56 protein-coding genes and 1 other RNA gene (1 of these 57 only partly in view) are annotated in these 54849 nt (G+C 72.9%); 32 read left to right on the top strand and 25 right to left on the bottom strand.

All coding sequences use genetic code 11. From position 1 onward, the window contains the following. Positions 1–180: 180 nt before the first annotated feature. The gene (locus tag ACGF4C_RS34195) at positions 181–741 is read left to right on the top strand and encodes a hypothetical protein (protein WP_393571721.1); all 561 of its coding nucleotides are present in this window, start codon (positions 181–183) and stop codon (positions 739–741) included. A 130-nt stretch (positions 742–871) separates the two neighbouring features. On the opposite strand, the gene ACGF4C_RS34200 is transcribed toward ACGF4C_RS34195, so the two are convergent. The 4 genes from ACGF4C_RS34200 to ACGF4C_RS34215 form a co-directional block, all read right to left on the bottom strand. Then, positions 872–1477, bottom strand: coding sequence for a response regulator (locus tag ACGF4C_RS34200; RefSeq protein WP_393571723.1), 606 nt, complete (start codon positions 1475–1477; stop codon positions 872–874). Then, the gene (locus tag ACGF4C_RS34205) at positions 1474–2676 is read right to left on the bottom strand and encodes a sensor histidine kinase (RefSeq protein WP_393571831.1); all 1203 of its coding nucleotides are present in this window, start codon (positions 2674–2676) and stop codon (positions 1474–1476) included. Before ACGF4C_RS34205 ends, ACGF4C_RS34200 begins: the two co-directional genes overlap by 4 nt. Positions 2677–2960: 284 nt before the next feature. Continuing rightward, a complete protein-coding gene (locus ACGF4C_RS34210; protein WP_393571725.1) occupies positions 2961–3689 on the bottom strand; it encodes an ABC transporter permease in 729 nt (242 codons plus the stop codon). Then, a complete protein-coding gene (locus ACGF4C_RS34215; RefSeq protein ID WP_393571833.1) occupies positions 3689–4705 on the bottom strand; it encodes an ABC transporter ATP-binding protein in 1017 nt (338 codons plus the stop codon). The genes ACGF4C_RS34210 and ACGF4C_RS34215 overlap by 1 nt, the downstream gene beginning before the upstream one ends. Before the next feature lie 511 nt (positions 4706–5216). Here ACGF4C_RS34215 and ACGF4C_RS34220 point away from each other — a divergent pair. From ACGF4C_RS34220 to ACGF4C_RS34230, 3 genes are all read left to right on the top strand, one after another. Continuing rightward, entirely contained in the window at positions 5217–6092 is an 876-nt protein-coding gene (locus ACGF4C_RS34220) for a MaoC/PaaZ C-terminal domain-containing protein (RefSeq protein WP_393571727.1), read from the top strand. Positions 6093–6257: 165 nt separating this feature from the next. Beyond that, the gene (locus ACGF4C_RS34225; RefSeq protein ID WP_393571729.1) at positions 6258–7334 is read left to right on the top strand and encodes a Zn-dependent alcohol dehydrogenase; all 1077 of its coding nucleotides are present in this window, start codon (positions 6258–6260) and stop codon (positions 7332–7334) included. A gap of 144 nt (positions 7335–7478) precedes the next feature. Then, on the top strand, positions 7479–8423 hold the full coding sequence (locus tag ACGF4C_RS34230; protein WP_393571731.1) for a 3-oxoacyl-ACP reductase: 945 nt from the start codon (positions 7479–7481) through the stop codon (positions 8421–8423). A 54-nt stretch (positions 8424–8477) separates the two neighbouring features. Here the strand turns inward: ACGF4C_RS34230 and ACGF4C_RS34235 are convergent, their stop codons facing one another. After that, a complete protein-coding gene (locus ACGF4C_RS34235; RefSeq protein ID WP_393571733.1) occupies positions 8478–8645 on the bottom strand; it encodes a hypothetical protein in 168 nt (55 codons plus the stop codon). A 161-nt stretch (positions 8646–8806) separates the two neighbouring features. Beyond that, the gene (locus ACGF4C_RS34240; protein ID WP_393571735.1) at positions 8807–10171 is read right to left on the bottom strand and encodes a hypothetical protein; all 1365 of its coding nucleotides are present in this window, start codon (positions 10169–10171) and stop codon (positions 8807–8809) included. 231 nt (positions 10172–10402) lie between these two features. Here ACGF4C_RS34240 and ACGF4C_RS34245 point away from each other — a divergent pair, with 231 nt between their 5' ends. The 3 genes from ACGF4C_RS34245 to ACGF4C_RS34255 are packed head-to-tail and all read left to right on the top strand — an operon-like array spanning position 10403 to position 13197. Then, the gene (locus ACGF4C_RS34245) at positions 10403–11281 is read left to right on the top strand and encodes a Nif3-like dinuclear metal center hexameric protein (RefSeq protein WP_362136224.1); all 879 of its coding nucleotides are present in this window, start codon (positions 10403–10405) and stop codon (positions 11279–11281) included. Beyond that, positions 11278–12021, top strand: a complete 744-nt coding sequence (locus ACGF4C_RS34250; RefSeq protein ID WP_393571835.1) for a zinc ribbon domain-containing protein — start codon at positions 11278–11280, stop codon at positions 12019–12021. Before ACGF4C_RS34245 ends, ACGF4C_RS34250 begins: the two co-directional genes overlap by 4 nt. A 3-nt stretch (positions 12022–12024) precedes the next feature. After that, positions 12025–13197, top strand: coding sequence for a bifunctional RNase H/acid phosphatase (locus tag ACGF4C_RS34255; protein WP_393571739.1), 1173 nt, complete (start codon positions 12025–12027; stop codon positions 13195–13197). 117 nt (positions 13198–13314) lie between these two features. On the opposite strand, the gene eda is transcribed toward ACGF4C_RS34255, so the two are convergent. Together eda and yaaA are read right to left on the bottom strand one after the other, a co-directional pair. Further along, positions 13315–14040, bottom strand: a complete 726-nt coding sequence (eda, locus tag ACGF4C_RS34260; protein WP_393571741.1) for a bifunctional 4-hydroxy-2-oxoglutarate aldolase/2-dehydro-3-deoxy-phosphogluconate aldolase — start codon at positions 14038–14040, stop codon at positions 13315–13317. An 86-nt stretch (positions 14041–14126) separates the two neighbouring features. Continuing rightward, positions 14127–14924: a peroxide stress protein YaaA gene (yaaA, locus tag ACGF4C_RS34265; RefSeq protein ID WP_393571743.1), complete on the bottom strand. Its 798-nt coding sequence runs from the start codon at positions 14922–14924 to the stop codon at positions 14127–14129. Between the two features lie 304 nt (positions 14925–15228). Between yaaA and ACGF4C_RS34270 the strand changes: the two genes are divergently transcribed. Then, positions 15229–16713 (top strand): RNB domain-containing ribonuclease, encoded by a 1485-nt coding sequence (locus ACGF4C_RS34270; RefSeq protein WP_393571745.1) that lies wholly within the window; start codon positions 15229–15231, stop codon positions 16711–16713. A gap of 34 nt (positions 16714–16747) precedes the next feature. On the opposite strand, the gene ACGF4C_RS34275 is transcribed toward ACGF4C_RS34270, so the two are convergent. Together ACGF4C_RS34275 and ACGF4C_RS34280 are read right to left on the bottom strand one after the other, a co-directional pair. After that, entirely contained in the window at positions 16748–17467 is a 720-nt protein-coding gene (locus ACGF4C_RS34275; RefSeq protein ID WP_393571747.1) for a hypothetical protein, read from the bottom strand. Further along, positions 17464–18273 (bottom strand): MerR family transcriptional regulator, encoded by an 810-nt coding sequence (locus ACGF4C_RS34280; RefSeq protein ID WP_393571749.1) that lies wholly within the window; start codon positions 18271–18273, stop codon positions 17464–17466. The genes ACGF4C_RS34275 and ACGF4C_RS34280 overlap by 4 nt, the downstream gene beginning before the upstream one ends. A gap of 200 nt (positions 18274–18473) precedes the next feature. Here ACGF4C_RS34280 and rnpB point away from each other — a divergent pair. The 6 genes from rnpB to ACGF4C_RS34310 all read left to right on the top strand — a co-directional run bounded on the left by rnpB (position 18474) and on the right by ACGF4C_RS34310 (position 22738). Beyond that, an RNA gene (rnpB, locus tag ACGF4C_RS34285) (RNase P RNA component class A) lies at positions 18474–18876 on the top strand. Between the two features lie 47 nt (positions 18877–18923). Beyond that, the gene (locus tag ACGF4C_RS34290; protein WP_393571751.1) at positions 18924–19616 is read left to right on the top strand and encodes a protein-L-isoaspartate O-methyltransferase; all 693 of its coding nucleotides are present in this window, start codon (positions 18924–18926) and stop codon (positions 19614–19616) included. 1 nt (position 19617) lies between these two features. Then, the gene (locus ACGF4C_RS34295) at positions 19618–20307 is read left to right on the top strand and encodes a DUF429 domain-containing protein (RefSeq protein WP_393571753.1); all 690 of its coding nucleotides are present in this window, start codon (positions 19618–19620) and stop codon (positions 20305–20307) included. A 136-nt stretch (positions 20308–20443) separates the two neighbouring features. Then, positions 20444–20938, top strand: a complete 495-nt coding sequence (locus ACGF4C_RS34300; RefSeq protein ID WP_393571755.1) for a hypothetical protein — start codon at positions 20444–20446, stop codon at positions 20936–20938. Then, positions 20935–21663, top strand: coding sequence for a hypothetical protein (locus ACGF4C_RS34305; protein WP_393571757.1), 729 nt, complete (start codon positions 20935–20937; stop codon positions 21661–21663). The genes ACGF4C_RS34300 and ACGF4C_RS34305 overlap by 4 nt, the downstream gene beginning before the upstream one ends. Positions 21664–21877: 214 nt before the next feature. Further along, positions 21878–22738 carry a transporter substrate-binding domain-containing protein gene (locus ACGF4C_RS34310; RefSeq protein WP_393571759.1) on the top strand — a complete coding sequence of 287 codons (861 nt, stop codon included), beginning with the start codon at positions 21878–21880 and terminating at the stop codon, positions 22736–22738. Here ACGF4C_RS34310 and ACGF4C_RS34315 read toward each other — a convergent pair whose 3' ends face one another. Next, positions 22739–23317: a dihydrofolate reductase family protein gene (locus ACGF4C_RS34315; protein WP_393571761.1), complete on the bottom strand. Its 579-nt coding sequence runs from the start codon at positions 23315–23317 to the stop codon at positions 22739–22741. Between the two features lie 152 nt (positions 23318–23469). Between ACGF4C_RS34315 and ACGF4C_RS34320 the strand changes: the two genes are divergently transcribed. Together ACGF4C_RS34320 and ACGF4C_RS34325 are read left to right on the top strand one after the other, a co-directional pair. Then, positions 23470–25044, top strand: a complete 1575-nt coding sequence (locus tag ACGF4C_RS34320) for a protease pro-enzyme activation domain-containing protein (protein ID WP_393571763.1) — start codon at positions 23470–23472, stop codon at positions 25042–25044. A 126-nt stretch (positions 25045–25170) separates the two neighbouring features. Then, on the top strand, positions 25171–25461 hold the full coding sequence (locus ACGF4C_RS34325; RefSeq protein WP_393571765.1) for a hypothetical protein: 291 nt from the start codon (positions 25171–25173) through the stop codon (positions 25459–25461). Between the two features lie 19 nt (positions 25462–25480). On the opposite strand, the gene ACGF4C_RS34330 is transcribed toward ACGF4C_RS34325, so the two are convergent. The 3 genes from ACGF4C_RS34330 to ACGF4C_RS34340 form a co-directional block, all read right to left on the bottom strand. After that, positions 25481–26521 (bottom strand): trypsin-like serine peptidase, encoded by a 1041-nt coding sequence (locus ACGF4C_RS34330; RefSeq protein ID WP_393571767.1) that lies wholly within the window; start codon positions 26519–26521, stop codon positions 25481–25483. Positions 26522–26741: 220 nt separating this feature from the next. Further along, positions 26742–27677: an SDR family oxidoreductase gene (locus ACGF4C_RS34335; RefSeq protein ID WP_393571770.1), complete on the bottom strand. Its 936-nt coding sequence runs from the start codon at positions 27675–27677 to the stop codon at positions 26742–26744. Positions 27678–27729: 52 nt separating this feature from the next. Then, positions 27730–28680 carry a DUF4429 domain-containing protein gene (locus tag ACGF4C_RS34340; protein ID WP_393571772.1) on the bottom strand — a complete coding sequence of 317 codons (951 nt, stop codon included), beginning with the start codon at positions 28678–28680 and terminating at the stop codon, positions 27730–27732. A gap of 175 nt (positions 28681–28855) precedes the next feature. Here ACGF4C_RS34340 and ACGF4C_RS34345 point away from each other — a divergent pair, with 175 nt between their 5' ends. From ACGF4C_RS34345 to ACGF4C_RS34360, 4 genes are all read left to right on the top strand, one after another. Next, entirely contained in the window at positions 28856–30487 is a 1632-nt protein-coding gene (locus tag ACGF4C_RS34345; RefSeq protein WP_393571774.1) for an alkaline phosphatase D family protein, read from the top strand. Between the two features lie 103 nt (positions 30488–30590). Beyond that, on the top strand, positions 30591–31910 hold the full coding sequence (locus ACGF4C_RS34350) for a multidrug effflux MFS transporter (RefSeq protein WP_393571776.1): 1320 nt from the start codon (positions 30591–30593) through the stop codon (positions 31908–31910). Between the two features lie 77 nt (positions 31911–31987). Continuing rightward, positions 31988–33034, top strand: a complete 1047-nt coding sequence (locus tag ACGF4C_RS34355) for a serine hydrolase domain-containing protein (protein ID WP_393571778.1) — start codon at positions 31988–31990, stop codon at positions 33032–33034. Positions 33035–33338: 304 nt separating this feature from the next. Then, on the top strand, positions 33339–34295 hold the full coding sequence (locus ACGF4C_RS34360; protein ID WP_393571780.1) for a small ribosomal subunit Rsm22 family protein: 957 nt from the start codon (positions 33339–33341) through the stop codon (positions 34293–34295). Between the two features lie 21 nt (positions 34296–34316). On the opposite strand, the gene ACGF4C_RS34365 is transcribed toward ACGF4C_RS34360, so the two are convergent. After that, positions 34317–34496 (bottom strand): DUF6243 family protein, encoded by a 180-nt coding sequence (locus ACGF4C_RS34365; RefSeq protein WP_362136185.1) that lies wholly within the window; start codon positions 34494–34496, stop codon positions 34317–34319. Positions 34497–34621: 125 nt separating this feature from the next. Here ACGF4C_RS34365 and ACGF4C_RS34370 point away from each other — a divergent pair, with 125 nt between their 5' ends. After that, positions 34622–35251, top strand: a complete 630-nt coding sequence (locus tag ACGF4C_RS34370; protein ID WP_393571783.1) for a TetR/AcrR family transcriptional regulator — start codon at positions 34622–34624, stop codon at positions 35249–35251. Positions 35252–35414: 163 nt separating this feature from the next. Then, complete coding sequence (locus ACGF4C_RS34375) at positions 35415–36167, top strand: bifunctional DNA primase/polymerase (protein ID WP_201807933.1); 753 nt, start codon at positions 35415–35417, stop codon at positions 36165–36167. A 136-nt stretch (positions 36168–36303) separates the two neighbouring features. On the opposite strand, the gene ACGF4C_RS34380 is transcribed toward ACGF4C_RS34375, so the two are convergent. The 4 genes from ACGF4C_RS34380 to efeO all read right to left on the bottom strand — a co-directional run bounded on the left by ACGF4C_RS34380 (position 36304) and on the right by efeO (position 40749). Next, positions 36304–37179, bottom strand: a complete 876-nt coding sequence (locus tag ACGF4C_RS34380; RefSeq protein ID WP_393571786.1) for a hypothetical protein — start codon at positions 37177–37179, stop codon at positions 36304–36306. Then, positions 37166–38158, bottom strand: coding sequence for an iron uptake transporter permease EfeU (gene efeU / locus ACGF4C_RS34385; protein ID WP_393571788.1), 993 nt, complete (start codon positions 38156–38158; stop codon positions 37166–37168). Before efeU ends, ACGF4C_RS34380 begins: the two co-directional genes overlap by 14 nt. Positions 38159–38225: 67 nt before the next feature. Beyond that, positions 38226–39551 (bottom strand): iron uptake transporter deferrochelatase/peroxidase subunit, encoded by a 1326-nt coding sequence (gene efeB / locus ACGF4C_RS34390; protein WP_393571790.1) that lies wholly within the window; start codon positions 39549–39551, stop codon positions 38226–38228. Between the two features lie 46 nt (positions 39552–39597). Next, a complete protein-coding gene (gene efeO / locus ACGF4C_RS34395) occupies positions 39598–40749 on the bottom strand; it encodes an iron uptake system protein EfeO (protein ID WP_393571792.1) in 1152 nt (383 codons plus the stop codon). Positions 40750–41057: 308 nt separating this feature from the next. On the opposite strand from efeO, the gene ACGF4C_RS34400 reads away from it, so the two are divergent. Then, the gene (locus ACGF4C_RS34400) at positions 41058–41723 is read left to right on the top strand and encodes a PhzF family phenazine biosynthesis protein (protein ID WP_393571795.1); all 666 of its coding nucleotides are present in this window, start codon (positions 41058–41060) and stop codon (positions 41721–41723) included. Between the two features lie 30 nt (positions 41724–41753). On the opposite strand, the gene ACGF4C_RS34405 is transcribed toward ACGF4C_RS34400, so the two are convergent. Together ACGF4C_RS34405 and map are read right to left on the bottom strand one after the other, a co-directional pair. After that, positions 41754–42461, bottom strand: coding sequence for a heme oxygenase (biliverdin-producing) (locus ACGF4C_RS34405; protein WP_393571797.1), 708 nt, complete (start codon positions 42459–42461; stop codon positions 41754–41756). 171 nt (positions 42462–42632) lie between these two features. Continuing rightward, positions 42633–43490 carry a type I methionyl aminopeptidase gene (map, locus tag ACGF4C_RS34410; protein ID WP_393571799.1) on the bottom strand — a complete coding sequence of 286 codons (858 nt, stop codon included), beginning with the start codon at positions 43488–43490 and terminating at the stop codon, positions 42633–42635. Positions 43491–43556: 66 nt separating this feature from the next. On the opposite strand from map, the gene ACGF4C_RS34415 reads away from it, so the two are divergent. Beyond that, a complete protein-coding gene (locus tag ACGF4C_RS34415; RefSeq protein ID WP_393571801.1) occupies positions 43557–43790 on the top strand; it encodes a hypothetical protein in 234 nt (77 codons plus the stop codon). A gap of 21 nt (positions 43791–43811) precedes the next feature. Here the strand turns inward: ACGF4C_RS34415 and ACGF4C_RS34420 are convergent, their stop codons facing one another. From ACGF4C_RS34420 to ACGF4C_RS34430, 3 genes are all read right to left on the bottom strand, one after another. Continuing rightward, positions 43812–45158: an MFS transporter gene (locus tag ACGF4C_RS34420; RefSeq protein ID WP_393571803.1), complete on the bottom strand. Its 1347-nt coding sequence runs from the start codon at positions 45156–45158 to the stop codon at positions 43812–43814. 122 nt (positions 45159–45280) lie between these two features. Then, positions 45281–45970, bottom strand: a complete 690-nt coding sequence (locus ACGF4C_RS34425) for a hypothetical protein (protein WP_393571805.1) — start codon at positions 45968–45970, stop codon at positions 45281–45283. Between the two features lie 42 nt (positions 45971–46012). Then, positions 46013–47038, bottom strand: a complete 1026-nt coding sequence (locus tag ACGF4C_RS34430; RefSeq protein WP_393571807.1) for a dihydrodipicolinate synthase family protein — start codon at positions 47036–47038, stop codon at positions 46013–46015. Between the two features lie 193 nt (positions 47039–47231). Here ACGF4C_RS34430 and ACGF4C_RS34435 point away from each other — a divergent pair, with 193 nt between their 5' ends. From ACGF4C_RS34435 to ACGF4C_RS34465, 7 genes are all read left to right on the top strand, one after another. Next, positions 47232–47915: a FadR/GntR family transcriptional regulator gene (locus ACGF4C_RS34435; RefSeq protein WP_393571809.1), complete on the top strand. Its 684-nt coding sequence runs from the start codon at positions 47232–47234 to the stop codon at positions 47913–47915. 275 nt (positions 47916–48190) lie between these two features. Beyond that, positions 48191–48445, top strand: a complete 255-nt coding sequence (locus tag ACGF4C_RS34440) for a hypothetical protein (RefSeq protein ID WP_393571811.1) — start codon at positions 48191–48193, stop codon at positions 48443–48445. After that, the gene (locus ACGF4C_RS34445; RefSeq protein WP_393571813.1) at positions 48442–49794 is read left to right on the top strand and encodes an ABC transporter substrate-binding protein; all 1353 of its coding nucleotides are present in this window, start codon (positions 48442–48444) and stop codon (positions 49792–49794) included. Before ACGF4C_RS34440 ends, ACGF4C_RS34445 begins: the two co-directional genes overlap by 4 nt. Continuing rightward, positions 49791–50774 (top strand): carbohydrate ABC transporter permease, encoded by a 984-nt coding sequence (locus ACGF4C_RS34450; protein WP_393571815.1) that lies wholly within the window; start codon positions 49791–49793, stop codon positions 50772–50774. Before ACGF4C_RS34445 ends, ACGF4C_RS34450 begins: the two co-directional genes overlap by 4 nt. Then, entirely contained in the window at positions 50771–51646 is an 876-nt protein-coding gene (locus ACGF4C_RS34455) for a carbohydrate ABC transporter permease (protein ID WP_393571817.1), read from the top strand. The genes ACGF4C_RS34450 and ACGF4C_RS34455 overlap by 4 nt, the downstream gene beginning before the upstream one ends. 70 nt (positions 51647–51716) lie before the next feature. Beyond that, positions 51717–52448, top strand: a complete 732-nt coding sequence (npdG, locus tag ACGF4C_RS34460) for an NADPH-dependent F420 reductase (protein ID WP_393571819.1) — start codon at positions 51717–51719, stop codon at positions 52446–52448. Between the two features lie 880 nt (positions 52449–53328). Next, the gene (locus tag ACGF4C_RS34465; protein WP_393571821.1) at positions 53329–53517 is read left to right on the top strand and encodes a hypothetical protein; all 189 of its coding nucleotides are present in this window, start codon (positions 53329–53331) and stop codon (positions 53515–53517) included. Between the two features lies 1 nt (position 53518). Here ACGF4C_RS34465 and ACGF4C_RS34470 read toward each other — a convergent pair whose 3' ends face one another. After that, complete coding sequence (locus tag ACGF4C_RS34470; RefSeq protein WP_393571823.1) at positions 53519–54304, bottom strand: site-2 protease family protein; 786 nt, start codon at positions 54302–54304, stop codon at positions 53519–53521. 149 nt (positions 54305–54453) lie between these two features. On the opposite strand from ACGF4C_RS34470, the gene ACGF4C_RS34475 reads away from it, so the two are divergent. After that, positions 54454–54849: the start of a BTAD domain-containing putative transcriptional regulator gene (locus ACGF4C_RS34475; protein WP_393571825.1), read on the top strand. 3012 nt of this gene lie beyond the right edge of the window; 396 of the gene's 3408 nt are visible here — the first part of the coding sequence; the start codon lies at positions 54454–54456; its stop codon lies beyond the right edge, outside the window.

Raw genomic sequence — 54849 nt, forward strand, 5'->3', positions numbered from 1 at the left:
CGGACGAACTCCCACTCAGCATCGGATAGTTCATGGCGACGTATCACCCGACCATGGTCCACCACCCGAGATCATTTGAAGACACCCCCTAGCGCCTGTCCGGCGTATCGTGCTGATCACCGCAGCCGATAAGGTCGCCCGCACTGGTCCGCCAAGTGGAGTGCGAAGGAGTTGCCGGACGTGTGGCCCGACCCGTGGCCGGTGGTCGACGAATCCGATCGGGCGCAGTGGGACTATGCGCCACTGGAACGTGTCGGCCCCCTGCGCTTCGGCATGAGCCCGCAGGAAGCGACCGTCGCCATGGAGGCACGCGGATACACCTCCGGGGTTCTCTCCAAGGTCGGTGAGTTCGGTCCCTTTGAGCAGATGCGCACGCGATTCCGCGCCGTGGGGGCCCCGTCGTACCGGGACGACGTGGTGGCCTACTACGTCGGCCCGATGGGACTGACCTGCATCGCCGTCGACGCCTTGTCCGGACCCCAGGTGTCCTGGGACGGGATCCGGCTGATCGGCCGGCCGCCTTCCGAACTCTCAGCTGATCTCAGCGCCTATCTGGAGCGGACCGGCAGGGACATCGAGATCACCACCGAAGGGGACATCGGCTCACAGCAGCTCGGGATGAACCCGCGTGCGCAGCGAGCCGGGGATGTTCTCCTCACGCGGCTGGTCTTCGGTCGGCCCAACGACTGGGCCAACACCGTGTTCGACTGCATTCCGGCCGAGGAATGGCGCATGCACTGAGCACGACCGTGCTTCTCGGGCGGGCGAGCGTTTTCCTTGCCGGTCACGCCTCTGGGCCGAAGCCTGGCCACCGACCCGGCGTGGGACGACAGGCGTCCCGTCGCCCGCCGGTTGCCTCCCGTCCCCCCGCCTACAGCCACCCGTTCTGCCGCGCTGCCCGGACCGCCTCCATACGGTTGCGGGTGCCGGTCTTGCCGATCGCCGCGGAGAGGTAGTTGCGGACGGTGGCCTGGGAGAGGTGGAGCTTGCCGGCGATGTCGGAGACGGTGGCGCCGTCCACCGCGGCGGTCAGCACGTCCCGTTCGCGCTGGGTCAGCGGATTGGGCCCGGCGCTGAGCGCCGCCGCGGCCAGCCCGGGGTCGATCACCCGCTCCCCGGCGAGGACTCGGCGGATCGCCGCCGCCAGGTCCTCCACCGGGCCGTCCTTCACCAGGAAGCCGGACGCCCCGGCCTCCATGGCGCGGCGCAGATAGCCGGGCCGCCCGAAGGTCGTGACGATCAGGACCTTGCACGACGGCAGCGCGGTGCGCAGGTCGGCCGCGGCGTCCAGTCCGCTGCGGCCGGGGAGTTCGATGTCCAGGAGGGCGATGTCGGGACGGGCGTCCAAAGCTGCCGCCACGATCCGGTCGCCCGCCCCGACCTGCGCCACGACCTGCATGTCCTCTTCCAGGTCGAGCAGCAGCGCCAACGCGCCCCGCATCATGCCCTGGTCCTCCGCGAGCAGGACCTTGATCACCTGGTCAACCCTTCCGTCTCCGTCATCTCCCCCGTACCGACCGGCAGTTCCGCCGTCACCCGGAAGCCGCGCCGGCCGTCGGGGCCGCTGCTCAGTGTGCCGCCGGCCGCTGCCAGCCGTTCGGTCAGGCCCTTCAGGCCGGTGCCGCCGACCGGGCCCGGTGTGCCGGGTGGCGTGGCGGCGCCGTCCGCGGAGTCCGTACCGGCGGTGTCACCGTCGCGTCCGGGGTCGCGGTCGCGGTCGCGGAACCAGGTCCGGCCGGCTGTCGGGGCCGCACCGGAGCTTACGGGACCCCGGCCGTCGTCCGTGATCGTCAGCCGGACCCGTTCCTCGTCGGCGTGCACCGCGATCTCGCAGCGGGTGGCGCCGCTGTGCCGGACCGCGTTGGTGACGCCCTCGCGGACCACCCAGCCCAGCAGCGCACCGGCCTGCGGGGGCAGCGGCGGCCCGGCCTGCCGTACGACGGCTTCGATGCCGGCCGCTTCCAACGCCGATCGGGCCCGGTCGAGTTCGGTGCTGAGGCTGCCCTCGCGGTAGCCGGTGACCGCCTCGCGGATCTCGGTCAGCGCCTGCCGGCCGACCGCCTCGATGTCCGAGGCCTGGGCGAGCGCCGCGTCCAGATCGCGCGGTGCCAGCCGGCGTACCGCCTCGGCCTTGACCACGACCAGGGACATCGTGTGTCCCAGCAGATCGTGCAGGTCACGGGAGAAGCGCAGCCGCTCCTTCTCCACGGCGCTGCGGGCCAGTTCCTGCCGGGTGGCCCGGAGTTCCTGGATGGTGTCGAACAGGCTCAGCACCGTGGACGTCACCATGCCGGAGAGGAACGTGCCGTAGCCGACGCCGAACGAGTCGCTGGGGTCGCCGGCATGCCAGCCGGACAGGAACCCGGCCGTACCGCTGAGCGTGACCAGCCACAGTGCCAGCTTCCTGCCGCGCAGCGCGCGGACCGTACCGGAGGCCAGCGACAGCAACGGGAAGAACAGGAACCAGCTGCCGCCGAAGCCGAGCGCGATGGCGAACGTGATGACGGTGAGCACGCCCAGGGCCACGACCGGGTAGCGGGTGTCCCGGAGCTTTGGGCTGAAGGCCGACCAGATGACCGTGAGGTAGAAGGAGTTGAAGGCCAGCAGCCCGAGGCCGGCCAGCCAGGGGTTGCCGGTCTTGCCCTGCACGATGTTGGAGAAGGCGCCGAGCCCCATCAGCAGCCAGGGCAGGAAGGAGTATTTGCCCGGGCCCTTTTCGGGCTTCCGGCCGGGTGACCATTTCGACGAACACGACGAGCCGTCGCCCCCGGCCGCCCCAGCCACTCCGTTGCTCCCGGCCACTCCAGCCGCTCCGTTGGTCCCGGTCACTTCGTCCGTCCCTGTCACCCCGCCGGGCGTCCCGCCGGCGGCGTCCTGCTCTCTCGTCCGCTGCACTGTCGTTTCCCCGGTCCGTGCGTCTGTGCCATCTGTGCCGTCTGTGCCCTGTGCGCCATCGCGGGTCACACCGTCCGCGCGGCCCTCCGGTACGCGTGCACCGCGTAACCGCCGAAGACTGCCAGCCAGGCGGCCAGCACCGCCACTGCCGCGAGGCTCGGTGCGCCGCCCTCGGTGACGCTCCGGCCCAGTTCGGCGAAGCGGTTGCCGGGCGTCCAGGCCGACAGGGCGCGCAGCCAGCCGGGGAACAGCTCGGCCGGGAACCACAGTCCGCCGATGATCGAGAGCAGCAGCATGCAGCCCGTGTTGACCACACCGGTGGACTGCGCCGAGAGGCGGTAGCCGTTGCCCAGCCCGAGCAGGGTGAACGGGGCGGTGCCGAGCCACAGCAGACCCGCCAGCGCGGCCCACTGCCAGACCGGCATCCGGACGCCGTTGACCAGCGCGCCCACCAGCAGCACCGCGGCGATGGCCGGCAGCACCGTCACCGACCCGGTCAGCCCACGGCCCACCACGGCCCGCAGCGGCCCCATCGGGGTGATCCGCAGCTGCCGCAGCCAGCCCAGTTGCTTGTCCTCGGCGACGCCGGTGCCGGTGCCGATCGCCGCGCCCAGCGCGCCGTACGCGGCCATCCCGACCATCGAGGCGGTCCGCCAGCCCATGTCGGCGCCGCCGGGGCCGGTGCCGATGTTGGTCATCAGGACGTACATCAGCACCGGCATGCCGATGCCGAAGATCACGAAGCCGCGGTCGCGCAGCGTACGGCGGACTTCGAGACGGAGGTAGGCGAGCATCACGCGGTCTCCTTCAGGGCATCGCGGGTCGGGGCGACGGGGCTCGGGTCGTTGTGGTCCGGGCCGTCGGAGTCCGAGCGGTCGGGGGAGGTGAGGGCGAGGAAGGCGTCCTCCAGGCTCGCGGCGGTGACCTCCAGGCCGCGGACCAGGCCCAGTCCGGCCAGCGCCAGGACCGTGGCGTCGGAGTCCGCCGTCCGCAGCAGGGCGCGGTCGCCGCGGACCTCCACGGTGTGCACGCCGGGCAGTGTGGACAGCGGCGCGGTCGGCGCGCCCGCGAGGTCGAAGGAGACCAGCGACCCGCCGGCCCGCCGCTTGATCGCCTCGCCGCTGCCGTCGGCGACCACCCGGCCCCGGTCGATCACCACGATCCGGTCGGCGTGGTCGTCCGCCTCCTCCAGGTAGTGGGTGGAGAAGACGATGGTGTGGCCGCGCCGGGCGTACGCCCGCATCGCGCGCCAGAACGTCCGGCGGGCCTCCACGTCCAGGGCCGCGGTCGGCTCGTCGAGGACCAGCAGGTCGGGGTTGCCGGCCAGCGCCACCGCGAACCGGACGCGCTGGGCCTGGCCGCCGGAGAGCCGGTCCACCCGCCGCCCGGCGAACTCGGCCAGGCCCGCCAGCTCCAGCGCCTCGGTGACGTCCATCGGCCGCGGGTAGGTGGCGGCCACGAAGCCGACCAGTTCGCGGACGGTGACCCGGGGGACGGCCTTGCCGTCCTGCAGCATCGCCCCGACCCGGCCGGCCCGTACGGCGGTCTCCGGCTCGCCGCCGAACAGCCGCACCGTGCCCGAGGAGGGCGGCAGCAGGCCCAGCAGCATGTTCAGGGTGGTGGACTTGCCGGCGCCGTTGCGGCCGAGCAGCGCCACCGTTTCGCCGGCCGCGATCCGCAGGTCGATGCCGTCCACGGCCCGCACCGCGCCGTAACTCCGGGTGACGCCGGAGAACGCCACGGCCGTCCCGCCGCCGTCCCGCCCCACCGGCCCCGCCTGCGCCGTCGTCCCCGCCCTGCCCGGTGTCATCTCCGGTGTCCTGCCCGGTGCCGCCGGTGCCGTGTCCGGTGCCATGTCCGCCCCCTTCGGTCGTTTGCTGTCCATGACGTTACGGAGCGTGGGCGGCCTCGGGGCAGGGGCGAATGTGGGTGATGACCCCTGACAAATGTCATGGGCGCGGACCGCGGCAACGACTCGTCGGGGCGGGCCCGGAAACGACTCACGAGTGCAGAGAGCGGCAACGACTCACGGGCGGCCCGCGACCGCGACGCGTTTCTGACAAACCGTCAGAGGTCTTCCCGGTATCCGGCGGATCGGCTATACATGAAGGCCATCGGCTAGAACGCGTTCTAGAAGCCGGCGGTTTCGCGTGCGGCACCGTTGCCCGGCCGCAGTGCGCGCCGGGCGGTTTCCCGTGTGGCACCGCCGACCCGCGCGCGGTCCGCGCCGACCAGAGACGACCCCGGCCGGGCCGACGGTGCGGACGGCCGGGCCGGGGTCTTTTGACGCACTCCACCGTGGTGAAGGAGCAACCGCCCCCATGCCCATCGACGTCGTCAAGGCCACCTCCGCCGAACCGCGGACCACCGAGCTCGCCTGGGACCACAAGGACGTCCAGCTCTACCACCTCGGCATCGGCGCCGGCGCGCCCACCCCCGAGAAACCGCAGGCCGCCACCGACCCGGACGAACTGCGCTACACCCTGGAGAGCGCACTGCACGTCCTGCCCAGCTTCGCCACCGTCGCCGGTGGGGGCATGGCGCTGGCCGGCGGGCTCTCCGCCCCCGGCATCGACGTCGACCTCGCCGCCGTCCTGCACGGCGGGCAGACCGTCACCGTGCACCGGCCCCTGCCGGTGCGCGGTCGCGCCACCCAGACCTCGTCCGTGCCGGCCGTGTACGACAAGGGCAAGGCCGCCGTCATCGTGCTGCGTTCCGAAATCGCCGACGACGACGGTCCGTTGTGGACCTGTGACACCCAGATCTTCGTCCGCGGCGAGGGCGGCTTCGGCGGCGACCGCGGCCCCTCCGCCCGCCTCGAACTGCCCGACCGCGCCCCCGACCTGACCACCGAACGGCAGATCCGCGCCGACCAGGCGCTGCTGTACCGCCTCTCCGGCGACTGGAACCCGCTGCACGCCGATCCGGAGTTCGCCGAGCTCGCCGGCTTCGACCGGCCGATCCTGCACGGGCTGTGCACCTACGGGGTCACGCTCAAGGCGGTCGTCGACACGCTGCTGGACGGTGACGTCTCCCGGGTCCGGTCGTACCGCACGCGCTTCGCCGGGGTGGTCTTCCCGGGGGAGACGCTCCGCATCCGGCTCTGGCGCGAACCCGGCCGCATCCAGGCGTCGGTGACGGCGCCCGAGCGGGACGACGCGGCGGTGCTGGCGGACACCGTCGTCGAGCACGGCTAGTCCCTGCTCGCCGTCGCCCGCCGTGGCCTGCCGTTGCTCCGATGTCGCTCCAATGTCGCTTTGTCGCCACCGGTTGATGTCTCCGATATCTCTGATGTCTCCGATATCTCCGATCGTTCCGCCGATTGATGCCTCCGAGTTGTCGTCTCCGAGGGGAGCCGTGAGATGCGCGCAGCCGTACAGCACGAGACCGGGCAGGACAAGCTGGAGGTCCTCGACGACGTCGAGGCGGTGGGGTTCGGGCCGGGCAAGGTCAGGATCCGCATCCGGGCGACCGGACTGTGCCACTCCGACCTCTCGGCGATGAACGGGGTGCTGCCGCAGCCCGCGCCCTTCGTCCCCGGGCACGAGGGCGCCGGGGAGGTCGTCGACGTCGGCGACGGCGTCACCGGCCTGGCGACGGGCGACCGGGTGCTGATGTGCTGGCTGCCCGCCTGCGGCAGCTGTCCGTCCTGCAAACGCGGCCAGACCCACCTCTGTCTGGCCGGGTTCATGAACGCCGGCACGCCCAACTTCCGGCGGCCCGGCGGGGACGTCTTCGGCTTCGCCGGCACCGGCACCTTCGCCGAGGAGGTCGTGGTCGCCGCCAACTGCGCGGTCCCCATCCCGGACGACGTCCCGTACGAGATCGCCGCGCTGATCGGCTGCGGCGTCACCACCGGGCTCGGCGCGGCCCTCAACACGGCGCAGGTGGCGGCCGGCTCCTCGGTCGCGGTCATCGGCTGCGGCGGGGTCGGGATCTCCGTCATCCAGGGCGCGCGGGTCTGCGGTGCGGCCCGGATCGTCGCCGTCGACCCGGTGCCCGCACGGCGCGAGGCGGCACTGCGCTTCGGCGCCACCGAGGCCGTCGCGCCGGAGGAACTCGACGGCGCCAAGGCCGAGTTCACCGGGGGCGAGGGCTTCGACTACGTCTTCGAGGTGGTCGGCAGGTCCGCCACCGCCCGCACCGCGTACGAGACGACCCGGCGCGGCGGCACCCTGTGCGTGGTCGGTGCCGGCGCCATGGACGACGCCTTCCGGGTCAACATGTTCGAGCTGTTCTTCGACGAGAAGCGGATCCTGCCGTCCCTCTACGGCGGCGGGGACGTCCTGCGCTCCTACGAGCGGGCCATCGCCCTGTGGCGGGCCGGCCGGATCGACCTCGAAGGACTGATCACGCACCGCGTCCGGCTCCCGGAGATCAACGACGCCCTCGACCAGATGCGCTCCGGGACGGCCCTGCGCACCTGCATAGAGATCTGACCATCAACGGGGTCCGAGAGATCCGACGCCAAGAGATCCGATCGCCGAGAGAACTGACCGTCAAGAGATCCGATCGCCAAGAGATCCGACCGGCCGGTGACGGGACCCGATCCGGCCGGCAGACCGAGAGGACGGGAACGCCAGATGGCACAGCCACTTGAGGGCCTGACCGCGATCGTCACCGGGGCCGGCCGCGGACTGGGCCGCGCCGAGGCCCTCGAACTCGCCCGGCTCGGCGCGCAGGTGGTGGTCAACGACTATGGGCAGTCGGGGCGCGACGGTTCGGGCGCCGCCTCCGCGGGCCCCGCCGAGGACGTCGCCGCCGAGATCCGCGCGACGGGCGGCCGGGCGGTGGCCCACGTCGGCGACGTCGCCGACCACCAACAGGCCGGCGAGCTCGTCCAGTTGGCCATCGACACCTACGGCCGGCTCGACATCCTGGTTAACAATGCGGGCATCCTCCGGGACCGGATGGTGTTCTCGATGACCGAGGACGAATGGGACATGGTCATCCGGGTGCACCTCAAAGGTCACTTCAACACCACCCGCTTCGCCGCGGCCCACTGGCGCGAGCGGTCCAAGGCGGCCGGCGGCCCGGTGCACGGCCGGATCATCAACACCTCCTCGGAGGCGTTCCTCGCCGGCTCGGCCGGCCAGCCCAACTACGCCGCCGCCAAGGGGGGCATCGTCGGCCTGACCACCTCCACGGCGCTGGCGCTGGCCAAATACGGCGTGACGGCCAACGCGATCTGCCCGCGCGCCCGCACCCGGATGACCGAGGACGTCTTCGCCGGTTTCGGAGAACCGGCCGACGGCCGGCTCGACCCGCTCGCCCCCGAGCACGTCGCCCCGCTGGTCGGCTATCTGGCCGCACCGGCCGCGGCCCGGGTCAACGGCCAGCTGCTCGTCGTCCACGGCGGCATGGTCGCGATCGCCGAACGCCCCCGGATCGCCGCCAAGTTCGACACCACGAAGGAACTCTTCACCTTCGAGGAGCTGGACGAACTGCTGACGCCCTACTACGCACAGCGCCCGCCGCACGAGACGTTCGCGGCGGGCGAGGTGCTGGCCCTCAAGCACGGCTCCTGAAACAGGGCTCCTGAAGCACGGCTTCTGGGGCGCGGCCCCGGAGCCCATGGGGGCTTAGGCGCCCTGCGGCTGCTTGTCCCGGCGGTGCCGGCCGTGCGCGGTGGAGTCGGACTCCTCCGTGGCGGCCGGGCCACGGTGCCTGCCGGAGCTTGCAGCCTCGGCGGCCTGGGCGGATGCCTCCTGGGGGCGCGCCTGGGTCGTGTCGGTTCGGGCTTCGGACATGGGAAGAGTCACTCCGTCGGATCGCTTGCTGCTGTACGCGTCGGGACCCCGCCCGACCGCCGAGGGGCCGTACCCCGAGCGGCGTGATCGGTGGCCGGTCAACCGGCTGCGTAGCCCCCACCCGAAAGTTTAACGGGGCGGGAAATCACGCTCCACCGGGCCTAGCGGGACCCCAGAGGCGCCTGTTGCAGCGGAACTGGCCTGCACATAGGGGGATGTGCGGGGGAGCACTGCGGTTCCGTGACGGCGGCCTTCGGTTGTGCAGATGCTGTGGAGTGGTTGGTGGCATCCCCTGCATCCGGGACAATCCCCCCGCCACGTACGGCCGCCTCCTCCGCCACCGCCCGTACGCCCCCCACCGGCCTCGCCACCCCCATCAGTCCCACCAGCCCCACCGGCCCCGATCGCTCCACGGAACCCACAGATCTCGCAGATCCCACCGGCATCCTGACCTCCCCTGGCCCCACCGGCATCCTGACCTCCACCGGCCCCACCGGCCCCACCGGTTCCACCGGCTCCAGCGGTATGGCCATCCTCGCCAGCCCGCACGGTTCCGCGTCCGTCGCGCACGGCAGCAGTAGTTCGCCGTCGGCCGTCCACAGCCCGGCCCCCGCCAGCCACCCGTCCGGTACGGGCAGTTGCCGCAGCCGCCGGCCCCAGGGACGCCAGATCCCCAGCCGGGTGCCGTGTGCCGCGTCCACCCGGAACGCCACCGCGCAGCTCTCCGGCGCCAGCATCTGCCCCGGCTGCACGGCGAACGGCGTCACCGCGGCATCGGCCGGCCGCAGGCACTCCGGGAACCGCACCGGCAGCCTGCTGCCCAGCACGCCCCAGCCCAGCCGGTCGTGGCCCGGCGCGTCCGAGCGGACCAGCAGCAGCCCGCTGTCCGGATCGGCCAGCAGCAGCCGGTCGTTGCTCTCCTCGGTGATCTGCAGCAGCGGCCCGGTCTCGCCGCCCCGCGCCAGATCGACCAGCACGGTCTTCGTCCGGCCGTCCAGCTCCCGGTCCAGGGCGAGCAGCCGCCCGCCGCGGTCCAGCCACGCGCCGCCCGTACAGCGCCCGGGGATCTCCACGATCCGCTCGGGCCCGCCCGCATCGCCGGGCACCCGCCACAGCGCGGTGTGCCCGCCCGCCGGTGCCAGGGCGTACGCGTCGGTGCCGCCCGGCGTCGGCGGGAGCAGGGTCAGTTCCGCCGCTTCCACGGCGCCCAGCAGGAGTTCACCGGTCCCGGGGTCGGTCGGGTAGAGCAGGGAGAGGGCGAAGCGGTCGGCGACCCGGCGCAGGATCAGCACCCGGCCGTCCGCGAGCGGCAGCAGTTCGCTGTCCGGCTCCTCCGGCTGGCTGCCGGGCAGTGGCACCGCGTACGGCTCCGGGCCGCTCAGCGTCCAGCGCTCCGGGTACCAGCTCCGGTCGGCGTCGTCGTGCCGGGCGAGCCGGGCGGCGTACGAGCCGTCGGCGGCGATCGTCAGGGCCGCGCGGTGCGGGCCGTCGAGTGCCGTGGCGTCCTCAGTGGCGCAGATCGTCATGAAGTGGTCACCTCCAGTCGGCAGACCGACGCTAGTTTTCGCACTTCCGGCCGATCACTGCGAGTTGCGGCACTTCACGCATAAGGGTGGCGGATGTCCGGTTCGCCGGTACCGGATGGGGTGGTTGTGCTTCCTGCTCCCACGGCGGGCCGCCCCGGGCGGGGTTCACGGGTGCGCCCGCGCGCGGGCGGCGGCGGTGCGGGTTCCCGCCCGGGAGGTAACCTTCCACCCGTGCCCGTACTGTCTGAAGTCCTCACCGCGCTCGACGCCCTCTGGCCCCCCGAGCGGGCCGAAGGGTGGGACGCCGTCGGCACGGTCTGCGGAGACCCGGACGCCGAGGTCAGCCGCGTGCTGTTCGCCGTCGATCCGGTCCAGGAGATCGCCGACGAGGCGGTACGGCTCGGCGCCGACCTGCTCGTCACCCATCACCCGCTCTACCTGCGCGGGACGACGACGGTCGCGGCCTCGACGTTCAAGGGCAAGGTCGTGCACACGCTCATCAAGCACGACATCGCCCTGCACGTCGCGCACACCAACGCCGACACCGCCGACCCCGGCGTCTCCGACGCCCTGGCCGGCGCCCTGGACCTGCGCGTCCTCGGCCCGTTGGTGCCGGACCCGAGCGACCCGGCGGGCCGACGCGGCCTGGGCCGGATCTGCGAGCTGACGCACCCGATGCCGCTGGCCGAGTTCGCCGCGTACGCGGCCGCGCACCTGCCGGCCACCGCGCAGGGCATCCGGGCGGCCGGCGACCCGGACCGCGAGATCCGCACCGTCGCGGTCTCCGGCGGCTCCGGCGACAGCCTCTTCGACGATGTCCGGGCGGCCGGTGTGGATGCCTTCCTCACCGCCGACCTGCGCCACCACCCGGCGTCCGAGGCCACCCAGACCACCGGACGGACCAACCCGCCGGCGCTGCTCGACGCGGCCCACTGGGCCACCGAATGGCCGTGGTGCGAGCAGGCCGCGGCCCAGCTCGACGCGGTCTCCGACCGGCACGACTGGGGACTGCGCACGCACGTCTCCCGTACGGTCACCGACCCCTGGACCGCCCACGCGGCGTCCACCCCGATCTTCACCCCGACGCACACCACAGGAGCCCCCCGCTGAACGCCGCGCCCGCCGACCAGATCCGCCTTCTCGACGTCCAGGGCCTCGACGTCCGGCTCACCCAGCTCGCGCACCGGCGCAAGAACCTCCCCGAGCTGGCCGAGCTGCAGACCCTGGAGGCCGACCTCACCCAGCAGCGCGACCTGCTCGTCGCCGCACAGACCGAGGAGAGCGACACCAGCCGCGAGCAGACCAAGGCCGAGCAGGACGTGGACCAGGTGCGCCAGCGCGCCGCCCGCGACCAGAAGCGGCTGGACTCCGGCGCCGTCACCTCCCCCAAGGACCTGGAGAACCTCCAGCACGAGATCGCCTCGCTCGCCAAGCGCCAGGGCGACCTGGAGGACGTCGTCCTGGAGGTCATGGAGCGCCGCGAGGCCGCCCAGGAGCGGGTCGCCGAGCTGACCTCCCGGGTCGAGGCCATCCAGGCCAAGGTCGACGACGCCGTCGCCCGCCGCAACGCCGCCAGCAGCGAGATCGACGCCGAGGCCGCCGCGGTCACCAAGGAGCGCGAGCTGACCGTCGCCGACATCCCGGCCGACCTGCTGAAGCTCTACGACCGCATCCGCACCAAGGAGGGCGGCGTCGGCGCCGCCCGCCTCTACCAGCGCCGCTGCGAGGGCTGCCGCCTGGAGCTGAACATCACCGAGCTGAACGACGTCCGGGCGGCCGCCGCCGACGCCGTCCTGCGCTGCGAGAACTGCGGCCGGATCCTGGTCCGCACGCCGGACTCGGGCCTGTAGGCCGTGCCGCGCACGCTGATCGTCGAGGCGGACGGCGGGTCCCGGGGCAACCCGGGGCCGGCCGGCTACGGCGCGGTCGTCCTCGACCCGGAAACGGGCGAGGCGCTCGCCGAGGCCGCCGAGTTCATCGGCACCGCGACCAACAACGTCGCCGAGTACAAGGGCCTGGTGGCCGGGCTGCGGGCCGCGCACGCGCTGGACCCGGAGGCCCGCATCCAGGTCCGGATGGACTCCAAGCTGGTCGTCGAGCAGATGTCCGGACGCTGGCAGATCAAGCACCCGGGCATGAAGCCGCTGGCCGCCGAGGCCAGGTCGGTCTTCCCGGCCGACCGGGTCACCTACGAGTGGATCCCGCGCGCCAAGAACAAGCACGCCGACCGGCTCGCCAACGAGGCGATGGACGCCGGGAAGATCGGCAAGCAGTGGGAGCCGCGGGACTCCCGGGCCGCACTGGCCACCGCCGCCGCACCCGCCCGCAGCGCCGCGGCGGAGTCTGCCGAGGCCCCCGAGGCGGTGGCCGCCCCGCCGGTCGGCTGGGGCGCCCCGGACCTCGGCGTGCCGGCCACGTTCGTGCTGCTGCGGCACGGCGAGACGGCGCTGACGCCCGAGAAGCGGTTCTCCGGCAGCGGCGGCACCGACCCCGAACTCTCCGCCGTCGGCCACCGCCAGGCCCAGGCCACCGCGGCCGCGCTGGCCGCCCGCGGCACGATCCAGGCCGTGGTCAGCTCACCGCTGCGGCGCTGCCGGGAGACCGCGCAGGCGGTCGCCGACCGGCTCGGCCTGGACGTACGGGTCGAAGAGGGCCTGCGCGAGACCGACTTCGGGGCCTGGGAGGGGCTGACCTTCGCCGAGGTGCGCGAGCGCTACCCCGAGGACCTCGACGCCTGGCTGCACTCCTCGAAGGCGGCGCCCACCGGGGGCGGCGAGTCCTTCGCGTCGGTCGCCCGCCGGACCGCGGTCACCCGCGACAAGCTGCTGGCCCGGTACGCCGGCCGGACGGTCCTGCTGGTCACCCACGTCACGCCGATCAAGACCCTGGTCCGGCTGGCGCTGGGCGCCCCGCCGGAGTCGCTGTTCCGGATGGAGCTCTCCGCCGCCTCGCTGTCCGCGGTCGCGTACTACTCCGACGGCAACGCCTCACTGCGGCTGCTGAACGACACGTCGCACCTGCGCTGAGCGGTGCGCCCAGGCCCAGGCGCTACGGCTGGCGCTACGGCTGGCGCTGCGGCGTGGGGTGTGCGGTGTTCGATGGGGAGCGCGGCTGACGGGTCGCAGGCGGGGCGGCCCTGAGGGTCAGCCGCGGAGCGCCGCCGCCTGATGGGCCAGTCGCTCGATCCGCGCCCAGTCCTTGGCGGCCAGTGCGTCGGCCGGCAGCATCCAGGTCCCGCCCACACAGCCGACGTTGGGCAGCGCGAGGTACGTGGGCGCGGACGCCAGGGTGATCCCGCCGGTCGGGCAGAAACGGGCCTGTGGCAGCGGGGCGGCCAGCGACTTCAGATAGGCCGTCCCGCCGGCCGCCTCCGCCGGGAAGAACTTCAGCTCGGTGATGCCCTCGTCCAGCAGGGTCACCACCTCCGAGGCCGTCGAGACGCCCGGCAGGAAGGCCAGGCCGGAGTCCCGCAGCGCGCCCAGCAGCCGCGGTGACCAGCCGGGGCTGACCAGGAACCGGGCGCCGGCCGCGCGGGCCGCGGCGACCTGCTCCGGGTTGAGCAGTGTGCCCGCGCCGACCACCGCGTCCGGGACCTCGTCGGTGATCGCCCGGATGGCGTCCAGCGCGGCGGGCGTCCGCAGGGTCACCTCGATCGCCGACAGCCCGCCGGCGACCAGCGCCCGGGCCAGCGGGACCGCGTCAGCGGCGTCCGCCAGCACGACGACCGGGATGACGGGGGCGAGCCCGAGCACCGACGGGACCGAAGGACCGGAGGCGGACGCGGGACCGGAGGCAGACAGGTGGGAGGAGCCGGCCGCGGGGGAGGAACCGGACGCGGGGGAGGAGGCGGCGCTGGTCACCCCGCCCATACTGCGCGCCCTGCCCACTCTGCGCAACGACCGTTGCGCAGGGTGCAATCAACCCCTCAACTGTTTTGCTACCGGCCTTACCGGTCTCAGAGCTCCGTCACGATCACATCGAGCGCCCACGGCTTGCCGCCCTTCGCCGGGGCCTCGGCCTCCACCGCATATCCCAGGTCGCGCAGCGCCTCCACCAGCTCCGCCGGGTCCTGCGGCGTCCGGCCCGCCGACAGCAGATCGCGGACCAGCCGGCCCTTGGTCGCCTTGTTGAAGTGGCTGACCACCGTGCGCTTCTCCACGCCCTTCACGGTCTTCGACTGGAGCACCCGCACCGACGCGGTCCGCCCGGCCACCTCGCCCTTGGGCTTCCACGCCGTCGCGTACGCCGCCGACCGCAGGTCGAGCACCAGGCCCGTACCGGCCGCCGCCGGCAGCACCTCCGCCATCGGCGCCCGCCAGTACGCGCCCAGCGCGCCGAGCCCCGGCAGCTTCACGCCCATCGAGCAGCGGTACGACGGAATCCGGTCGGTGATGCGGACGGCGCCCCACAGCCCGGAGAACACCAGCAGCGACCGCTCGGCCAGCTCCCGGGCCGGGGCGTCCAGGGACGCGAGGCCGAGCGCGTCGTAGAGCACGCCGGTGTAGATCTCGCCGGCCGGCCGCGTCCCGGCCGTCCGCAGCCCCGCGTTCTTCGCGATCTCGCCCTTGAGGCCGTCGCTGAGCCCGAGCACCTCCTGGGCCTTGGTCTCGTCCGCCGCGCACAGTTCGGTGAGCTCGCCGAGGACCGCCGCACGCGCGGCGGTCAGTCCGGGCAGCGACAGCGCGCCGGTGTCCAGCGGCGCCCCGGCCGCTCCCGGCGCCTTGCCTTCGGACGGCGGCAACAGCACGAGCACGGTGTTCTCCTTCACGGCGGTACGAGCGGGGGTGCGGCCCCCGGAAAGCGTATGGCCTGCGGCGGCCGCCCCGAGAACCGCGGCCGGGACCTGAGCACCGGGCCAGGACCTGAACACCGCGGCCAGGGCCTGAGGACCCCCGCGGCCAGGACCTGAACACCGCGGCCAGGGCCTGAGCACCCCCGCGGCCAGGCCCCGAGGCCGTGGCCCGCCGCCAGGCGGGCCCGCCGTACCCGCCGGGCGCGCCTCCCCGCCCCGATCGCCCCGCGCGCCGCCTCCGCCATCCGGTCATACGCTCGGTTCCATGCCCCGTCGCCATATGCATGTGACCGACGCAGCCGAGGCCCCGCTGCGCGCCGCGCTGCGGGAGCTGCGGATCGACCTGGAGGTCCCGGACCACTTCCCGCCGACGGCCCAGGCCGAGGCGGACAGCGCCGCCCGGGCCCCGCGGATCCCGGCCGCCGACGGCGCGGTGGCGACCGAGCATGCCCTGGACGACGCCACCGACCTGCCCCTCTTCACCATCGACCCGCCCGGTGCCCGCGACCTCGACCAGGCGATGTTCCTCGCCCGCCGCCCCGACGGCAGCTTCCGCATCCACTACGCGATCGCCGACGTCGCCTCCTTCGTCACGCCGGGCGGTGCGCTGGACGCCGAGGCCCACCACCGCGTGACCACGCTGTACTTCCCCGACGAGCGGATCCCGCTCTACCCGTACGCGCTGAGCGAGGGCGCCGCCAGCCTGCTGCCCGACCAGGACCGCCCGGCCGTCCTCTGGCAGCTCGACCTCGACCCCGAGGGCGTCCTGGTCGCCACCTCCGTCCGCCGCGCCCTGGTCCGCTCCCGCGCCCGCCTCGACTACGAGGGTGTCCAGCGGGCCATCGACGAGGGGACGGCCGAGGAGCCGCTCGACCTGCTCCGGGAGATCGGACTGCTGCGCGAGGAGCTGGAGGTCGCCCGGGGCGCGATCTCGCTGCACGTGCCCGAGCAGGAGATCGTCGAGCGGAACGGCCGCTACCACCTGGCGTACCGCGCGCCCCTGCCGGCGTACGGCTGGAACGCGCAGATCTCCCTGCTCACCGGAATGGCCGCGGCCGAACTGATGCTGGCCGCCGGCACCGGCATCCTGCGGACCCTGCCGACCGCCCGGGACGGTTCGGTCGCCCGGCTGCGGCTGACCGCCCGGGCGCTCGGCGTCGACTGGCCGCACCACACCTCGTACTCCGCGCTGATCCGCAGCCTCGATCCGCACTGCCCCCGGCACGCCGCGTTCCTCCAGGAGTGCACGGCCCTGCTGCGCGGCGCCGGTTACACCGCCTTCGACGGCACCCCGCCCAGCGCCTCCGAAGCGCTGCACGCCGCGGTCGCCGCCCCGTACGCGCACGCCACCGCACCGCTGCGCCGGCTGGTCGACCGCTACACCTCCGAGCTGTGCCTGGCCGCCTTCGCCGGCCACGAGCCGGCGGACTGGGTGCGCAGTGCGCTGCCCGCGCTGCCGCACGAGATGGAGACCGGCTCCCAGCGCGCCAACCAGGTCGAGCGGGCCTGCGTCGACCTCGTCGAGGCCGCGCTGCTGCGCGACAGGGTCGGCGAGACCTTCGAGGCCCTGGTCGTCGACATCCAGGAGCAGGACCCCACCCGCGGCACCGTCCACCTCTACGAACCGGCCGTCATCGGCCCCGTAGAGGCCGCCCCCGAGGGCCCCGCGCTGCCCCTCGGCCAGCACATCCGGGTCCGCCTCGCGGAGGCCGACCCGGGCCTCGAACCGGTCCGCTTCACGCCGGTCTGACGCCTTTCGCGGTCACGCGGCTTCCACGCGGCTGCTACGCGGCCCCCGCGACCGGCCGCCCATCCACCGCCGGGGCCTGCCCATCCCCCACCTCCGGGGCCTGCCCGTCCGCCGCCGTCCTCGCCGCCCTCGCCGCCTGTACGGCCGCCACCGCGCCTCGTGCGTCATCGGCGTGGAACCGCACCGTCCGCACCTCGTCCCGACGCCCCGACAGCCGTACCCCGACGACCGGAACCGTCAGCTCAACGGTCACCGACGTCTGCCCACCCACACCCAGCGCCCACACCCCGCCGCCGTCCGTCCCCTTCCTGTCCTCCCCACCCTTCCCGTCCTTGGGAAAGCGGAGGTCGTACCGGACGGAGGCGATCCGGTCCAGCGGAACGCGGATCTGCCGCCGGGCGCCGTCCCGGAGCAGCAGATGGTCCGTGCCGAGCACATGCGGACGGGTGACCGCGGCCGCCTGGAAACCCAGCAGCATCAGCACCGTGTAGACATCGACGACCAGCATCACCACCCGCGCCACCGGAACGTCGGCGAGCATCGCATGCACCCCGGCCGTCTCCACCACGCACACGAACGTCAGCCCGTAGACAAGCGCCGACTGCGCCGCCGCGTACGGCACGGCCCGCTCGCCCGCCGCCACCCCGAACCGCCGCCGCGCCACCCACCACACCAGACTTGCCAGCCACCGCCCCTCATGCGCCAGCAGCCGCCGCACCGTCCCGCTCTTCCGGCCTGCCTCGCCCCGGCTCACCGGGCACGCTCCGCGACCAGCCGGATCGCCCGGCGCATGGCCTCGGCCTGTGCGGGCGGGAAGTGCGCGTAGTACGCCGCCATGAAGCCGCCGTCCGTCTCCCGGCCCGCATCGGCCGCGCGCGCCCACTGCTCCCCGCCGACCTCGGCGATCACGGTGTCCGGAACGCAGTCGGCGACCGCCTGCGCGACCCGTTCCACCTGCGGATCGTCCGGCGCGACCGCTGCCAGCGCGTCCAGCAGCCCGTACACCTCGTACGCCCGCTCCATCGCCCCCGGCGCCGCGGTGAAGTCCCCGAGCAGGCCGGCGACCCGCTCGCCCGCCCCGTCGCCCGCCGACTCCAGCAGCGCCAGCACCTCCCGTTCCTTCGCCGCCATCGCGGGCTCAGGACCGGGGAGCGTCGCCGAGGTGCGGGCCATCTCCCGGAACATCGCGGCCAGTTCGTCCGACACCGGACCCTCCGCCGGCAGCCCGCCGTGCTCCTCCGCCTGCTGCCGCAGCGCGGCCAGCCGGGCCCGCCGCGCCCGGATCTCTTCCTCCTGGCGCGCCAGGTCGGCGTCCAGTTCGGCCAGCACCTCGTGCAGCTCGCGCCCGGAGTCGTCGGCGAGGACGTCCCGGACCTCCTCCAGCCCGAGCCCCAGCTCCGTCAGCCGGCGCAGCCGGGCGAGCGCGACCGCGTCCCGCAGCCCGTACTCCCGGTAGCCGTTGGCCCGGCGTTCCGGCTCGGGCAGCAGTCCGAGGTGGTGGTAATGGCGGACGGCACGAGTGCTGACGCCCACGAGACCTGCGAGCTCACCGATTCTCATGCCGCCAGTAGAAACGTTGCCGCTGCGACAAGGTCAAGCGCATAACGTGCGCATTCCCGGCGGGCGGAGCGTATTCCCGGCGGACCGAGCGCATTCTCCGGGGACCGAGCGCATTCCCAGGGAAAGGGGCGCATTCTCGAGTGAACGGTGCCGGGACGCGGGGCCGGTTCCGCGCCGGGTAGCATGGTCGCCACGGCGGACGAGCCGGCCGGACGGCCGCGTGGGGATCGGCAACGACCCTCCCGAGGAACGTCCGGGCTCCACAGGGCAGGGTGGTGGGTAACACCCACCCGGGGTGACCCGCGGGACAGTGCCACAGAAAGCAAACCGCCGGAGGCTTTGGCCTCCGGTAAGGGTGAAACGGTGGTGTAAGAGACCACCAGCCTCCGAGGTGACTCGGAGGGCTAGGTAAACCCCACCCGGAGCAAGGTCAAGAGGGGGCATCGGCGATGCCCCTGCGCGGACGACCGAGGGCTGCCCGCCCGAGTCCGCGGGTAGACCGCACGAGGCTGTCGGCAACGGCAGCCCTAGATGGATGGCCGTCTCCCCCCGGCCCGCAAGGACCGGGGGCGACAGAACCCGGCGTACAGGCCGACTCGTCCGCCCCTTACGGCTCTGGCCAGGGGGAATGCCCTGGTCGGGAGGCAGTCATGATGCCCCGTCCCCGCCGCGGCCGGGACCCTGAGGAGCTGGGCCCCGAGAAGCTGGTCGAAGCTGCCCGGACCGCCGGTGTGACGGACGGGCGCCTGCTGTGTGCCCTCCGGGTGACCCCGCGGGTGGCCTTCGTCCCGGAGTCCCACCGTGCGTCGGCGTACGTGGACGTACCGGTTCCGATCGCTCACGGCCAGGTGACGACGCAGCCCTCCCTCGTGGCGATGATGGTCGCCGCACTCGGTCTCACGGGGGATGAGCTGGTGCTGGAGGTCGGTAGCGGGCTCGGGTTCCAGACCGCGCTGCTGGCTCGTCTCGCGGCCTACGTCGTCGGCGTCGAGCGCTGGGCGGATCTGGCCGGGCGGGCCCGGCTCAACCTCGCCGGGCAGGGCATAGGGAACGCCGGGATCGTCGTCGGTGACGGCACCTTGGGCGTGCCGGGCCGGGCTCCGTTCGATGCGATCGTGGTCTCCGCCGCCTTCCCGGAAGTGCCGCCGCCGCTGGCCGCACAGCTGCGGGTCGGTGGCCGTCTGGTGCAGCCGATCGGGCCCGGCGGCCAGGAGTTGGTCGAGCTGTACGAGCGGGCGCGGCAGGGACTCGTGCGCCGGCGGACCGTCGTTCCCGCTCATTTCGTCCGCCTCTACGGCGAGTACGGGTATTCCCCGCCGGGCCCGTTCGGGGAGACTCGCTGACATGGTGAACGTCCTCGGTGTCGACGCCTGTCCCGGCGGTTGGCTGGCGGTCGAGCTCCACGACGGCCGCTTCGCCGAGGCGCGGGCCGTGACAACACTGCGCTCCCTGTTGCCCATTGCCGCGGCCGGTGGGGTCGCGGTCGTGGCCGTGGACATGCCGCTGGGGCTCCTCGAAGCCGGCTGGCGGCGGGCGGACGGCGAGGCGGCGGCCCTGTTGGGGCCGCTCAGGGGAAGCGTTTTCCGGGTGCCGCCGCGCGCGGTGTGGCAGGAGGAGACGTACGACGACGCCCGGGGCCGGTGCCGCGAACTGACCGGGGCCGGGCTGAGCCGCCAGAGCTGGGGGCTCGCGGCCAAACTCCGTGAGGCGAACGCCTGCTTGGCGGAACCCGGGGGAGAGCGGCTCTTCGAGGTGCACCCGGAGGTGTCGTTCCGGGCCCTGGCGGGCGGCGCGTCGCTGCTTGCCCGTAAGAAGAGCTGGGCGGGGCAGATGGCGCGGCGCGCGCTCCTCGCCACGGCCGGCATCGTCCTCCCGGACGACCTGGGGGCCGCGGGGCGCACCCCGCCGGACGACGTGCTGGACGCGGCCGCGGCCGCATGGACGGCCCACCGGATCGCCCACGGCCGTGCGCACTCCCTCCCGGACCCGCCGGAGCGCGACGCCGACGGGCGCCCCCTCGCCATCTGGTACTGAGGTACCCGCCCGCAGCCGTACCCGCGCAGGTCCCTCATCCGTAGGGGTGTGGACCAGCTCTCACATGGGTAACACCCCTTTCCCGTAAGGGGTGTTGCGGCGGGGGGTCGTGACTTCTGAGTGGGGGGAGAGTCGGATGTCCGACCTGGCGACCGTATCGGCCGAGATTGCGCCCTATCTGACCATGGCGGCCAACAGCCTCGGTACGTCCGTGATCAGTGCTGCCCAGCAGCGGATCGCCGAGCGCACCGTGACGGCCGGGGAGGGGTTCTTCCGCCGGCTGCTGCGCCGCGGAGACGGGGTGGACGGGGCCGACGGAGGGCCGGTGGGCGGGGACGGGCGGGTGCTCCTGGACCAGGAGCGGGCGGATGCCCTCGACCGGCAGCTGGCGGCCCTCGGTGACGACGAGCGGCGGTTGCTGGCCGAGGCGGTGGCCGTCTGGCTGGCGGAGCCCGCCGACCGGCGGGACGGGCCGCACCTCCTGCGGCAGATCGACCGGCTCGCCGCGCCCGCGGGCGGCCGCACCGTCCACCACCACGTCACCGCGACCGGCCGGGGCTCGATCGCGGCCGGCGAGATCCACGGCGACATCCACATGGGAGGCAGCGCGGACACCCGGAACGGTTCATGAGCCGCCCGGCGGACCGCGGCGACGTCCACCACAGCGCGACCTCGCACGGCGATCACTCCATCGCGGCCCACGACATCAGGAACATCTTCATCAAGTGGGTGATGCACCCCAGCGCCCGCTGGCTGCCGCTGCTGCTGGCCTGCGCCGCCGTGGTGATCGCCGGTACCGACTGGCCGGACGGACCGGCCCGCCAGTACACCCTCTGGGGCCTGCTCACCGGCCTGTCGGTGCTCACCGCCGCGGCCCGCGTCCTCGACCGCAGCCCGCGCGACGCCCGGCTGGCCGGTGTGCTGTCCCTGGTCTCCGTATTGGCCACGGTCGGTGGCTGGCTGGCCTTCCAGAGCGTCCGGACGCACGGCGAGATCGATGTGACCGGACAGGTCCGTGCGGTGGGCAGCCAGCCGCTGGACGACACCGCGCACCGCACGCTCACCCTCCGGCTCGACGCCCGTGCGCTGGCGGAGCCGCGGAACGCGCTGCGGCTGACGCTGGCCATCTCCGATCACGACCCGGCCGGCCCGACCTGCCTGCCGGACACCCACGCCACGCTCTCGCTGCTCAGCGCGGGCGCCGCGGACCGGACCGCGGACCTCCGGCCCGGCGGCACCACCGATTTCGCCCTCGGGGCACGGACCACCACGGTAACGATCGGCGTCCGGCTGCACACCGGCCGCGGCTGCCGGATGGACGTTCGGACGGTGAGTGCGGTGTTGCACGATGGGTGACGGGCCGTCAAATGGCCGCGGATCGGGAGGGAGTGACGCCGACGCGTACGGAGTGGCGTAGCGCGTAGCGCGTAATGCGTAATGCGTAATGCGTAATGCGTAGGCGTAACGCGTAGGCGTCACGCGTAAGGAGCAGGGGCCGTCGGAACGGGGGAGACCGGTGAGGATCGCACGAAGCACGAACACGACTCGAAGCACGAACACGACAGGAACCGTGAGCACGACACGGACCGCGAGCGCAGCAGTGCTCGCGTTCATCGCGCTCGTGGCGACGGCCTGTGGGTCCTCGGAGGCGCCCTCGCTCTTTGCGGGGGGCAAGGTGTCGGTCGGGGCCAAGAACGACCAGCCCGGCACGGGCGTCGTCCACACCTACAAGTTCTCCGGTTTCGACATCACCGTGGCCCAGCAGATCCTCAAGGCGGTCGGCGCCGAGCCGGACTTCGGGATCGTGCCGTCGGAGGACCGCAGTGCGGTGCTCACCGAGAAGAAGAAGGACCTGGTCGTGGCGACGTTCTCGATCACCGTCGACCGGATGAAGACGCTGGACTTCGCGGGCCCGTACGCGTCCACGTACCAGGGCATCATGGTCCGCAAGAACGACAAGCGGATCCGCAAGCCCGAGGACCTCTTCGGCAAGCGCGTCTGCACCTGGCCCGGGACGACGTCCGCCACCACGCTGGAGGGGCCGCAGTACGCCCGGGTCGCGGTCTACGAGCGGCCGGACGCGTCGAGTTGCCTCACCGACCTCAAGGTCAAGAAGGTGGCCGACGCGGTCTCGACCGACCAGATGATCCTGTACGGCTTCACGCAGGAGAACCCGGATCTCAAGGTCGTCCCGGACATCACCTACGGAGCCGTCAACCACTACGGCATCGCGATGGCCAAGGGGCACCGCGAGGACTGTCTACGGCTGCGGGACGCGCTGCGGGACTACGTGAACAGCAACAACTGGAGCCACGACTTCTCGACGTCGCTGTGGGCCGTCACGAAGGCGGACCCGACCTGGGAAACCGATTACAAGCCGCGCGCCGAGACCATCGACGCGCTGTCGTGCCGGGACCGGCCCCGCACCTGATCAGTCCGCCGCGGGCCGGTCGTCCCGGGCGTACCGCAGCAGGGTCACGCCGTTGCCGAAGGCGTGGGTCTCCAGGAGCCGGAGGCGGGTCCGGGCGTCCGTGTCGGGGAAGAGCGGAGTGCCGCGGCCGATCAGGACCGGGTGGACGTAGATGCGGAACTCGTCGACCAGGTCGAGCCGCAGGAAGGTCGCGGAGAGCCGGGCGCCGCCGAGCGTCAGGTCCCCGCCCGGCCGGGAGGTCAGCTCCCGGACCTGCTCGACCGTGACCTCTGGCAGGACCGTGGTGTTCCAGTCGGCCTGCCGCAGGGTCCGGGAAAAGACGAACTTCGGCATCTCCCGCCAGATCCCGGCGAATTCGGCCGTCGGCCCGCCGACGGCCGGATCGGCGTCGGCGGTGGGCCAGAACCCGGCCATCAGCTCGTGGGTGACCCGGCCGGTGATCATGCCGCCCATCGTCCGGAGCAGGTCGTTGAAGTGCTGGTGCAGCTCGTCGTCGACGACGTGCCAGTCGATGTCGTGGTCCGGTCCCTCGATGAAGCCGTCGAGGGACATCGACATCATCAGGACGATCTTCCGCATGGCGGTCCTCCAGGCCGGCGTCCTCCTACTCGCCCGGCACCCTATTCCTGCCCGGCTGTCAGGGCACCGGTCCGTGCGTCGCGACCACCCGAGTGGGGCCGCCACGTCGCTCGACATGCGGACCGTGCGTGACCTTGTCGATACTTTGTGCTATGAATGAACGATTTGTACCCATCCCTGGCAGTGAGCGGGCTGCCGCGCCCAAGGCGCGCCCCGCCGGATCGCTCGACGGTTCCACGCCCGTGCACGCGACGATCATGCTGCGCCGGCGGGCCGAGGTCCCCCGGGACCTGATCACCGGGCCGGACACCATCTCGCAGGCCGAGCTGGCGCAGCGGTACGGCGCCGACCAGGCCGACGCCGACCGCGTACGCGAGGTGCTGGGCCGCCACGGCGTCGACGTGAACGAGGTCGACCTGGCGTCGAGACGCATGAAGGTGTCCGGCACCGCGGACCAGATGGCCGCCGCGTTCGGCACCCAGCTGTCCCGGGTGGCCAGCCCCGACCCCACCCACGGTGAGCTCGTCGAGCACCGGCACCGCGAGGGCCCGCTGCAGCTGCCCGCCGAGCTGGACGGCGTGGTCGTGGCGGTGCTCGGCCTGGACGACCGCCCGCAGGCGCGGCCGCACATCCGGCACGCCCGGGCCCGGGCCCGCCACACCTCGTACAAGCCCTCGCAGCTGGCCGGCGTGTACCAGTTCCCGCCGGACACCGACGGCAGCGGGCAGACGCTGGCGATCGTCGAACTCGGCGGCGGGTTCACCCAGGGCGAGCTGGAGGAGTACTTCCGGTCGCTCGGGCTGCCGAAGATACCCAAGGTGACGGCGGTCAGCGTCGGCACCGCCCAGAACCGGCCGACCGGGGACCCGCACGGTGCCGACGGCGAGGTGCTGCTGGACATCGAGGTCGCCGGTGCGCTGGCGCCCGGCGCCGAGCAGAAGGTGTACTTCGCGCACAACACCGACCAGGGCTTCGTCAACGCGGTGACCCAGGCCGTCCACGACACCCCGACCCCGGCCGCGCTGAGCATCAGCTGGGGCCTCGCGGAGCCGTTCTGGACCGACCAGGCCCGCGCCGTATTCGACGAGGCGCTGGCGGACGCGGCGGCGCTGGGTGTGACGGTGTGTGCCGCGGCCGGCGACGACGGCAGCGGTGACGGCGTCGGTGACGGCCTGCCGCACACCGACTTCCCGGCCTCCAGCCCGCACGCCCTGGCCTGCGGCGGCACCCGGCTGGACGCCGACCCGGACTCCGGTCTGGTGCGCAGCGAAGTGGTGTGGGGCGGCGACGGCGGGGGTGCCACCGGCGGCGGCGTCAGCGAGGCGTTCCCGCTGCCGTCCTGGCAGACCACGGCCGGAGTGCCGCACAACGGCAGCGGTCCGGGCCGCGGCCTGCCGGACGTCTCCGGTGTCGCCGACCCGGCCACCGGCTACGAGGTCCTGGTGGACGGCCACCGCTCGGTGATCGGCGGCACCAGTGCCGTCGCCCCGCTCTGGGCGGCGCTGACCTGCCGTCTGGTCCAGGCGCTCGGCCGCCCGCTCGGCATGCTGCACCCGCTGCTGTACGCCGGAGCGACCCCCGGGCACACCGCCCGCGGCTTCCGGGACGTCACCGACGGCACCAACGGTGACTTCGACGCCACCCCCGGCTGGGACCCCTGTACCGGTCTGGGCGTCCCGAACGGCATCGAACTCCTCGCCTCCCTGCGGGAGATGGTGACCCACTGACCCCTGATTCCCTGACCCGCCGGGCCGCTCCACCGCCTTGCCCGATCGTGCGGTGGAGCGGTTCCGTGCCCGGTACCCTCGGGGGGATTTCCCTCGAATGGGTGTACGGAACGGGTGTTTGTACGGGTGGGGGCTGCGGTGCTCAAGCACTACTACCGACTGGTGTACTGGAAGCGGCGGATCAGCCGGTCCCTGGGGTGGCGGCACGGTACGGGCCCAGGCGCCCTGGGACCGCGGCGGCCGCGGATGCGCACCGGGCGGGGACCCGGCCGCAGCCGCCAACTCCTTTACGGGGCCCGCCCGTTCCTGATCTTCGGTGCCCTGGTCGCGCTGGTCGTGCTGGCCTCGGCACTGGTCGCCGGCGGTTACGACGACGTCGGCTGGGCGGTGACGACCGGGGTGGCGGACGGGGAGTAGGCCCCGCCCGCCCCGCCGGTCAGGACGACTGTGCCGTGTTGTACAGGTTCTTGGCGTCGTCGCCGAAGTACGGGCCGAACATGGTGTTGGGCAGGAACTGGTAGCCGAAGCTGTTCACCGAGGACTGCAGCCCGGTGCCGGTCTTCTCGTCGAACGAGGTGAACCACGGACCGCCGCTGGAACCGCCGGTCATGTTGCAGGACAGACCGTGGTCGTTGGAGAACAGCGGGTCCTTCATGGTGGTGCCGCTGCAGTAGATCAGCTTGGTGCCGTCGTACGGGGCCGCCGCCGGATAGCCGAAGGCGTACATCGTCTTGTTGTAGCCCGAGTTGAAGGACAGGCCCTGCCCGCCGACGACGTCGGTGAGCTTCTTGCCGTCGAGCGGGGCGACGACCGCCGCGCCGACGTCGTAGTTGATGTCCTCGCTCGCCGTCCACTGCGGGGTGGAGAGCGTCTTGGCGGCCGGCCACTTGCCGTACGGGGCCTGGCCGTCGTGGTAGCCGGGCACGAAGACCCAGTTGGTGTGCCAGGCGCCCTGCAGCTTCACACAGTGCCCGGCGGTGACCACGGTGCTCTTGTTCGCGCTGGTCACCGCGTCACCGGAGCAGGAAGCATTACGGCCCTGGTAGGTGAAGAACACCCGGCCGGCGGTCTTGGTGACCGCGCCGCCGCCGGTCCACGGCCCGCCCGGCTGGGCCGCGGCGGCGGGCCGCAGTACGGGGAGGGACGGCAGGCCGGACAACCGGGGCAACGTCGGCCGTACGGTGAGCGGGGCGCTGCGCGGGACCGCGGTGCGGTGCTGCCGCGCCGGTGCGGCGAGGTCGAGCGGGGTGGCGGACCGCATCCGCGCCGCGGTCCAGAAGGCGGCGGCGGTGCGCTGCGGGGTGGCGGAGCGGTGGGAGTTCTGCGGGGTGGCGGCGCCGGCCGGGCCGGTGGGGAGCAGCAGGGCCAGCAGCGTACCGGCGGCGGTCAGGGTGCCGAGGACGGCCCGGGACCCGCGCGCCGGACGCCGCGCCGCTATGCCGTCAACTGCCGTTCCGCCACGGTCGTTTCGTCTCACGCGTAACTCCTTCTGCGGGGGCCGCGCACGCCGGGCGCGCGGCCGCGGGTGGGGATCCCCCTGCTCCTGCGGAGCCCGGGGGAGGACCGCCGCCTGCGGCGGTCCGGCAGACGAGTGGTGCGGTGAGAGGTAAGCGTGCCACCGGAAGCGACCGGAGGGCAGGGGTCGGACGGAAACGGTCCGGTGGAGGCGGTGTGGCGGCCGCCGGGCCGACGGCCGGTCAGCCCCGGCCGATGTAGGGCATGGTGGTGGCCATCACCGTCGCGAACTGCACATTGGCCTCCAGCGGCAGCTCCGCCATGTGCACCACCGTCCGGGCGACGTCCGCGGCGTCCATCACCGGCTCCACCGCCGTCTGCCCGTTCGCCTGCAGGATTCCGGTCTCCATCCGGCCGGTCATCTCGGTGGCCGCGTTGCCGATGTCGATCTGGCCGCAGGCGATGCGGTACGGACGGCCGTCCAGGGACAGCGACTTGGTCAGCCCGGTGATCGCGTGCTTGGTGGCGGTGTACGCGACGGAGTGCGGCCGCGGGACGTGCGCGGAGATCGAGCCGTTGTTGATGATCCGGCCGCCCTGCGGTTCCTGCTCCTGCATGGTGCGGAACGCGGCCTGGGCGCAGAGGAACGCACCGGTGAGGTTGACCTCCACCACCGCGCGCCAGTCGTCGTACGAGAGCTCGGTGAGCGGCACCGCCTTGCCGAAGGTGCCGGCGTTGTTGAAGAGCAGGTCGAGCCGGCCGAACCGGTCGCGGACCGCCGCGAACAGCGCGTCGACCTGTTCCGGGCGGGTGACGTCGGTCGGCACGGTCACGACCGCGGGGCCGGCCGGCTCGGTCAGGCCGGCCAGGCGGGCGGTCTCCGCCAGTGCCTCGGCGCGCCGGCCGGCCAGCGCCACCGACCAGTTGGCGCGCATCAGCGCCTGGGCGACCGCCCGCCCGATGCCGGATCCGGCGCCGGTGACCACCGCGACCTTACGGGGCGCCGCACCGCCCTCCCGTGCCTCCTGGGCCGCCGCCGCGGTCTGCGGGGTCGGCCCGCCCCGGGTGGCCGGTGCCGGCAGTGTGGGCCGGGGCGCGGTCGCCGTGCCGCCCACGTGCCCGGCCCGCGCCACCGGCGTCGCCTGTGCTGCCCCTGCCCGCTGTGTGTTCTGTGCCATGGCGGCAGCGTAAACGGCGGCGGGGAGCGAACCGGGCGCCCGCCGCGGCGGATCAGCCGCCGGTGTCGAAGCGCCGCAGCACCGCCGCCTTCGTGGCGGCGAACTCCTCGTCGGTCAGGATGCCGTCGCGGTGCAGCTCGCCCAGTTCGCGCAGCCGGCGCAGCAGCGCGTCGTGGTCGTCGGCGGAGGTGGCGGCCGGGACGGCGGCGAGGGCGACAGGCGGGGGGCCGGCCGCGGGCGGTGCGGCCGCCACCGCGGGTACGGCCGGAGCGGCCGCGGGCAGGGCCTGGGCCGCGGGTGCCGAGGGGTGCGGCAGCCGGGCGGTGACCGCGGCCGCCAGCAGCGCGGTGGTGCCGCTCTCCTTCTTGAAGCCCCACAGTTCGATGGAGTTCGGGTCGTGATCCGGTTTGAGCCGTTCCTTCGCGTCGTGCGGACGGAAGCGCAGGAAGCCGGACTCCAGGCCGACCGGCGGGCGCCACTCCACCGCTTCGAGGTCGGTCAGGCCGTAGTCCTGCGGCCCCCACTGCCGCTTCGTCTCACTGGTGTTCCAGCGCCACTCCAGGCGCACCCGTTCCCCGTCGAAGGTGGCGACGCCGTCGATCCCGGAGGCCGTCAGCGGTACCGGCGGACCGGGCAGCAGATAGCGGTCGCAGGGCCCGTCCGGCACCTGCTCCAGCAGCAGGGCCTGCCGGACCGCGTCCACGAAGTACTCGGCGACGTCCACCCGCGCGGCGTCCACGGCGAGCTGATACGGATTGGCATCGTCCGGCAGCCCGCCGCCGGTGACCTGGAGCAGCGGGTCGGCGCCGTCCCGCAGCCGCAGCCTGAGCCGGCCGCCCTTGCGGCCCGGTTCGTGGGCGATGCCGGCCAGCGCGGCCAGCGGGACCGTCAACTCGCCCAGGTCCTGGCGGAGTTTGTGGACCCCGCGCTCGCTCCCCGGCACGATGCGTATGCCCTCTCCGTCGAAGCTCCACGTGCCGTCGCGCACCATCAGTTCAGCCATGTCCCGAATCCTACGGAGAGCCGGTGGTGCGTGCCGCGTGCCGCGATTGTCCGGCGACGTCCGGTGCCGGACCAACCATCACCGAGCTGTCATGCCTGCGTCGTACCCGGGTCAGCGGTCCGCCGTCCCGCGGCCCTCCAATCGTCGGCAGCAACCGCCGCCAGGGGAGGGCCAGATGACACCCACCGCACCGTACGAGCAGGAGATCAGGGCCGCCGCAGCACACGTGGGCCGGCGCCGCTTCCTCACCGTCACCGGGGCCGCCGCCGCGCTCGCGTTCACCACCAACCTCCCGGCCGCGGGCGCCGCGCACGCCGCCGAGGCCGACGTCCGGAAGCTCACCGAGAACCCCTTCACCCTCGGCGTCGCCTCCGGCGACCCCCAGCCCGGCTCGGTCGTGCTGTGGACCCGCCTCGCCCCGCGCCCCTATGAGCCGGGCAACGGGATGCCGGACGCCAGAGTCCCGGTGCGCTGGGAGGTCGCGTACGACGAGAAGTTCACCCGGCTCGCCGGGCGCGGCCGGGCCGACGCCCACCCGGAGTTCAACCACTCCGTGCACATCGAGCCCACCGGTCTGGCCCCGGACCGGGTCTACTACTACCGCTTCCGGGCCGGCAGCTGGATCAGCCCGGTCGGCCGCACCCGCACCGCGCCGGCCCGCGGCGCCCACCTCTCCCGGCTGAAGCTCGCCGCGGTCTCCTGCCAGGCCTACCACGACGGCTACTTCACCGCCTACCGGCACCTGGCCGAGGAGGACCTCGACGTCGTCTTCCACCTCGGCGACTACCTCTACGAGTACCCGGTCGACGCCGCCGGCGGCGCCCGCAGGTACACCGACCGCACGCTGCCCGACCGCTTCCACCGCGAGACGGTCACGCTGGAGGACTACCGGCTGCGCTACGCCCTGTACAAGTCCGACCCGGACCTCCAGGCCGCGCACGCCGCCCACCCCTTCATCGTCACCTGGGACGACCACGAGGTGGAGAACAACTACGCCTCCGACATCAGCGAGGACGACCTCCCGCCCGCCGAGTTCCTGGTCCGCCGGGCCGCCGCCTACCGCGCGTACTGGGAGAACCAGCCGCTGCGCCGCCCGCAGCGGCCGCACGGCCCGGACGCCCGGCTCTACCGCCGCCTCCACTACGGGCAGCTCGCCCAGTTCGACATCCTCGACACCCGCCAGTACCGCTCCGACCAGGCCTACGGCGACGGCTGGCACGCCCCGGGCCCGGAGTCCACGGACCCGAAGCGGACCCTGACCGGCGCCACCCAGGAGCGCTGGCTGATCGACGGCTGGCGGCAGTCCACCGCCCGCTGGAACGTGCTGCCGCAGCAGGTCGCGTTCTCCGAGCGGCGCAACGCCACCGGCCCCGGCTACCAGGTCAGCATGGACGCCTGGGACGGCTACCCGGCCTCCCGCGCGCGGGTGCTGGCGGGCGCCGAGTCGGCCGGCGCGGACAACCTCGTCGTGCTCACCGGCGATGTGCACGTCCACTACGCCTTCGACATCAAGAAGGACTTCGCGGACCCCGCCTCGCGCACCGCGGGCGTGGAGTTCGTCACCACCTCGATCGCCAGCGGCAAGGACGGCGCGGAGAAGCCCGCCAACTGGGGCACGTACATGGCCGCCAACCCGCACCTGAAGTTCTACAACGGCCGCCGCGGCTATGTGACGGTCACCCTGGACCGGGACACCGCCCGCGGCGACTACCGGACGGTCTCCGCCGTCACCACCCCGGGCGCACCGGTGCGGACGGCCGCGTCCTTCGTCACCGAGGCCGGCGACCCGGGCCTCAAGCCGGCCTGAGGGGACCTTCGGACCTAGGTCCAATGGCATACCCGGTAAGGGGTCCGGAGCCGCTCCGGGCATGACACCATGGTTGCACTCACCACGTACCCATGGAGACGACATGACGGAGCCCGGCACCAGCCCGGCCGACACCTCGGACAACCCCGCGATAGCCGGGCGGGACGCGGCAACAGCACCACCTCCCGCCGCGTCCCGCCGCACCGGCCTCCTCGTCACCCTCGTCCTCGGCGGACTCACCGCGGTCCCGCCGCTCTCCATGGACATGTACCTGCCGGCCCTGCCGCAGGTCACCGCCGCGCTGCACAGCCCGGCCGCCACCGTCCAGCTCACCCTCACCACCTGCCTCGCCGGCATGGCGCTGGGCCAGATGATCGTCGGCCCGATGAGCGACAAGTGGGGGCGCCGCCGCCCGCTGCTGGCCGGCATGGTCGTCTACGTCCTGGCCACCGCCCTGTGCGTGATCGCCACCAACGCCGAACTCCTCATCGCCTTCCGGCTGTTGCAGGGCCTGGCGGGCGCCGCCGGCATCGTCATCGCCCGCGCCGTGGTGCGCGACCTCTACGACGGGGTGGCGATGGCGCGGTTCTTCTCCACCCTGATGCTGATCTCCGGGGTGGCGCCGGTCGTCGCCCCGCTCATCGGCGGACAGATCCTGCAGGTCACCGACTGGCGCGGCGTCTTCGTCGTGCTCACCGCCGTCGGCCTCGCCCTCACCCTCCTGGTCTGGCGCCGCCTGGCCGAGACCCTGCCGCCCGCCCGGCGGCACCCCGGCGGCATCGGCGAGGCCCTGCGCACCATGCGCGACCTCCTCGCCGACCGGGTCTTCTCCGGCTACCTCCTCGTCGGCGCCTTCGCCTTCGCCGCCCTCTTCGCATACATCTCGGCCTCGCCGTTCGTCGTCCAGGAGATCTACGGCGCCTCGCCGCAGGTCTTCAGCCTGCTGTTCGGCGTCAACTCCGTGGGCCTGGTGGCGGTCGGCCAGCTCAACGGCAAGGTGCTGGTCGGCCGGGTCGCCCTGGACAAGGTGCTGGGCGCCGGCCTGACCGTGATCGCGCTCGCCGCGGGCGCGCTGCTGCTGATGTCCTCCGGCGTCCTCGGACCCGTCGGACTCCTCCCGACGGCCGCCGGACTGTTCGTGCTGATGGCCGCCATGGGCCTGGTCATGCCGAGCACCAACACCCTGGCGCTGCTGCGCACCCCGCACGCGGCCGGCTCCGCCTCCGCCCTGCTGGGCACCTCGACCTTCCTCCTCGGCTCGGTGGCCTCCCCGCTGGTGGGCATCGCGGGCGAGCGGACGGCCGTGCCGATGGCACTCGTCCAGCTCTCCTGCGCCGTTCTGGCGCTCGGGAGCTTCCTGGGACTGTGCCGTCCGTGGCAGCGTAAGGGGGAGAGCAGCTCCGGCGGGAGGACCGCACTCTGAACGCACCGCGACTCACCTCTGGCACCCCGGCCCGGGCGGGACTGGACCCCGCCTGGGTCGAGCGGCTGGTGCACGGGGTGCGGGAGTTGCCCGAGGGCCGGCCGCCGTGGAGCCCCGGGGTCGTGGTGCTGGCCGGCCGCGGCCCGGTCGTGGCCGCCGAGGAGGCCGCCGGCTGGGCGCACCGCCACCGGGCGTACGACCCCGAGCGGGACCGCGGCCTGGACCTGCCCCGCGACCTGTGGGAGCCGATGCGGACCGGCACCGTCTTCGACCTGGCCTCGCTCACCAAGCTCTTCACCGTGATCGCCGCGGTCCAGCTGGCCGAACGCGGCCGCCTCTCCCTCGACGACGAGGTCCGGGCCCATCTGCCGGCCTTCGCCCCCGGGCGCACCGTCCGGCAGCTGCTCACCCACACCTCTGGGCTCGCCCCCGAGCTCCCCTTCTACGACCATCCCGACCGGGCCGCCCAACTGGCGCTGCTGTGGCGGGAGGCGGCCGCCCCCAGCGGCGGCACCGGTGCCCGGTACCGCTACTCCGACCTCAACCTCATCGCCCTGGCGCTGATCCTGGAGCGCTGCACCGGGCGCCGCCTGGACGCGCTGGTCCGCGAGCAGATCACCGGCCCGCTCGGCATGACCTCCACCCGCTACGGACCGCTGCCGGCGCACGGCGTGGCGGCGACCGAGGACCAGCGGCGGCCCTGGGCCAAGGCGGACCGCGGCATGCTCCGCGGCGAGGTGCACGACGAGAACGCCTGGGCGCTGGGCGGGGTGGCCGGCCACGCGGGGCTGTTCTCCACCGCCCAGGACCTGGCCGTGCTGTGCCGCACCCTGCTCAACGGCGGTGCGTACGGCACCACCCGGATCCTCGGGCCCGCCGCGGTCGACGCCCTGCTCGACCCGCCCGGTCTCGGCTTCGTCGTGGACCAGCCGTACTTCATGGGCGAGCTGGCGGGCCGCGGCGCGGCCGGCCACACCGGCTTCACCGGCACGAGCCTGGTCCTGGACCGCGCCACCGACACGTTCCTGATCCTGCTCGCCAACACGGTCCACCCACGGCGCCGCAACGCCGGCAGCGGCCCGCGGGCCGCTGCCGCGACGTGCTTGGCGCGAGCCGTCGTCTGACGCTCGCCGCACGTTGTCGGCTTTCCCGCCGTGGGGGTTGCTGTCTTTTCCCGCCTTCGGCGGGGGTGGGGTTTAGGGCCGGGGGCGCCTGGTGGGTGGTGGGTTGCGGGTGCGGCCCTCCGGCGCCTGTTGTGTGGACTGCTGACGCTTTACGTCCACACAACAGGCGCCTCCGGTCCGCCCCCTCCCGCCGGTGAGGCGCCCCCGCCCGGGAGGGCATGGGACTGGGGCTCTGCCGCGCCGAAGGCGGAAGAACGGCAACCCCCACGGCGGGCCAGCCGGAAACGTACGTAGAATTTCGTCGATGCACGACGAACTGCGCGCCGCACTGGCCGGCCTTCTCGACGGTCTGCCGCCCAAGCAGGCCGCGCAGGCCGTGGAGCGGCTGATCGCCAACTACCGGGGGCGGACCCCCACCGACGCCCCGGTCCTGCGTGACCGCGCGGACGTGGCCGCCTACGCCGCCTACCGGATGCCGGCCACCTTCGAGGCGGTCCGTGCCGCGCTGACCGCGTTCGCCGTCCGCGTTCCCAACTGGTTCCCGGCCACCCACCTCGACATCGGCGGCGGCACCGGGGCCGCGACCTGGGCCACCGCCGCCCTCTGGCAGGGGCACCACAGCACCGTCCTGGACTGGGCCCAGCCGGCCCTGGACCTCGGCGCCGAACTCGCCGCCGGCGTCCTGCCGGAGACCACCTGGCGGCGCGGCACCATCGGCGCGGGACTGACCGTGCCCGAGGGCACGGACCTGGTCACCGTCTCCTACGTGCTCGGCGAGCTCCGCCCCGAGGACCGCCGTGCGGTGGTCGCCGCGGCCGCCACCGCCACCGCCGTCGTCCTGATCGAACCGGGCACCCCCGACGGCTACCTCCGCATCCGCGAGGCCCGCGACCAGCTCATCGAGGCCGGTCTGCGGATCGTCGCCCCCTGCCCGCACGCCGGGACCTGCCCCATCGTCGTCGGCGAAGACTGGTGCCACTTCTCCGCCCGGGTCAGCCGCTCCTCCCTCCATCGCCAGGTCAAGGGCGGCGCGCTGCCGTACGAGGACGAGAAGTTCTCCTATGTCGCCGCGACCGCCCTGCCGGCCGAGCCCGCCTCCGCCCGGATCGTCCGCAAACCGCAGCTCCGCAAGGGGCAGGTCCTCCTCGACCTGTGCACCACGGACGAGGGGCTGCGGCGCAGCACTGTCACCAAGCGGCACGGCACGCAGTACCGCGAGGCCCGGGACGCCGCCTGGGGAGACACCTGGCCCGGCGCCTGAGCACGCCGGGCCCGGGCGGTCTCATCCTTTTCCGGCCGCTCGTTCCTGGAACTTGCGCAACAGTTCCTGCCGTTGGGCCTGCGTCCGGGCGCGGTCCGTGCCGCCCCGGCCGCCGCCGGCGCCGCCGCGCAGCGCTCCGCGCGACAGCTTGCTGCGGGTGCCGCCGACGCCGAGCATGCCGTCTCCGTTGCCCTTGCTCATGGGTTCCTCCTCTGTCGCACCGATGAAGCGAGACGCTTCGTCTCGCGTAACGGGCTCCAGGATGTACGAGACGTGCCGTCTCGTCAAGACGATACGTCTCGCCTAGCTGTCGCTACACTCACCGCATGGCCACCACCTCAGCCCGCTCCGCCGGCGCCTCCGGCGCCAAGGCCCCCGACTCCTCCCGCCGCAGTGAGCGCTCCCGGCAGGCGATCTTCGACGCCGCGCTCACGCTGGTCGGCGAGGTCGGCTACGACAAGCTCACGATCGAGGGCATCGCCTCCCGGGCCGGGGTCGGCAAGCAGACCATCTACCGCTGGTGGCCTTCCAAGGCCGCGGTCCTCCTGGACGCCTTCACCGCCGGCGCCGACGAGGACTACGCAAAGGGCCTCCCGGACACCGGTGATCTCGCCGCCGACCTCAAGACCGTGCTCCGCGCGACCGCCGACGAATTCAACGACCACGCCTGGCAGGCCCCCTACCGCGCCCTCGCCGCGGCCGGCGCGAGCGACGAGGAGCTCTCCCGCACCTTCGTCACCCGGCTCTTGGAGCCCGGCATCCTGCTCTACGTCGACCGGCTGCGGCGGGCCCAGGAGGCCGGCGAGGTGGCTGCGGACATCGACGTACGGGTGGCCGCCGAGATGGTGCTGAGTCCCTTCTCACAGCGCTGGCTGATGCGCACCGGCGAATTGACCCACGCCTTCGTCGACACCCTCGTCGACCAGGCATTGCGTGGTCTGCGCCCGCGGGACTGACCCGGCCGGGCGAGCGTCGGGCGAGCGCGGCGACCTGTCGGGGATGGCTGGAAATGCCGGTATTCGCACTCCTTCCGTTCACCCCGGATCCGCACACCGGTCACCCCGGGCGCAGGATGGTGGCAGCATTGATCCCAGACCACCGCTCGAAGTGAGGGGATAGATGGAACGCAAGAGCAGGTTCTCCCAGTGGCTGCGCCGGCCGAAGAGCGGATCGGACGGCGGCGATACGGACACGGGATCGGTTGCCGCGCGCGGCCGCGAGGACCTGCTGCTGGCCGCGGCCGATGCGGGCTTCCCGATCGCCCCGGCGGCGCACCCCTCCGGTTACGGCTGTTCCTGTGAGCGCATCGGCTGTCCCACCCCCGGACGCCACCCCATCTCCTTCGGCTGGCAGACCGTCGCCACCACCGACCGCGACAAGGTCGCCGCCTGGGTCCGGACCCTCCCGCAGGCCAACTTCATCACCGCCACCGGCATCGCCCACGACGTCCTGGACGTGCCCGTCGAGGCCGGCCGCAGTGCCCTGGGACGACTGGAGGCGGCCGGCATCGAGGTCGGCCCGATCACCCTCAGCGGCGGCGGCTTCGGCGACGGCCGGATGCTGTTCTTCACCGCCACCCGCGGCACCCCGGACGACGAGGACGAATGGTGGCCCTGCGAGCTGGACTGCCACCCCGAGACCATGGACGAGCATCCCGGCCTGCGCTGGCACTGCCGCGGCAGCTACGTCCTCCTGCCGCCCTCGACCCTCCCCGGCGACCAGCCCGCGGTGACCTGGCTGCGCGGCCCGGAACTCCCGCTGCCCGACCCGCTGACGCTGCTGGAATCGCTCACCGACGCCTGCGCCGAGTTCAACGAGCGCGCCGACCGCGAGCACTACCACGAGACCGCGGCCTGGCCGATCGGCCGCTGACCGCCGCGCCCCGCGCCTCCTCACGACCCCGCCGTACGGACAAGGGGCCGCCGGAAACACCCCGGCGGCCCCTTGTCCGTATCACGTTGTCCGTATCGCGTGCCGCGGATCCGTCGTCCGGCTGCTCCCGGCCGTCCTACAGCGGCTTGACCGACGTCTTCGCCTCGCGCCGGTTCAGCACCGTGACCTTGCCCCCGGAGCCCTTCGCCGGCACCGTCACCGCCTGCGCGGAGACGGTGGTGAAGGCCATCCGGTTGGTCTTCTTCGTCGGCCCGTCCATCAGGCCCTGCAACTGGGCCGGCACCGTGATCACCGACCCCGTGGAGACCGTCTTCTGCTGGTGGTAGAAGGTCGAGAAGAACACCAGCGCGCCGCCGTCCGTGGTCCGCAGCGCCACCGGCGGGATGTCGGATGCGGTGTCCTCCCACAGGATGCGGGCGCCCGGCTGGTTGGTGTCCCGCGCGCGCCGGGCCCGCCAGCCGTCGGTGTTCGGGCCGGACGCGAAGGTGCTGCCCTTGCCGGTGTTGAGGTAGTCGGCGTAGGTCCGGCTCAGCTTGCCCGGATCGACCGTCAGCCCGGACTTCGCGCCGGCCGGCACCGCCTCGGCGAAGCCGTCCTGGTCCGTCTTCAGCTCCGGTGCCTTGTTGCCGGCGAACTCCGCCAGGTAGACCGCCCGCCACTTCTCCTTGATGCCGTTGCGGCTGAACACCAGGAACCAGCGGCTGGCCGAACCGTCGGCCGCCTTGCGGTTGCTGGCCGCGTCGGCGATGAAGTACTTCGGCCAGCCCGCCTGCTTGGGGATCGTGAAGTGCGCGTCCTGGAACGCCAGGGCGGGGTAGGCCGGGTCGCCCTGCGGCTTCAGCGCATGCGCCGCCTTTATCCCCGCCTGGTCGAGGGCGAGCAGTGCGCCGCCCTCGAACGAGGGGTTGAGCTCCGGATCGAGCTGCCGCTTGGCCTTGTTGAAGCCGGCCGCGAAGCGCTGCAGCGCCTTGGCGCCGTCAGCCTTCGTCACCGCCGGCAGCATCTCCCGCTCGCCGTGCACCGTCATGCAGCCGCTCAGTATCACCAGCGCCGTCGCTGTCGACGTCACTGTTGCGGGCACCCGGAACGGCGACCTGCGTGTCATGGGGCTCGGGCTCCTTCGGGGCGACCGGGGCGGACCGGGTGGCCGCCGGGGTGGCACGATTCGGCGCCACCCTACCGGGGGCGAGGAAGAGGCCGAGCGTGGGGATCAGATAGAGAGCCCACACCGTGACCTGGAGGACGGTCGGGTCCGGCTGGAAGTTGAAGACGCCCTTCAGCAGGGTGCCGTACCAGCTGTCGGCCGGGATCTGCGCGCTGATGTCGAACGCCTGCGAGCCCAGCCCGGGCAGCACGGCCGCCTCCTGCAGGTCGTGGAAGCCGTACGCCAGCACGCCCGCCGCGACCACGACCAGCATCCCGCCGGTCCAGGTGAAGAACTTCGCGAGGTTGATCCGCACCGCACCGCGGTAGAACAGCCAGCCCAGCACCACCGCGGTCGCCAGCCCCAGCAGCGCCCCGACCAGCGGCCGTACGCCGTCGTTGGCGGACTGCGCGGCGGTCCAGATGAACAGCGCGGTCTCCAGGCCCTCCCGGCCCACCGACAGGAACGCGGTGACCACCAGCGCCACGGTGCCCATCTGCAGCGCCGCGTCCAGCTTGCCGTGCAGCTCCTTCTTCAGGTGCCGCGCGGTGCGCCGCATCCAGAAGACCATCCACGTCACCAGGCCCACCGCGATGATCGACAGCGAACCGCCGAGCGCCTCCTGCGCCTTGAACGTCAGGGTCTCGGAGCCGAACTGCAGCGCCGCCCCGAACGCGAACGACAGCACCACGGCGAGCGAGATGCCGAGCCAGACCGGGCGCAACGCCTCCCGCCGGCCGGTCTTGACCAGGTAGGCGATGAGGATGCACACGACGAGGCTGGCCTCCAGCCCCTCGCGCAGTCCGATCAGGTAGTTGCCGAACACGCCGGTCCCTTCCCTTCCTTCATACGGCCGCCCACGGTGGACGGCGATCTCTTCGGTGGCGGCGGTGTCAGGCGAACAGCTCCCGGCCCCACCAGTCGTCCGCCTTCCGGACGCCCGGCGGGACCGCGAAGACCGCGGAACCCACGTGCTGGATGTACTCGTTGAGCGCGTCGTTCTGCGACAGCTTCTGCTGCAGCGGCACGAAACCGTGCCGCACGTCGCGCTGGTAGGCGAGGAAGAACAGCCCGGCGTCCAGCCGGCCCAGCCCGTCCGTGCCGTCGGTGAAGGAGTAGCCGCGGCGCAGGATGCGGATCCCGCCGTTGGACTCGGGGTGCGCGAGCCGCACGTGCGCGGTCGGCAGCATCGACTTCAGGTGCGGCTCGTCCCGCTCGTTCTTCCGGCCGACCGGGGCGCCCTCGCCCTTGTTCCGGCCGAAGATGTCCTCCTGCTCCTTGAGCGAGGTGCGGTCCCAGGTCTCGATGTGCATCCGTATGCGCCGCGCGACGAGGTACGAACCGCCCGCCATCCAGCCGGCCTTGCCCTTCTCGTCCCCGTCGCCGACCCACACGTGCTTGTCCAGCGCGGCGGTGTCGGTGCCCGCGATGTTCCGGGTGCCGTCCTTGAAGCCCATCATGTTGCGCGGGGTCTGGGCGTCCGGCGTCGTCGAGGACGTCTTGCCGAAGCCGAGCTGCGACCAGCGGATGGCTATCTTGCCGAAGCCGATCCGGGCGAGGTTGCGGATGGCGTGCACCGCCACCTGCGGGTCGTCCGCGCACGCCTGGACGCACAGGTCGCCGCCGCTGCGGGACTTGTCAAGGTTGTCGCCGGGGAACTGCGGCAGATCGATCAGCGCCGCGGGCCGCCGGTCCTTGATGCCGAACCGGTCCTTGCCGTCCTTCTCGAACAGCGACGGGCCGATGCCGAAGGTGAGGGTGAGCCGGGACGGCGGCAGACCGAGCGCCTCACCGGTGTCGTCCGGCGGCGCCTCCGCCAGCCCGCCGACCGCGCCGTCACCGACCGCGTCACCGGCCGTCATCCGCGCGGCGGCCTTCGTCCACTCCTTGAGCAGGGCGATCAGCTCGTCGCGGTCGTCGGTGGTGACGTCGAACGCGGCGAAGTGCAGCCGGTCCTGCACGGCGGTGGCGATACCCGCCTGGTGCGGGCCGTGGAAGGCCACCGCGGCGCCCGCGGTGGCGTCCGCGCCGGCCGGCTGGACGTCGTTGCCGGCCCGCAGCGCCGCGGCCGTACCGCCGGCCGCCACCGCGCCGAGCGCCAGCCCCGCACCGCCCCAGCCGAGCAGCGAACGCCGGGACGGCGCCCGCCCGCCGGCGGCCTGCCCGTCCGCGGGGGCCCCGGCGGCCGCCTCGGTCGCGTCGTCCGTCTTGTCTGCCATACCGTCCTCGTCCTGCGTCATCCTGATCCCCTGCCCCGGCGGCGGACTACTTGGCGGTGGCCACGGCTGCGGCCAGCTTCGACAGCGGCTCGGCCAGCGCGTTCACGCCGTCCGAGAGCTTCTTGCGGTCGCCCTTGCCGACCGTGTCGTACGAGACGAACCCGTCGGTGGACTTGTCGTCACGGTGGTCGTCGAGCAGCCCGCGGATCGCCGCGAACTGCTTGTCGAGCTCCTTGGCCAGCGCCGGCTCGTTCTTGGTAACGACCGGCTTGAGCAGCTGGTACGCCTTCTCGGCGCCCTCGACGTTGCCCTGGAAGTCGACCAGGTCGGTGTGGCTGTAACGCTCTTCCTCACCGGTGACCTTGCCGGTGGCGACCTCGTCGAGCAGCTCCTTGGCGCCGTTGGCCATGCTGGTCGGGGTGATCTCGGCCTTGCCGACCCGCTTCTGCCAGTCCTTGAGGTCGGTGATCAGCTGGTCGGCCAGCTTCTTGTCGTCCCCGGAGATCTTCTTCTCCTCCCACAGGGACTTCTCCAGCTTGTGCCAGCCGGTCCACTTCTGGCCGCCGGTGAGGCCGTCGGCCCGCACGTCGACCTTGGGGTCGATGTCGCCGAACGACTCGGCGACCGGCTCGGTGCGCTCCCAGCCGATCCGGGACAGCGCATAGGCCTTCTTCGCGGCCTCCAGGTCGCCGGCCTTGACGGCGTCGGCGAACTTCCGGGCCTTCGGCAGGGTCTGGTCGGCCTGCTCCTGCACGTAAGTGCGGTACGCGGCGACCGCGGCGTCCAGCTTGGGATCGCGCTTGGCGGCCGCGCTCTTGCCGCTGACCGTCACCTTCTGCCGGATGCCCTTGCCCTTCATGCCCGGCTTGCAGGCTATTTCGTACGAACCGGCCTTGATCTCCGCGGTGATCTCGGCGTTGGTGCCGGGGCCGATGTTCTCCCGCTCGGTCACGATCCGGTCGCCCGGGGCGTAGACGTAGACCTCGGTGACCGTGGAGCCCTTGTTCTCCACCGAGAACTGCACGTGCCCGGCCGGGAACTCCTTGGTCGACAGCTCGCAGCTGGAGTCGGTCGCGGTCACCTTGACCGCGCCCTTGCCGCCTCCCTTGCCGTCGTTCTTCGCGGCGCAGCCGGCGACGGCGGTGACGGCCGTGGCCGCGGCGAGGGCGGCGACGGCGGAGGAGCGAAGGGCTCGCATACGGGGCTCCAAGCGGGCTAGGACGAACGAACTGTGCACAGGAACGGTAATCAATGGCCGGAGCCACCACTAAGGCGGCCCTAACTTATCTGAGGCTTACCTATTTCTGCCCGCCCTGTCCAGTGATCCCGCTCTCATACGCAACGGCCCCATCACGGATCGGCCCGCCGCACATCACGGAACGGTCATGCGCCGGTCAAGGTAAGGCCCCACTGTCGAGACGGCCTGTGACCGGGGCTTTTCGCCCCTCGATGCCCGGGGCGAAGATTCCGTCACGGGCTGGCCCGGCCCCGCGGTTCACTGTCCGGATGACCGCATACGACGTACTCCGGGTGTTCTGCGGACCGGACGGCACCGGGGGCAATGAACTGGCGGTGGTGCGGGACGGCGCGGCGCTCCCCGGTCCCGCCGAACGCGCCGCCCTCGCCACCCGGCTCGGCTTCAGCGAAACGGTCTTCCTCGACGACCCCGACCGGGGCACCGTCGACATCCACACCCCGAGCGTCCGGCTCCCGTTCGCCGGCCATCCGCTCGTCGGCCTGGCCTGGCTCCTACGTGAACGGGGCCGGCCGCCGCACACCCTCCGCCCGCCGGCCGGCGAGGCCGCGGTGCGGTTCGAGGGCGACCTCACCTGGGTCCGCGGCCGCCCGGAATGGGTGCCACCGCGCCGCACCGAACGCCTCGCCTCGGCCGCCGAGGTCGACGCCCTGCCCGCCCCGCCGCCGGGGGAGGGCTGGCTCTACGCCTGGGCCTGGCAGGACGAACCCGCCGGCGTGGTCCGCGCCCGCGGCTTCCCGCGCCGCGGCGACAACATCGCCGAGGACGAGGCCACCGGCGCCGCCGCCCTGCTCCTCACCCACCAACTGGCCCGCCCCTTGACGATCCATCAGGGCGCGGCGTCGCAGATCTTCACCCGGGTCCACCCGGACGGCACCCTCGCCGTCGGCGGCCGCGTACGGCGCCTGACGGCCTAACTACGGGCTACCGCCCGCCCGTTGCCCCTGCTACGCGCTGAGCGGGAACTCCTCACCCAGCGCGCGGAAGACCGCGCTGTTCAGGCCGAAGGCGCGACGGCACTCCTCGACCACCCGCTGCTTCTCGACCTCGTCCACCGGCAGGGCGTCCAGCAGGGCGCGGTAACTGCGCTTGAAGGCGGCGGGGTTGGCGATGTCCTCGAAGACGTAGAAGCGGACGCCGTCGCCCTTGCGCGCGAAGCCCCAGGTCTTCTCGGCGGTGCCGCGGATGAGCTGGCCGCCGGAGAGGTCGCCGAGGTAGCGGGTGTAGTGGTGCGCCACATAGCCGGCCGGCCAGGTGCGGGCGCATTCCGTGACGCGGGCGGCGTAGGCGGCGGTGGCCGGCAGCGGCCGCAGGCCGGTGCGCCAGGACGGGCCGCCGAGGTGCGCGAGATCGCGTTCCAGCTCGGGGGTGCGGGCCAGCTCGGGACGGAGGAACGGGCCCGCCACCGGGTCGCCGGCGAGCACCCCGGTGGCGTCCTCCAGGGCGCGGTAGACGAACCACAGCTGCTCGGTGTAGCGCCGGTACGCCGTGACGCCGAGCCTGCCGCCGAGCAGGTCGCTCATGAACGAGGAGTTCTCGGCCTCGGTGTGCTGCGCGTGGGACGCGGTCCGGATCACCGCCGAGAACGGGGCGGACGGAGCGCGTGGGGCGGGCGCGACGGGGGAGGGGTGCGGGGCCGGGCTGGACGGTTCCATGACGGACCTCCGGGGCCGAGGGGCGCGAACGGCCGGCAGCTTTACCGACTCGGTGTCGGTAAAGAAGTGTAAGGGCGTTTCCGACGCGCTGTCGGTAAAAATTCTGCCAGGCCGACGCCCCGGGCGCGAGGCGGCCACCAGGCCGGGGCCGCCCCGCCCGCGGGCCCGCGGTCAGGGAAGGGTGAGGATCTCCGTGCCGGTCTCCGTGACCACCAGAGTGTGCTCGAACTGCGCGGTCCGCTTGCGGTCCTTGGTGACCACGGTCCAGCCGTCCGCCCACATGTCGTACTCGTGCGTGCCCAGCGTCAGCATCGGCTCGATGGTGAACGTCATGCCGGGCTTGATGTCGGTGGTGTGGTGCGGGCTGTCGTAGTGCGGAACGATCAGACCGGAGTGGAACGACGAGTTGATGCCGTGACCGGTGAAGTCACGGACCACGCCGTAACCGAAACGCTTGGCGTAGGACTCGATGACCCGGCCGATGATGTTGATCTGACGGCCCGGCTTGACCGCCTTGATCGCACGGTTCAGCGCCTCCTGCGTGCGCTCGACCAGCAGCCGGGACTCCTCGTCCACCTCACCGCACAGATACGTGGCGTTGTTGTCGCCGTGCACACCGTGGATGTACGCGGTCACGTCCAGGTTCACGATGTCGCCGTCCTTGAGGACGGTGGAGTCCGGGATGCCGTGGCAGATGACCTCGTTGAGCGAGGAGCACAGCGACTTGGGGAAACCGCGGTAGCCGAGCGTGGACGGGTAGGCGCCGTGGTCGCACATGAACTCATGGGCCACCCGGTCCAGTTCGTCGGTCGTCACACCGGGCTGGATGTGCTTGGCGGCCTCCGCCATCGCCTGGGCGGCGATCCGGCCGGCGATCCGCATCTTCTCGATCGTTTCGGCGTCCTGCACCTCGGGCCCGGTGTAGGGCGTGGGCGCGTCCTTCCCGACGTACTCGGGGCGCGGGATCGAGGCGGGGACGGGGCGGGTGGGGGAGATCTTCCCCGGGACAAGAAGCGACTGGCCAGACATGCCAGCGAGTGTATCCGCGGCCCGTCGGGCAGGATGGTGGCACTGAGCACCCCACAGGAGGCGGCGATGGCGCTCTTCAAGAGGCGGACGGTCGGAAAGCCGGGCGAGTGGTTCTACTGCCTCAAGCACGGCACGGTCGAGGAGGGCCCCCAGTGCCGCGCCGCCGACCGCTTCGGCCCCTACGACACCCGCGACGAGGCCGCGCACGCCATGGAGACCGCCCGCGAGCGGAACCTGCAGTGGGAGACCGACCCCAAATGGCACGACGCGGCCAAGGGCGGGGACCGCGAGGAGGACTAGGGCGCCCTCCAGGGTGAGCCGCTAGGCGGTGAGGGCCTCGCCGGTGTCGGGGGCGGCCGGGGCGGCGGCCCGGCGCTCCCGCATGCGGCGGGCGTGCTCGTCGGTCCGCGCGTCGTACCCCATCAGCTTCGGCAGGCCCAGCGCGAGCAGCCCGACCCCGGCGAAGCACAGCAGACCGCCCAGTGACACCGCGGCCCGCACACCGGTCAGGGCCGCCATCCCCCCGACCCTTACCTGTCCCAGCTGGGGGCCCGCCGAATACGACAGCAGCTCGATACCGGCCAGCCGGCCGCGCAGCTCGTCGGGGATGGTCTGGTTCCACAGCGCCGACCGGAAGATGCCGCTGATCATGTCGCAGGAGCCGGCCAGCATGAGGCACAGCAGCACCAGCCAGACGTTGCGCAGCTGCCCGGCCGCCGCGACGGCCAGCGCCCAGCCGGCCGCCGCCAGCGCGATCGCCCGCCCCTGCCGGTGGATCCGCGAGGTCCAGCCGCTGGTCAGGCTGACCAGACAGGAGCCGGCCGGCAGCGCCGCGTACATCAGGCCCAGCGCCCAGGGCGCGCGCAGCTCGTCGGCGAGGAACGGGAAGATCGCCAGCGGGAAGGCGAAGAGCATCGCGGTGAGGTCGATCGCGTAGGTGCCCAGCAGCTCCTTGCGGGACCAGGCGTAGCGCGCGCCCTCGGCGATCGCGCGCAGCGACGGCTTCTCGGCGTCGTGCGCCGCGGGCGACGGAGCCAGCCGCACGGAGAGCAGCAGCGAGCCGACGAAGGTGGCCGCGTCGACGCCGTACGCCCAGGACGGGCCTGCCCAGGCGAGCAGCCCGCCGGCCAGCGCCGGGCCGGCGATCGCGCCGACCTGCCAGCGCAGCGAGTTGAGCGCGGCGGCCGCGGCGAGCTGGTCGTGCCCGACGATCCGCGGCACGATCGCGTCCAGCGCGGGCCGCTGCAGACCCGTCAGTGCGCTGGACGCCGCCGCGCTCACATAGAGCGGCCAGACCGCCGGATGCGGCAGCAGGCTGTTGCCCAGCAGTCCCACCGCGATCAGGCCCAGCGCGGCCTCGCTCCACACGATCAGCCGGCGGCGGTCCACGGCGTCGGCCAGCGCACCGCCGTAGAGCCCGAAGACGATCAGCGGGACCAGCTCCACCGCGCCCAGCGCCCCGACCGCGACGGTGGAACCGGTCAGCTCCTTGAGCTGGAGCGGCAGTGCCACGAACGTCAGGAAACTGCCGAAGACCGTGATCGCGCCGGCGCACGACATCAGCCGGAAGTCGCGCGAGGACCGCCAGGGGGCCAGGTCCGGCAGCAGGGAGGCGAGCCGCCGCCGGGAGGCCGGCGCGGGCGGGGGTGGGGGGTCCTCGGTGGTCACGAGGGTTCATCGTGCGGCGCGGGAAGCGGGCCCGCAAAGGATTTTCGGCGGCGGCCGCGGGGCGCCGCAGGGGGCGGACCCACGGAGGGCGGAGGGCTGAGGGCGCCCTCGTACCCGTCGGGCTACCAGCGCGGCGGCGGGGGAGCGGTCAGTTCGTCGGCGAGCCGGGCCAGGCGGTCGCGGAAGCGGCGGCGGCCGCGGGGCGCGGGCAGGCTGTTCTCGCCGGCGGCCGCGCTCACCAGGTGCTGGACCGTATCGAGGTCGAGGCCCTGCGAGGCGACGTCCTCGGGATCGGGGCCGGTGCCGGTGCCGGTGCCGAGGGCGTCGTCCGGGCTGCCGTCGGGGTTGCCGTCGGGCAGGGGCGCCGACGCGGTCAGGGCGTCGTGCGCGAGCGCGTGCAGATCGCGGTCGCCGCCGTCCAGGGCGAGCACCGTGGCGCCGTTGCGGCGGGCGTCGTGCACCCGTTCCAGCAGTTCGGCGCCCGGCTGCTCCGGCGCGACCACCAGCAGCGTCTCGCCCCGCCCGGCCGCGGCCAGCCGGCCCGGCCCGACGGCCAGATGGGCCGGGGCGCCGGGCGGAACGCGCTGCCGCACCAGGGTCGGCGACAGCTCCGGCAGCCCCGACCAGGCGGCCTCGTCGTCCAGATGGGCGGCCAGGTGCCAGGGCTCGTACCCGGCGCCGCCGACCAGCAGCAGTCCACCGCCGTGCGGGGCGACGGCGGTACGCAGCGACCCCGCGAACCGCCGGGTGGCCTGGATCCACTCGGTCCCGGCGAGCACCTCACGCAGCAGGGCGACCCGTACGGCATCCATGGCCCGGATCCTGCCGCAGCGCCCCGATACCTGATTGTCCTTTCAACCGATGTCACCCGTACGGGCCACCGGCTCCAGACCGGCGGCCGTCAGACGACGTCCTACCTCCCGGACCGACTCCTCGCTCAGCGGCAGCTGGGGGAAGGCGGTGGTGCCGTGCTCGATGACGCCCAGGAGCCGCAGTGCCGCCTTGAAGGCGCCGAGCGCCGAGGAGCTGCGGCCCATCTCGGCCTCCGGCCCGGCATCGACCATCCCGAACAGCGTGGCCAGGCGCTCCTGTTCGGCGGCCGCGCGCTCCCAGTCGCCGGCCCGCGCCGCCTCGTAGAGGCGTACGTAACCGGCCGGATCGACGTTGCCGAGCCCCGGGACCACGCCGTCCGCGCCCGCCAACAGGGCGCCGTCCACGGTCAGTTCGGAGCCGGTGAGGACGGTGAAGCCGGGGGCCGGGCCGGAGTGCCGGCCGGCGCGGCCGCCGAGTGCGACGAGCAGCCGGCGCAGCGCGCCCTCGTCGCCGCTGCTGTCCTTCAGCCCGGCCAGCGTGCCGTCCTCGGCCAGCTCGCGCACCACGGTGGGGGTGAGCCTGCTGGGCACGGCCATCGGGATGTCGTAGGCGAACAGCGGGCGGTCCACGGCCGCGCGCAGATGGCGGAAGTGGGCGGCGATCTCCCGGGGGTGGGTGCGGGTGTAGAAGGGCGCGGTGGCGACCAGGGCGTCGGCACCGAGCGCGGCGGCGGCGCGGGCGTGGTCCAGGACCCGGGGGGTGGTGGTGTCGATGACGCCGGCGAGGACCGGGACCCGGCCGTCCGCGGCCTTGATGACGGTCTCCAGGGCGGTGGCCCGTTGGTCATCGGTGAGGTAGGCGGCCTCGCCGGTGGAACCGAGGGCGAAGAGTCCGTGCACCCCGGCGGCGAGGAGGTGGTGCACCAGGCGCGTCAGGGAGGCGGTGTCGACCTCGCCCCGCTGGTCGAGCGGGGTGCAGAGCGGGGGAATCACCCCGTGCAGAGGGCCGCGAAGAGGGCTGCGGAGAGGGCCGTGGAGAGAGCCGTGGAGGGGGGTGGGCAGGGCCATGGCGGGCTCCGGGTGGTCGTGAACACATAGGACATGGGATGTCCTATGTCAGAGCACAATAGACCTGTTCACAAGCGGTCGGAAGGATCCACGGCCCCGGCGGGGGCGGGCGGGATGGCAGCCCCCAGCTCCCCAAGAGCTCCGGGGAGGGCCGGCGGCGCGGCAGCGGTGCGTGCGGGAGAGGGAGAACGCCATGGCACGAGGGACGATGTCCGAGGAAGTGCAGGGGCGGATCAAGCAGTTGATCCTGCGCCGCAGACTGGTCCCGGGCGATCCGCTGCCCACCGAGGCCGAACTGGTCGACCTGCTCGACGTCAGCCGCAACTCGGTGCGCGAGGCCCTCAAGGCGCTGCAGGCCATGCGCATCGTGGAGATCCGGCACGGCTTCGGCACCTACGTCGGCCCGCTCACCCTGGAGCCGTTCGTCGAGGGGGTCGCCTTCCGCGCCGCGGTCCGCCACCACCAGGGCGAGCCGAGCCTGTACGAGCTGATGGAGGTCCGTGAGGCGCTGGAGGCCGGCCTGATCGCCGCCGTCGCCCGCCGGCTGCCCGCCGCGGACCTCACCGTCCTCAAGGGGCTGGTGCAGCGGATGGCGGAGGAGGCGCGCGGCGGCATGGTGCAGAGCGCCACCGACCGGGCCTTCCACCTCGCCCTGTACCGCTCGATGGGCAACCACCTGCTGAGCGAGGTGCTGGACGCCTTCTGGGCGGCGCTGCGCCGGGTGCGCGAGGACCTCTCCGACGACCACCCCGACCCGGAGCTGACCTACCGTCAGCACAAGGAGATCGTCGACGCGCTGGAGGCCGGCGACGGCGACCGCGCCGTGGCGGCCATGCACCGGCACTTCGACGGCATCCGGCGCCGACTGACCGAGTAGCGCAGACGCGGGCCCGGCCCCGTCCCCGTCCCCGGTGGCGCGGGCTGGCGACACAGGGCCCCGCCCCGGACCCCGGTGGCGCGGGCGGGCGACACAAAAACCCCGTCAGGACCCCGCCCCGGGCCCACCCGTTCACCGCGATGTCACGCCCCGTCAGCCGTCCCGTCGCCGACAGCGAAATTGCGTCATGTGCGCTGCCTTGACGGTCAGTTGGGCGCTCCCTATGGTCCCCAGGACAAGGGACATCCTACGTCCTTGCCCTCTGGGGGTGACCCATGGCGTACGAGAGCTCGGTGCCGTACCGGGCCGGGACCGAGCGGTACACCAGCGTCCGGGTCCCCGCCGTGGTCCGCGCGCGCCCCGGGGTGCTCACCCCGTTCGCCGGCCTGACCCGCTTCGCTGCAGCTCAGCTCAGCCGCTCGGCTGTGCGCCTCGACCGCGACACCGTCGGACTCCGCTACGGGACCGGCGACTCCAGCGCGTACTCGACGATCACCTTCCGCCGCATCCCCGTGGAGGAGCCGGCATGACCCGCAACCCCGTGCCCCATCCGCCCCGTACGCCCCGCAGAACGGTCCTCGGCGGGGCGGCCGCGCTCGCCGCCGGTCTCGCGCTCGCCGGCTGCGGCGACGGCGGGGACGGCGACGCCGACGCGCCCCAGGAGCGCAAGAAGGGCCAGAAGATCACGCTGACCTTCTGGTCCTGGGTGCCGGGCATCGACAAACCCGTCGACCTGTGGAACCGCAAGAACCCCGACGTCCAGGTCAAGGTCGAGAAGGTGTCGGCCGTCAACGGCGAGCAATACGCCAAGATGCACGCCGCCATCAAGGCCGGCAACCCGCCCGACCTCGGCCAGATCGAGTTCCCCGTCGTCCCCAGCTTCCTGCTCGACAACGGGCTGCTCGACCTCGCCCCGCTCGGCGCCGCCCGCCACAAGGACAAGTTCTTCGGCTGGCAGTGGCAGCAGTCCGTCTTCGGCAAGGGCATCTACGCCATCCCGCAGGCCTCCGGCCCGATGGGCCTGTTCGTCCGCCAGGACCTCTTCGACAAGTGGGGCCTGAAGGCTCCCGGGACATGGGACGAGTACGAGGCCGCCGCCAAGGTGATCCGCAAGAAGGGCGCCTGGATCGAAACCTTCGCCCCCACCAACGGCAACCGCTTCGCCGGCCTCGCCTGGCAGGCCGGCGCCAAGTGGTACGCGACCCACGGCGACACCTGGATCGTGCACATCGACGACGAACCCACCCGCCGGGTCGCCGACTACTGGGAGTCCCTGGTCAAGCAGAAGCTCGTCAAGACCATCCCGGACCGCCAGAACGCCTGGTACAAGGACCTCCAGACCGGCACCATCACCGCCTGGGTGGGCGCCAGTTGGGGCGACGCCCTGCTGGTCGGCAACGCACCGGGCACCAAGGGAAAATGGCGGGCCGCGCCGCTGCCCCAGTGGAAGGCCGGCGACCGGGTCTTCGCCAACTGGGGCGGCTCCACCACCGCCGTCTTCGCCAAGGCGAGCTACCCCAAGGACGCCCTCGACTTCGCCGTCTGGCTCAACACCGACCCCGCATCGATCGCCCTCCTGATCGCCGGCGGCTACGGCTTCCCCAGCGCCAAGCAGGGCTACGCCACCGACGCCCTCGACGCCGACAAGGCCTTCTTCGGCGGCCAGGCGTACAGCAAGGTCTTCGCCGACGCCGGCGCACACGTCGACACCAGCTGGCGGTGGGGCCCCGGCGTGGACACCCTCTACCAGCGGCTCGGCGACGCCTTCACCGACGCCCTCGCCGACGGCAGCTCGTTCCGCGCGGCCCTCACCAAGGTGCAGCGCCAGACACTGTCCGACCTCCAGGGCAAGGGCCTGAAGGTGGAGAGCGGCGGGTGAGCCGGGACACCCTCGGCCGCACCGCGCCGGCCACCGCCCGGCGGCCGGACCCGCCCGGCCGCCGACGGCGGGTCTCCCGCACCGAGGCCCGCAACGCCCGCGCCGCCGCCGGCTTCGTCCTGCCCTTCCTCGCCCTCTTCGGCCTCTGCTTCCTCGCGCCCATCGGGTACGCCGTCCAGCAGAGCCTGCACCGCACCGAACGCACCGGCCCGCTCGGCCTCGGCGGCCACGAACACGAGGCGTTCGCCGGCCTCGCCAACTACACGCACGCCCTCGCCGACGAGCGGTTCCTGGCCGGCTTCGGCCGGGTGCTGCTCTTCGGCGCCGTACAGATCCCGCTGATGATCGCGCTCGCCACCACCCTCGCCCTGCTCCTGGAGAGCGCCAGCGCCCGCGGCATCGCCTTCTTCCGCAGCGCCTTCTTCCTGCCCTACGGCGTGCCCGGCGTGATCGCCTCCATCCTCTGGGGCTTCCTCTACGTCCCCGGCATCAGCCCGCTGGTGAAGATCGCCGACGCGGCCGGCTGGGACGTCGACTTCCTCTCCCGCGGCACCGTCCTGTGGTCCATCGCCAACATCGTCACCTGGCAGTTCACCGGCTACAACATGCTGGTACTGATCGCCCAGCTGAAATCCGTACCCGGCGAGCTGTACGAGGCGGCCCGGATCGACGGCGCCTCCGCCTGGCAGGTCGCCCGGCACGTCAAGCTCCCGCTCATCCGGCCCGCGCTCGTCCTCACCACCGTCTTCAGCATCATCGGCACCCTCCAGCTGTTCGCCGAGCCGATGGTGCTGCGCCCGCTCGCCTCGTCCATCGACTCCGGCTTCACCCCCAACCTGCACGCCTACAGCGAGGCGTTCGTCGGCAACGACCCGCACGTGGCGGCGGCCGAGGCGGTGCTGCTCGCGCTGGTGGCGTGCGCGCTGTCGTTCGGCTTCCTGCGGCTGGTCGGCGGGCGGACGAAGGAGCGACGCCGATGAACCGGCCCACCGCGCACCCCCGGACGACCCTGCCGCCCGTCCGCTACCGGATCATCACCGCCTCCCTGCTGACCGTCGCCGCGCTGTACTTCCTGGTGCCCGTCTACTGGCTGGTCGTCTCCACCACCAAGAACAGCGCCGAACTCTTCGGCACCTTCGGCTTCTGGTTCGCCGGCCACCCCGACCCCCTCGGCCACCTCGCCGACGTCCTCACCTACGACCACGGCATCTACGCCCGCTGGTTCGCCAACTCCCTGCTCTACGCCGGGATCGGCGCGGTCTGCGCCACCCTGCTGTCCGCCGCGGCCGGCTACGCACTGGCCAAATTCCCGTTCCCCGGCCGGGAGGCGGTCTTCAACCTCGTCCTCGCCGGCGTCCTCATCCCCGGCACCGCGCTCGCCCTCCCGCTCTACTTCCTCTTCAGCGCGATGGGCCTGGCCAACACCTACTGGGCGGTGCTGATCCCGAGCGTGGTCAGCCCGTTCGGCGTCTACCTCTGCCGGATCTACGCGACCGCCGCGGTCCCCGACTCGCTGCTGGAGGCGGCCCGGATCGACGGCGCGGGAGAGGCCCGGATCTTCGCGGGCGTGGGCCTGCGGCTGATGACCCCGGCACTGGTCACCGTCTTCCTCTTCCAGTTCGTCCACATCTGGAACAACTACTTCCTGCCGCTGGTCATGCTCTCCGACTCCGACCTCTACCCCATCCAGCTGGGCCTGACCAGCTGGACCGGCTACGCGGACCGGCAGCCGGTGCTCTACCAGTACACGGTGGGCGGCGCGTTCCTCTCCGTGGTGCCGCTGATGGTGCTGATGACCGTCCTGCAGCGGTACTGGCGCACGGGGCTGACGGAGGGCAGCGTCAAGGCGTGATCCCGGCGGCCGCGCCACCACCCGCTCACCGGCCCGCGCCCGGCCACACCCGCGTGACAGGATCGCTGTCATGACTACTCCTGACGATGCCCAGTCCCCGAACGCCGCGACCCGCGCCAAGGCCGCCCTCCAGCGCGACCCGTGGGACCTCCCGGACGTGTCCGGTCTCGTGGTCGGTGTCCTCGGCGGCACCGGCGACCAGGGCCGCGGCCTGGCCTACCGGCTCGGCCGGGCCGGCCAGAAGGTGATCATCGGATCCCGGGCCGCCGAGCGCGCACAGACCGCCGCCTCGGAACTCGGCCTCGGCATCGAGGGCGCGGAGAACGCGGAGTGCGCGCGCCGCAGCGACATCGTGATCGTCGCCGTGCCCTGGGAGGGCCACGCCAAGACGCTCCAGGCCCTGCGCGAGCCGCTGGCCGGCAAGCTCGTGATCGACTGCGTCAACCCGCTGGGCTTCGACAAGAAGGGCGCCTACGCGCTGAAGCCCGAGGAAGGCAGCGCGGCCGAGCAGGCCGCCGCGCTGCTGCCGGACTCCCGGGTCACCGCGGCCTTCCACCACCTGTCCGCGGTACTGCTCCAGGACCCCGGGGTCGAGCAGATCGACACCGACGTGATGGTCCTCGGCGAGTCCCGCGCCGACACGGACCTGGTCCAGGCGCTGGCCGCCCGCATCCCCGGCATGCGCGGCGTCTTCGCGGGCCGCCTGCGCAATGCACACCAGGTGGAGTCACTGGTGGCGAACCTGATCTCGGTGAACCGCCGCTACAAGGCGCATGCGGGGGTCCGCCTTACGGATGTTTGATCCCCCCACGTACCTGGCTTTCCCGCCGCGGGGCTCGCCGTTGCGCGCTTTGCGGTGCCTCCCACGTACCTGGCTTTCCCGCCGCGGGTCGTCTCGCCGTTGCCGCTTTGCGGCGCCCCCCGCACGTACCCGTCTGCGGCGCCGCGGGGCTCGCTCGCCGTTGCGCCTGCGGCGGGCTAGGTGGGTGTTGGGTGCGGTGACGGACCTCCGGGGCCGGTGTTTGGGACTGCTGACGCTTTACGTCCCAAACACCGGCCCCTCCGGCCCGTCCCCTCCCGTTGGGGGAGTGTGCGGGTAAGTGGGGGCGCGCGTTGTGGCACGTACACCTGACGTCGCCAGTAAGCGGGAATACCTCCCCGGCGCGCCCAGTTGTGGCCCCGCAGGGGGCCCTCACGACCCTTACGGGATCTGTTCGACCGTCCCCTACGGGTCCGCAGGCCCCCTTGTACCCCTAACGCCCACCCCCACCGCCCTCTTCCCACTCCCCCAACGGGAGGGGACAGACCGGAGGACGAAGTCTGTAGGGCTGTCACCGCACCCAACACCCACCCAGCCCGCCGCAGGCGCAACGGCGAGACGACCCGCGGCGCCGCAGACAGCCACGTGCGGGGCGCCGCAAAGCGCAACGGCGAGCGAGCCCCGCCGCGGGAGAGACGAGTACGTGCGGGGGCGCCGCAAAGCGCAACGGCGACCAAGCCCCGCGGCGGGACAGCCAGGTACGTGGGAAGCACCGCAAAGCGGCAACGGCGGGACAGCCAGGTACGTGGGGCGGAGGCCATGCGCAGCGCCCCGCGGCGGGACGGCCAGGTACGTGGGGGAGACTAGTCAGGTACGTGGGGGAGACTAGAAGGAACCGTTCGTCCCGACAGGAGCCGATTTCATGCCCCGCCTCGCTCTCATGGCCCTTGCCGTGTGTGTTCTTGCCGTTGCCGCTGCCGTCGTTTCCTTCGTGGAGGGCAGCTTCGTGGGGATCGTGTGGGTGTTGCTGGCCGGTATTTCCAGCAACATGGCGTGGTTCTACGTGCGCAAGGCGAAGATCGAGCGGGAGCAGCAGGCGACCTCCGGCTGAGTCAGGGGAACTGCGGGTCCTGCCAGAAGCGGAAGAGTTCCTGGCCGAAGTAGGTGTCGGGGCGGGAGACGCCCAGGCCGCGCAGGACCGTGTCCACCAGGCCGAAGAAGGCCTGGTTGACCTCGGGGAGCCACAGCAGGGCGAAGACCGCCAGCAGGCCGAAGACCGCGTACGGCTCGATCTGGCGGCGCAGTGCCGGTGGCAGCCAGGGCTCGAGCACGCCGTAGCCGTCCAGACCGGGGACCGGCAGGAAGTTCAGGACCGTCGCGGTCACCTGGAGCAGGGCGAGGAACGCCAGGGCGAAGCGGAACGCGGTGGGGACGCCGGTGAGGCCGTCCAGCCAGAACGGGGCCGTGCAGACCACCGCGAAGGCGGCGTTGGTCAGGGGACCGGCCGCCGAGATCAGGCTGTGCCGCCAGCGGCCGCGGATGCGGGCGTCCTCGATGTAGACCGCGCCGCCCGGCAGGCCGATGCCGTTCACGATCAGGAAGATCAGCGGCAGGATGATGCTGAGCAAGAGGTGGGTGTATTTGAGGGGGTTCAGGGTGAGATAGCCCTTGGCCTCCACCGAGATGTCGCCGCTGTGCAGCGCGGTACGGGCGTGTGCGTACTCGTGCAGGCAGAGCGAGACCAGCCAGCCGGACGTGACGAACGCGAAGACCGCGACGCCGGTGTGCGTACCGAGCGTTCCCTTCCAGACGGCCCAGCCGGACACCGCGAGGACGGCGACGAGCGCGAGGAAGACCGGGCTGATGCGCCGGTCGGCGCGCCGGATGGCGGTGGTCATGGTGCGGGCTCCCGGGGACGGTCTCGGCAGGGGCAGCCCCGACCGTAACCGCGTCGGGGCGGACCGCGCACGGGTGCCGCCGTGTCCGGTCGTCGCCAGGAACGGAAACTCGGTGCAAAGCGGCCTCGGCCCTGAACGACAATGGGCCGGTGCGCTATGGAATTCTCGGCACCGCCCAGGCCGACCGACCCGACGGCACCCCCGTGGCCCTCGGCGGCGCCCGCCTGCGCGCGCTGCTCACCGCCCTCGCCCTGCGCCCGGGCCGGGCGCTGCCCGCCGAGGCGCTGATCGCCGACGTCTGGGGCATGGATCCGCCCGCCGACGCGCCCGGTGCGCTGCAGGCGCTGGTCGGCCGGCTGCGGCGGGCCCTCGGGCATGCCGCGATCGCCTCGGTCGACGGCGGCTACCGGCTGTGCGCCGAGCCCGACGCCGTCGACCTGCACCGCTTCGAGCGGCTCACCGTGGACGGTGGCCGGGCGCTCGCCGACGCCGATCCGGGCCGGGCCGCCGACCTGCTGGACGAGGCGCTGGCGCTGTGGCGCGGC

It is taken from the genome of Streptomyces sp. NPDC048197 (assembly GCF_043202395.1).
Lineage (GTDB): Bacteria > Actinomycetota > Actinomycetes > Streptomycetales > Streptomycetaceae > Streptomyces > Streptomyces siderophoricus.

Excerpts from the sequence above, each read along its gene's own strand:
- ACGF4C_RS34370 (WP_393571783.1), top strand. The coding sequence starts at position 34,622 with ATGGCCACCACCTCAGCCCGCTCCGCCGGCGCCTCCGGCGCCAAGGCC.
- map (WP_393571799.1), bottom strand. The coding sequence starts at position 43,490 with ATGTCTGGCCAGTCGCTTCTTGTCCCGGGGAAGATCTCCCCCACCCGC.
- ACGF4C_RS34430 (WP_393571807.1), bottom strand. The coding sequence starts at position 47,038 with ATGGCCCTGCCCACCCCCCTCCACGGCTCTCTCCACGGCCCTCTCCGC.
- ACGF4C_RS34290 (WP_393571751.1), top strand. The coding sequence starts at position 18,924 with ATGATGCCCCGTCCCCGCCGCGGCCGGGACCCTGAGGAGCTGGGCCCC.
- ACGF4C_RS34405 (WP_393571797.1), bottom strand. The coding sequence starts at position 42,461 with ATGGAACCGTCCAGCCCGGCCCCGCACCCCTCCCCCGTCGCGCCCGCC.
- ACGF4C_RS34240 (WP_393571735.1), bottom strand. The coding sequence starts at position 10,171 with ATGACGATCTGCGCCACTGAGGACGCCACGGCACTCGACGGCCCGCAC.
- ACGF4C_RS34305 (WP_393571757.1), top strand. The coding sequence starts at position 20,935 with ATGAGCCGCCCGGCGGACCGCGGCGACGTCCACCACAGCGCGACCTCG.
- ACGF4C_RS34320 (WP_393571763.1), top strand. The coding sequence starts at position 23,470 with ATGAATGAACGATTTGTACCCATCCCTGGCAGTGAGCGGGCTGCCGCG.
- ACGF4C_RS34210 (WP_393571725.1), bottom strand. The coding sequence starts at position 3,689 with ATGCTCGCCTACCTCCGTCTCGAAGTCCGCCGTACGCTGCGCGACCGC.
- ACGF4C_RS34300 (WP_393571755.1), top strand. The coding sequence starts at position 20,444 with ATGTCCGACCTGGCGACCGTATCGGCCGAGATTGCGCCCTATCTGACC.
- ACGF4C_RS34335 (WP_393571770.1), bottom strand. The coding sequence starts at position 27,677 with ATGGCACAGAACACACAGCGGGCAGGGGCAGCACAGGCGACGCCGGTG.
- ACGF4C_RS34440 (WP_393571811.1), top strand. The coding sequence starts at position 48,191 with ATGGCGTACGAGAGCTCGGTGCCGTACCGGGCCGGGACCGAGCGGTAC.
- ACGF4C_RS34400 (WP_393571795.1), top strand. The coding sequence starts at position 41,058 with ATGACCGCATACGACGTACTCCGGGTGTTCTGCGGACCGGACGGCACC.
- ACGF4C_RS34280 (WP_393571749.1), bottom strand. The coding sequence starts at position 18,273 with ATGAGAATCGGTGAGCTCGCAGGTCTCGTGGGCGTCAGCACTCGTGCC.
- ACGF4C_RS34345 (WP_393571774.1), top strand. The coding sequence starts at position 28,856 with ATGACACCCACCGCACCGTACGAGCAGGAGATCAGGGCCGCCGCAGCA.
- ACGF4C_RS34205 (WP_393571831.1), bottom strand. The coding sequence starts at position 2,676 with ATGGGGCTCGGCGCCTTCTCCAACATCGTGCAGGGCAAGACCGGCAAC.
- ACGF4C_RS34415 (WP_393571801.1), top strand. The coding sequence starts at position 43,557 with ATGGCGCTCTTCAAGAGGCGGACGGTCGGAAAGCCGGGCGAGTGGTTC.
- ACGF4C_RS34230 (WP_393571731.1), top strand. The coding sequence starts at position 7,479 with ATGGCACAGCCACTTGAGGGCCTGACCGCGATCGTCACCGGGGCCGGC.
- ACGF4C_RS34425 (WP_393571805.1), bottom strand. The coding sequence starts at position 45,970 with ATGGATGCCGTACGGGTCGCCCTGCTGCGTGAGGTGCTCGCCGGGACC.
- ACGF4C_RS34470 (WP_393571823.1), bottom strand. The coding sequence starts at position 54,304 with ATGACCACCGCCATCCGGCGCGCCGACCGGCGCATCAGCCCGGTCTTC.
- ACGF4C_RS34375 (WP_201807933.1), top strand. The coding sequence starts at position 35,415 with ATGGAACGCAAGAGCAGGTTCTCCCAGTGGCTGCGCCGGCCGAAGAGC.
- ACGF4C_RS34360 (WP_393571780.1), top strand. The coding sequence starts at position 33,339 with ATGCACGACGAACTGCGCGCCGCACTGGCCGGCCTTCTCGACGGTCTG.
- ACGF4C_RS34225 (WP_393571729.1), top strand. The coding sequence starts at position 6,258 with ATGCGCGCAGCCGTACAGCACGAGACCGGGCAGGACAAGCTGGAGGTC.
- ACGF4C_RS34270 (WP_393571745.1), top strand. The coding sequence starts at position 15,229 with ATGCCCCGTCGCCATATGCATGTGACCGACGCAGCCGAGGCCCCGCTG.
- ACGF4C_RS34220 (WP_393571727.1), top strand. The coding sequence starts at position 5,217 with ATGCCCATCGACGTCGTCAAGGCCACCTCCGCCGAACCGCGGACCACC.
- ACGF4C_RS34215 (WP_393571833.1), bottom strand. The coding sequence starts at position 4,705 with ATGACACCGGGCAGGGCGGGGACGACGGCGCAGGCGGGGCCGGTGGGG.
- npdG (WP_393571819.1), top strand. The coding sequence starts at position 51,717 with ATGACTACTCCTGACGATGCCCAGTCCCCGAACGCCGCGACCCGCGCC.
- ACGF4C_RS34435 (WP_393571809.1), top strand. The coding sequence starts at position 47,232 with ATGGCACGAGGGACGATGTCCGAGGAAGTGCAGGGGCGGATCAAGCAG.
- ACGF4C_RS34365 (WP_362136185.1), bottom strand. The coding sequence starts at position 34,496 with ATGAGCAAGGGCAACGGAGACGGCATGCTCGGCGTCGGCGGCACCCGC.
- ACGF4C_RS34455 (WP_393571817.1), top strand. The coding sequence starts at position 50,771 with ATGAACCGGCCCACCGCGCACCCCCGGACGACCCTGCCGCCCGTCCGC.
- ACGF4C_RS34465 (WP_393571821.1), top strand. The coding sequence starts at position 53,329 with ATGCCCCGCCTCGCTCTCATGGCCCTTGCCGTGTGTGTTCTTGCCGTT.
- ACGF4C_RS34235 (WP_393571733.1), bottom strand. The coding sequence starts at position 8,645 with ATGTCCGAAGCCCGAACCGACACGACCCAGGCGCGCCCCCAGGAGGCA.
- efeB (WP_393571790.1), bottom strand. The coding sequence starts at position 39,551 with ATGGCAGACAAGACGGACGACGCGACCGAGGCGGCCGCCGGGGCCCCC.
- ACGF4C_RS34315 (WP_393571761.1), bottom strand. The coding sequence starts at position 23,317 with ATGCGGAAGATCGTCCTGATGATGTCGATGTCCCTCGACGGCTTCATC.
- efeO (WP_393571792.1), bottom strand. The coding sequence starts at position 40,749 with ATGCGAGCCCTTCGCTCCTCCGCCGTCGCCGCCCTCGCCGCGGCCACG.
- eda (WP_393571741.1), bottom strand. The coding sequence starts at position 14,040 with ATGGGCGGGGTGACCAGCGCCGCCTCCTCCCCCGCGTCCGGTTCCTCC.
- ACGF4C_RS34340 (WP_393571772.1), bottom strand. The coding sequence starts at position 28,680 with ATGGCTGAACTGATGGTGCGCGACGGCACGTGGAGCTTCGACGGAGAG.
- ACGF4C_RS34350 (WP_393571776.1), top strand. The coding sequence starts at position 30,591 with ATGACGGAGCCCGGCACCAGCCCGGCCGACACCTCGGACAACCCCGCG.
- ACGF4C_RS34295 (WP_393571753.1), top strand. The coding sequence starts at position 19,618 with ATGGTGAACGTCCTCGGTGTCGACGCCTGTCCCGGCGGTTGGCTGGCG.
- ACGF4C_RS34445 (WP_393571813.1), top strand. The coding sequence starts at position 48,442 with ATGACCCGCAACCCCGTGCCCCATCCGCCCCGTACGCCCCGCAGAACG.